Below are 55216 nucleotides of genomic sequence, written 5' to 3' on the forward strand. Positions count from 1 at the left end.
GAAGGAGAAGCTCGCGTCGAGCACCTCCAGATAGAGGAAGGCGCCGAAACCGCCCTTCGCGGCCGCGCTCATCGTCTGTTGCGATGCGTCGAGCAGCCCGCCGACGACCTCCACGACGAGAAAGGTGAGCAGACCGTAGACGCAGGAGTGGACGAAGACGACAGCTTCTTCCCCTTCGAGCAGGGTCGAGAAGCCGAGGATGAGCGCAAGCACAAAGGCGATCTCGATGCCCTTGATGGTCGCAAAACGCGACATCCGACGCTCCAGCCACGCGATCCAGTGAATGTCCTTCTCATGGTCGAAGAAGTAGGTGAGGCCGACCATCATCAGGAATGTTCCGCCAAAGGCGGCGATCGGCAGATGCGCCTCGTTCATGATGCGCGCATATTCCTCGGGCCGCGCCGCGGCCAGGACGACCGCTTCGATCGGACCGATATTCGCCGCGATGACGACGATCAGCAGTGGAAAGACGATGCGCATGCCGAAGACGGCGATGAGAATGCCCCAGGTCAGAAAACGCTGCTGCCAGACCGGGGTCATGTCCTTGAGCTTATTGGCGTTGACGATCGCGTTGTCGAAGGACAGCGAGATCTCGAGAACCGCGAGCACGGTGCAGATGAAGAAGACGGTCGCCGTGCCGCCGAGGGTACCGGTCGACTGCCAGCCGATCCAGGCGCCAAGCACTAGACCTGCCGCTGTAACGATGAACGCCCAGTTGAAATAGCTGAGCGCAGTGGTTTGCGAATTGGGCTTGGTCATGGGCGAACCTCCCCTCCGCGCGACGTGGTAACGTTGGCAAAAGGGAGATTCCTAACGACAAAAAAACGCACAGCCGAATAGGCACATGCGTGAGGCATGAGATGAGTTTTCATAGTAGCTAACCCGCCGGCTTGATTTGCTGGCGGTACCGACATCACGAGAGCGCCGTAAACTCTCGCCAGAGGGGCCCGGCACCAATGTTCATCCCGCGTTCCGATGTCCAAGAGCGGGATGCCACTTAATTAGCGATGCCACGCCTCGCGTCAAGGGTTGAGCGGCGGTGTGTGCCCGCGGCGGTGATGCAGTTCCGGGTAACCCCATACGTGGCGTTCTCGCTTATGTTCTCCTTTTCCGGGTGGAACCAAAGCCCTGGTCTGCCGGTTTCTCTCGACCGGCAAACAACCCGCGAGGCAAGCGTCATGCACTGTTTCTGGTGGGATAAAAGCGTCGAACTGGAGCTCGGAGAGACGGGCAAATATCGCGACGTGAAAAGTACCCGCGAGGCTGTCGAATGCCTCCTGCTGCGTTGGCCGCAGCGGGACGGGCGCGCGCTGGCCGCAGCCAAGCGGACGTGCCTCCAGGCGCTCGAAGGCAAGGTCAAGACCGAGAAGGCCCGCAGGGCTTTCATAAAGGCGGCGGAAGAGGCGCACATCTTGATCCGCAGCCAATAGCAGCCGGGGCCGTCCAATCGCCAGGCCCTTGGCGAGTCCGCGATGGTGGCTGCCGCCTGCGAGGGGCCGGCGATCACCGTTCACTTCGGGACGGCGCGCCCTAAATAGGGTTCATCAAATCGAGGGTGCGCACTGTGCACAGCGCCCATTGCCTCGCATTCGCGATATGCCGGACCCGCGCAAGGAAGCAAGCCATGTACGAGATCCCCTGGGGCAAGCCCGTGAACGTCCACATGCTGGACGGCAGATGCCGAAGCGTTATCGGCCCGCTCGACGCCATGAAATGCCTGCAAAGCGAATGGCCCGTGAGAGACGGCGCCTATTACGGCTGCGCGGTCCGCGCCTGCAATGCGGCGCTGAGACACAAGAAGCGCCCCGAAGAGGCGCGGGCCGCCTTCATCGCCGCTTCGCGAGAGGCCTTTCTGACGGTCCTGCCTGGTATAGAGCAGGAGGTGAAGGACGATGGAAACCGGGCCCTGGAATGAATGCGTCCCCGTTCGGATGCCGAACGACACGAAGATCCACATGGTGTCGAACACGCGCCAGGCGGCGGAGCTGCTCATGAAGCACTGGCCGATCAGCCGCGGCAAGGCCTATGAGAATGCCGTCGAAGTCTGTCAGGCGGCGCTCGAGCGCGATTACCCTTCGTACATGGCTCGGGCCGCCTTCGTCGCGGCAGCGAAAGAAGCACGCGTCATTCTGTGAATGGACGGCTCCGCCTTCGCAGTCCCTGTTCGTTCGAGACCCTACGTGCCGCGCGTCTTATCAGCCGCGCAAAGGTCGCTGTAGTCTTGTGAATTGCTGCATGTCTTTGTCCTTAAAATCGAGGTCGATTTAAGGAGACATGCAGCAAGGAACTCTTTGCCAGGCCTGCGTGTTGATCAGCGGATCAACGAACCTTGGGGTCTCGAATGCAGAAGACCAATGAATTCAGCAAATTCGCAACCGCCGTTGCGGAATATTCCGGGCGCCCCGCCATCTTCGTCCTGGCGCTCACCGTGGTCGTGGTGTGGGGTCTAACGGGCCCGCTCTTCGGCTTCTCCGAGACGTGGCAGCTCGTCATCAACACGGGCACCACAATCGTCACCTTCCTCATGGTCTTCGTTCTTCAGAATACGCAGAACCGCGACGGCAAGGCGCTTCAGGCGAAGCTCGACGAGCTCATCCTCACGAGTTCGGCGGAAAACAAATACGTCGGAATCGAAGAGCTGGACGAGAAGGAATTGAAGCGCATCAAGGAGATACTCAAACAGCACGCTCATGACGAGGACGTCCATGCGCTCCATGAGAAAGTCTCGCAGGTCGTTGGCCGACGCTCGAAGGCCGGCATTAAACGAGAGTGACGGCCACCGGAACGGACGGAACCAAAGCACGCCGCATTCCGTTTTGGCTAACGAGCAGCGCGCAGCCGCGGAAATCCAAGCGGCGTAACGAAGCGCCGAAACGCGAACGAGGAGGCGACCCCTATGCATCTCGTTGGGACGCAGGTCATACCGGAACAGGGTGGAAGAGCGGGCTTTACCGTCGAGTTCGTCGGCGAAGGGGGTGAGATCGTTTCGGTCTCTCTGCGCAACGACGCCGCGGCGAATATTAATCGGCTGAATGCCGTTGAAAAGGCGCAGGAGGTCATGCGCGAGCTCGCAGATACCGACTGCAGCGCGGTGGAGGAGTCGCAGGATACCCCGCAAATGCGCCGCAGTGCTCGCGGCGCCAAGGATACGGACGAAATGGAAACACAGCTTGACGAAGGTCTCCAGGATACCTTCCCCGCCAGCGATCCGGTTTCCGTCACCGTGTCGACCATTCCGACCGACCGCGCAAAGAAGCAATAGCCCATGGACTCTCGCTCATCCGTTGCCTTGGTGACGGGCGCCGGGTCCGGCATCGGCAAGGCGACCGCGTTGGCACTTGCCGCCGACGGCGTCAAGGTGGGGTTGCTGGCGCGGACTCGGCCGGCGCTCGATGAGGTCGCCGCGGAGATCGCGAGCGCCGGGGGCCAGGCACTCGTGCTCGAAGCAGACGTGGCGGACGAGGTGCCGATGCGCAATGCGATCAGGGATCTCGTTTCCGAATTCGGCCGGCTCGACATCGTCGTCGCCAATGCCGGCATCAACGGCGTCTGGGCGCCGATAGACGACCTGAAGCCGCTCGAGTGGGACAAGACCATCGCCATCAATCTGCGCGGCACCTATCTCACCCTGCATTTGACGGTCCCCCACCTCAAACAGGCGGGGGGCGGCGCCATCGTGGTCGTGTCCTCGATCAACGGCACCCGGACCTTCACGACCCCCGGCGCCACGGCCTATACCGCCACGAAGGCGGCACAGGTCGCGATCGTCCAGCAACTCGCATTGGAACTCGCAAAGCACCACATTCGCGTCAACGCCGTCTGCCCCGGGGAGATCGAAACGGGCATCGATGAAAGCACGAGCCTGCGGCATCCGGAGGAAACGGCGATCCCCGTCGAATGGCCGAACGGGCAGGTCCCCATCACCGGCGGCAAGCCTGGCCGAAGCAGCGATGTCGCCGATGTCATCCGCTTCCTCGTTTCGGATCGCGCGCGGCACGTGACCGGCAGTCCGGTCTGGGTCGACGGGGGCCAAGGGCTGCTGCGATAAACATCAAAGAAAGCGCGCGGTTCGGCGCCTGGGCTAGGAACCGAACATGGAAAAGGGCCCCACCATTGCGGCGGGACCCGCCATTTGCGTCATATTATTAATTGAGGAGCGCGCGGATCCGTAGGGGCTTTTGCGGAGAGGGAACTTGTTCCGCGCGATCCGAGCATCAAACTTCAAACGGAGCTCATTGTTCCCGGCCGCTATCAAATCACACCGCATTTTTCCGGAAGTGAAGGAACATCCCGAGGCCGGACCGGTTCGACGGTCGGCGGGCGAAGGAATCGTTAACCATCTTCCCGATAGAGGTGGCTTCGAGGGAATGCGGAGTGATTCGATGGGCGTTGGACGGAACCGAGGTGCGAGTGAGATCGAGGGCGGAGAGGTTGTCGCCTTTCCTCTGGCAGCGCGTGTTGGCGACGTGGAGCGCTGCGCCCGGGAACTCGACCGGATACATGGTAGCGCCGCCGTCGCGTATTGGAAGATCGAGTGCCGGCAGCTCGCCGTGGAGCTTTCGGCGCTCGGCGTGCCGGACTCAGAGATCCGCCGGCAGGTCCTCGCATTTCAGGCGGAGGTCCAGATCGCAATGGCCGAGCGCTACCGGACGCATGCTACCGAGCGGAGCCGATCCGACAGCCGCACGTAACCGCCGCGAACCGGCGCGAAAACGATCCACGGTTTGGAAGCCGGCTGTATGAAAAGCCACATGGCCACGCCGTGGTCATGTGGCTGTGTAAGAGTTCTTCAGGCGGAGGTCGCGGTCGCTGCCGCCTTCACTCTCCGGTCCAACTGTGCACGTGGAACTTGGCCTCCTCGGCCGCCTTGATGAAGGCGGTGCGCGCGGCGTCGGGCTCGTCCTGCCCGTCGATCACGCGATCGCAAGCTGCGAGCGCACTCCGTTTCGCCGGCCCGTCAGCAAGGGGCCAATGATTTTTGAGGCAGAGACATGCGTCGCGGGTGCTTTGTACCCGAAGAACGCGCTTAGGCGCCTCAAGGATGACCGCTTCACTCCACAGGCGATCCTGCGTCAGGCATGACATTGCGACATTCCTTCAGGCTGGGCGCTCACGGCGGCCGGACGGTTCAGCCCTTCGAGCACCAGGCCGCCTAGTTCCGGGCTTGCACGGGTGATGTCGGCCAGCGACACGATGCCGGCGGCCTGCCGTTTCTCGTCGACGACCACGAGGCGGCGTATCCTGAGGTCGTGCATCTTCTGCGCGGCGAGCAATATGCTGTCTCCCTCCTCGCAGGACTGTGCGGAGACCGTCATGAACTCGAACACTGCGGTCGAACTCGACAGGCCTCGCGCGACGACGGAGCTAAGGATGTCGCGGTCCGTTACAATGCCGAGTATCGTTCCTACACCCGGCGCTTCGACGGGCACGGCGCCCACGCCGGTCTCCTTCATCAGTCGGGCGACCGACTGCGCCGTATCGGTTGGCGATACCGTGAAGACCGGGCGCGACATCACGTCTCCAACGCGTAACGGCTGCTCAGGGGCGACCATCGACGAGGCTCCTCCCATTGATCGAAGCCGGGACGGCGACTTCCTCTGCCGTCGACTTCTTGAGAGTGAGATCGACCCGATAGGGGACTATGACCTGGGGCTGCCAGGCATTCCGGCCCGATTTCTTTGCATCCGGATTCTCAGGCGGCCGGGCAAACCTCGGACGCTTCTTCAGTCGATGTCGCACAAGACGCTCCCTTCTCTTAGCGTAGACATGCGCGGCTAAAACCGCAGTCCGTTAACGCACCACTAGGGTTGCGGTTCCCCGCAATTTACTGCCGGCGCGCCTTAGGCCCGCTCACTGCGGCGCCGCAGGCTCAGGATCCGCATTCGCTCGCGCCGTGGCATCGTTGAGGATGGAGGCGATTTCCGTCGTCATCGCATTCTGCCTGGCGAAGGCTTCGGAGGGGACGACACCCGGATCCTCCTCATGATCCTGGACGATCTGAGCTTCCTCGAGAAGGCGGTTGATCTCCGCCCAGACGTCGTCGTGGCGTGCGAGGGCCGAGAGCACGGCCACGAGGACCTCTCGGTGGGCGGCCAGCCGAAACTCGATGTTTTCCATGTGGACCTCCCGATATGTGCACCAACGGATGCCCTTTGATGCGGCGACCGGCCGCGATGCGTTCGTGGATCCCGGCCATGCGCAGTTGTAAAGATTGCAGCGCCGCGCGTCGGAAAGACGCGCGGCGCTTTAATCGGATTGGAAGGGGCTTCCTCGCAAACTACGCGCCCCGATGTGCTTCAAATGCTATTGCAGGACTTCCACGACCGTACGCTGTTTGGGATTAACGACGACGCGCTTGTTGTTCACCACCGCATACGCATAGTCAGGCTGATCCGGGATAGTGTGGATTTCCACGGTCTCTGGAAGCGGCTGTCCAACGACGACCTCGCCCTCAAAAGTGACCGAAGGCACGTTCTGCTCCAACACGTAGGTCCGGACTTCGCCCGGGAGCACGACGGTTGTCTGGGCAATTGCCGATGTGCCCAGCGTCAGGAGCAGGGCGGCTGTCATAGAGGCAAATCTCTTCATGGCGTTCTCCTTGTTGGGCTTTCCCAACTGGTGACATCGCTTTTGGTTCCCGCAAGGCGCGCTGCCGGCTCGGCCGCAACGACAGAAAGCATGGAACGACTTTCGGTGTTGTGGACCCTCCGCTCCACACCCGCTGGCGTTTTGCCTTGCTCGCGAGCGCGACCCGCACCCGACGAAGCGCTTCGCGGCGTCGGTCTGTCGGCCTCTCGCGGCGTGAGCCTGGGGAAATATACCCCCGCCCTTAGGAACCAAAGGGCCGGACAGGCATTTTCTAACGTCACCTAGAGAACTTCATAGGCAGAAGGGCAATATTTGACATGCCTGCCACCAGCGGTCACGCATCGCACTCATCACCGCTGCTTGAGGAGCAGGTCGTCGATCTGATTCCCGCTCTCAGGGCTTTTGCCCGCACATTTACGTCGGCCTCATTCGAGGCGGACGACCTTGTGCAGGAAACCCTGCTTCGCGCCCTGAGGAGCATCAATCAGTTCGAGCCCGGCACGAGCCTCAAGTCATGGCTGTTCACGATCATGCGCAATGCATTCCGCACGCAGTACAAGATTCGCACACGCGAAAGCCCTGGCAGCACCAATTGCGCGGAACTGCCGATTCCTACGGCACCGCCGCAGGAATGGTCGGTCCTCAACGGCGAGCTGCGCACCGCACTCGGAGCGCTCTCCCCCGAGCACCGTGAGGTGCTGGTTCTCGTCGCCGGTTTCGGCATGAGCTACAAGGAAGCGGCAGACATCTGCGACTGCGCGATCGGAACGATCAAGAGCCGGCTCAGCCGCGCCCGCGACGAACTAACGGCGCAAATGCACGGAAATCCACTGAACTAGCCTAGCAACCAGAACGACCAACGGGGCCCCGCTTCAGCGATTTCGCTCGTCGAGAGCCCTCTGCAGCTTCCGCGCCAGTTCGAGAAGGCGCTGCGGTACCGCCTCCTTGCGGATGTCCTCCAGAAGCGAGGCGATCCGCTCGTCGATGGCTTTTTCCGCGTCTGCATCCGCGGAAGCCTTGCTGTCGTTCATTCGCCCGTCCTTGGTCACGGCTAGGATCTCAACCCAGATTATTGTTCCGGCTCAGCGCTGTAAATCATCAAAACCACCGGAATGGAAGGGCCAGAGCCGCACCCGCAGGAGCCATACCGGAGACATCGTACCTCAGTCCACATGCCGCTCGCTGGTGATTTACACGCCGCACGTCGCCGTTGCCGGCCCATGTAAGGACCAGCCGAATAAACACCGACGGCGCGAAGCGGCAGGAAATGCTTGCGGCGTTCACAACCCGCCGAACGCGCTCACTTTTTTGAAACGTGCTGTTTCTTTCCCTTGCGTTTGGTCGACGCCATTTCCTCGAGTTCCTTCTCGGTCATGGATTCGGCCATGCTACGCGAGGCGTCTTTAAGCTCGCTCTTCTTCTTTTCGCCTCTCTTGGCGGCAAGCGCGGCACCGGCGGCCATTTGCTGCGCCTTCGATTTTGCAGGCATGACTCCTTCTCCCATCGATGATGCTCCGTCCCGAACCGGGACAGTTCCCCGATGTCGGCCGGGCTTCGCTGCCGGAACCGGCGAGACTCGATTATGTTCCGCGAGTGAGCAAATGCGTTCAGCGAACGAGCGGTACGGCGGCACCGCTTCAAATGCCCGACCAGAAACGGGGAAGCCGCGGTCCGTCCCTATTCCGCGCCCGGGATGATCGTTGCAAGAATCTTGTCTATTCGCCGGCCGTCCATGTCGACAATTTCGAAGCGCCAGCCATCGAATTCAAAGCTCTCGCCGACGTCCGGGAGGTGCCCGAGGATGTGCAGGGCGAAACCAGCGATCGTGTGATAGCCGCCATCCTGCGGTCTTTCCTGAAGCTTCAGTCTTTCGAAGGCGTCGTGCGCCGACATCATGCCATCGATCAGCAGCGAGCCGTCCTCGCGCTCGATCACGTCGGGCTCTTCTGTCTCCAGATCCGGAAGTTCGCCGGCGAAGGCCTCAAGCAGATCCGTCTGCGTGACGATCCCTTCGAGGCTTCCATATTCATCGACGATGGTCGCGAGGCGGACGGGCGCGGATTTGAACCTCTCGAGCACGCGGAAGACCGGCGTCGCCTCGTGCAAGATCAAGGGCTCCCGGACGATCCCGAGCGGATCGAGCGGCCTGCCGTCGAGCAATTGGTCAAGCAGATCCTTCTTCAGCACCATGCCGATCGGTTCATCGATATTGCCGCGGCCGACGAGCAACTGCTCGTGCCGGCATTCGCGGATCGTCTTCAGAATATCGGCCGGCGGGTCGTCAGCATCGATCCAGTCGACGTCGACGCGCGGCGTCATGAAATCGGAAATACGGCGATCGCCCATGCCGAATATCCGCTGGACGATTTCCTGCTGCGCCTCGTCGAGGAGCCCCGCTTCGTGGCTTTCGGCAACGATGAGCTTGAGCTCGGCAGGCGAGTGCAGTGCCGCCTCGCCCGCCCCGGTCCGCAAGCCCGCCAGACGCAAGACGATGTTCCCGAGGCCGTTGAGAATGAGGATCGCCGGGCGCAATAGAAACAGGAAGAGGCCGAGCGGCCGGACGACGGCAAGCGCCGTGCCCTCGCTTCGCTGAAGGGCCAGGCTCTTGGGAGCCAACTCGCCAAGAACGATGTGCAAGGCCGTGATGATCAGGAAGGCGATGGCAGCGGCAATGGCATGCGACCCGGCCGTCGCCCAGACCTGCGGCAGAACGCTCAGCAGCGGTTCGATTAGATGGGCGAGAGCCGGCTCGCCGACCCAGCCGAGCGCAAGAGACGAGATCGTGATGCCGAGCTGGGTCGCCGCCAGGTTCGCGTCGAGATTGTCGACGGCGCGCTGCAGGGCCGTGGCGTTCATTCTGCCCTGCGTCACCAGTTCCGCCACGCGGCTGCGCCGGACCGCCACGAGCGAGAATTCCGCCGCGACGAAGAAACCGTTTGCGGCCACCAGCAGGAACACGGTGAGAACACCGAGGAAATCGAATAGGCTACCGTCGGAATTGGGCATGTTCTCCTTTCGGGCCGAAGGCCGGGCGCGGCAGTTCAACGAACCGCGAGTGTAACACGCCGGTCCCACGCGAACATGCGATCGATGGCCGAAATTGCCCGCAATCCGTCCTCGCGGGATTACCGGTGGGGGCCTTGCGACCGGCAATGACGTCGCCGACGCAGAGCGAAGTCACGACGCAAAAATGCGGGCGGTTGCCCGCCCGCATTTTGATCCGACGATCCTCAATGCGCCTGGATCATGATGATTATAGGTCGTATCGACCTATAATCATGAGCGTCAGTTGACGGAATTGAGCGTCATCGACGTGCCCGCGGCAGCGACATTGAGACCGAGTTGCCCGGTGACGCTGACCGTCTGGAGGTGGATCGATCCCGAGGTGCCGCCGACAAGCACATTCGCCCCGACACCCGCGCCGACCGTCGCTTCGGCGCTCGCGCCCTGGTAGATGCCGCTGAGAGAGCCATGGTGATAGCCGGCCGTCGGCGCGAACACGGCCCAGATCAATCTGCTGCGCATCGTAAAGCCGATGTCGACGCCGAGCTTGCGGATCTCTCCGGTATAGCGATCCGCGATTTCGTCGCCACCTATCGAGCGAAAGGCGCAATCGACCTCCTTGGCGGAGCCGAGAACGTAGCCGGCGCCGCCACCGATATCGCATTCGAGATAGCCGATCTTCACGCCGCCTTGCGCGTCCTGCACGGGCGGCGGCGCCGGTTCCCGATAGGGCGTGAGATCGGCGGCATGGACGCCTGCGCCGGCAAACGCGATCGCGGCCGCGGAAAGCGCCAGGGCAAGAGTTTTCTTCATTCATCTTCTCCTTGTCGGATCGATCGGCGAGATGGCGGGCCGTCGTCCGAAACAATTCAGCACTGATGGCGCGCAGGGATTTCGCGCGAGGCTATGCCCGCATAGGGCGAGTCGAACAGTTGTGACCTAATGAGACATTTCAGAGGCGCTCCCGATGTCGGCAGCTTTTTGCGATCCGGTGTTGCCGTTTCGCCAAAGTGAGCAAGCCCAGGTTCGCGACGCAGGGCGTGTGCGGAATCGTCCGCACGTTCCGTGCTATCCGCCGTTCACCAGATCAAGGATGAGCTGGTGAATATTGCCACCTTCGCTGAGTTCGGCGTTGTCGAAATCGCGGCTCTTCTGCCGTTGCGCGCGCGACAGCTCGCCAAGTCGCCTCGTCATTTCCGCCTTGATCTTGCGGCACTCCGGATCTGCCGGCACAGTGAGGCCGACGGTCGCGGCCTCGATGTTGCGCACCATTTCCTTGATGAAATCGCCATGCACGAGTTCGTGCTTCTTCACCCCGGCGATAAAGGTCTCCCAGTTCCTCTGCGTGGCAGCCGGCAGCGGCCTGGCGGGCTCCGGCAAGGTGTAGGTGATCGAAAGCTTGGGGAGCGCCGACACCAGGACGCAGGCGCCGCCGTGGGCTTCGTATTTCCGCGACCAGGTGAGTTTGAAGCTCGTATGGGCGATGGCGCGGACGAGGCCGCCGACCTTGGGGCCCCGCTCGCCGATCGAGGCGTAGAGTTCGGGGCCGGATTGTCCGGTGATCGCGTAAGCCTTGACCTTTTCAACCGCCTGCCATTCGGCGCGTGCGGCTGAAGGCGACAGGAAGAAGCAGACCAGGAGCAGGATTGATCGAAGGTCCGACTTCAAGCGAATCCCTTCAGTGCGCTGTGTTGATGCGGCGGCAAACTAAAGCGGACGATGCTCGCTTGCAATCGCCTTTGTGCGACGCAAGACCGCCTTCAGACGCTGCTGAGTAGCAGGCTCGTTTCGCTGTTGGCCACGCCATCGACCATCCGTACCTCGCGCAGAATGCGGTCGAACTCGGACAGGTTCGCCGCGCGGATGTTGGCCACGAGATCCCAGTTGCCGTTGGTCGTGTGCAGCGTATAGATCTCCGGCATGCCGCGCAGCCTGCGGATGACCTGCGTCGTCGACTTGCCGACGACCTCGATCATCATCACGGCATGGACGGTATTTACGTCGTAGTCCTCCCTCACGCGCACGGTGAAGCCGAGAAGCGTTCCGGTCTCGAGCAGGCGGTCCAGACGGTTCTGCACGGTGCCGCGGGCAACGCCGAGCGCATCGGACAGCTTCGAGAGCGAGGCGCGCCCGTCGGCCCGAAGATGAGCGATGATCTGCCGATCCAGGTCATCCGGCGTGTACTTCGCGACGGTCGTACCGCCCGCTGATGTTTTGCTCATATTGCGCAGTTCCACTGATCAAATCGCCCAATACGATGGCGAAAATAGCACAGGTTTGCGCTTTCGACCAGCGGGCCGGATCGGTTACCATCTTTCCTGTTCATCACATGCAGGAGAAAACCGCCGATGCTCGCGCCGCTTCCGTCAGCCAAGGCAATGGTGCCGTTTGTCAGCGTCGACAACATGATGCGGCTCGTTCACCATCTTGGGGTCGAGACCGTTCTGGCGGAGCTCACGGACGCGATCGAAGCGGATTTCCGCCGCTGGGAAAGCTTCGACAAGACACCGCGTGTCGCCAGCCACTCGCGTGACGGCGTCATCGAATTGATGCCCACGTCCGACGGCAGCGTCTATAGCTTCAAATATGTCAACGGCCACCCCAAGAACATCGCAGACGGGCTGCAGACGGTGACCGCCTTCGGCCTGCTTGCCGAAGTCTCGACCGGCTATCCGGTGCTCATCACGGAAATGACGATCCTGACGGCGCTCAGGACCGCGGCCACCTCGGCTATGGCGGCGCGCCACCTCGCGCCGAAGGGCGCGCGCACCATGGCAATGATCGGCAATGGTGCCCAGGCCGAATTCCAGGCTCTGGCGATTAAAGCCGTCTGCGGCATCGATACCGTCCGCCTTTACGACATCGATCCTCGAGCAACCGCGAAGACTGCACGCAATCTCGCCGGTTACGGTCTCGCGATCGTCTCGTGCAGCTCCGCGCAGGAGGCGATCGAGGGTGCCGAGATCATCACCACCTGCACGGCCGACAAGCAGTTCGCGACGATTCTGACCGACAACATGATCGGCGCCGGTGTCCATATTAACGCGATCGGCGGCGACTGCCCCGGCAAGACGGAGCTGCACCGCGACATCCTCAAACGCTCCGACGTCTTCGTCGAATATCCACCGCAGACCCGCATTGAGGGCGAAATCCAACAGATGGCGCCGGATTTTCCGGTGGTCGAACTCTGGAAGGTCGTCAACGGCGAGGCGCCGGGCCGGCGCGATTCGCAGCAGATCACGCTCTTCGACAGCGTCGGTTTCGCCATCGAGGATTTTTCAGCGCTTCGCTACGTGCGCGAGCGCCTCTCCGGCACGGAGTTTTACCAGAACCTCGACATGATCGCCGATCCGGACGATCCGCGCGACCTGTTCGGAATGCTGCTTCGCGCGAAGTAACGGCGGCGGTCCAACGAAAGGTTTGCCTGGGCGCTTTTCCGCCGTTGTGTGAAAGGTCGCCCGGCGCGCTACTGCTTCCCGATGCGGGATAGGGCCTCCCGTGCCTCCTCCACCAACGGATGATCGGGATGACGGCGGATGAAGCGCTCGTACGCTTCCACCGTGTTCTCCGCCTTGACTTGCTCGAATTCCGATCGGACCGCGGCCTCGTAATCCGGAGGCTTCTGCATATCAGCTCCACCTGCCTTCGCGCCGGCTGCCGCTGCCGGATGACACATTGCTGCCAATGTTACCGAGGCAAACAACGCCAGAAACCTGTGGAACGGCACCCCTTTCCTCCAATCTTATCCAACGCCTTATGACAATAGTAGGCATTGGCTCTCATCGTCGCGGACACGATCCGTGTTTTTGGACCCCGAGGCAATGGCCTCGCGCTTAGCAATTGGGAATTTCGCATGAGCGGTAGCGGTAAAACTCTCAAAACTGTAAGGGCAACCGGCAACAGCCTAATCGACGGCGTACTGTCGGGCTCGAGCTGGACCGGCACCATCACCTATGCATTCCCGACAGCGAGCAGCAGTTACACCTACGGCAACGAAAAGTCCTCCGGCTTCAATTCCATGTCGACGGCGCAGGTGAACACCGCACTGTTCGCGATGGAGCAGTCCTACGGCTCGGCGGCCAATGACGGCTTCTCCATCGAGGGCTTCACCAACGCCAACTTCGCCGCCGGCAGTGCCAGCACCGCAACTCTCCGCTTCGCGCAGTCGAACCTTCCGAAAACCGCCTATGCCTATATGCCCGGAACCTACGCTCAGGCCGGCGATGTCTGGTTCGGCACCGCTTATGCCGGCACGGTGAACGACTATCGCAATCCGGTCGCCGGCAATTACGCCTGGCACACACTGTTGCACGAGCTTGGTCACGCGCTCGGCCTGAAGCATGGCCATGAGGCGGAGGGCGCTTTTAACGCCCTGCCCAGCCAATACGACTCGATCGAGTATTCGATCATGACCTATCGAGGCTATGTCGGCGGCAACGGCTACTACTACGAACAATACGGCGCGCCGCAGACCTTCATGATGGCCGACATCGCAGCGCTCCAGGAAATGTACGGCGCCGACTTCACGACCAACAGCGGCAACACGGTCTACAAATGGACGCCGGGCAGCGGCGCCACGCTCGTCAACGGCGCGGTCGCCGTCTCGCCCGGCGCCAACCGGATCTTCGCCACCGTCTGGGATGGCGGCGGTAACGATACCTACGATCTCACGGCCTATACGACCGGGCTCAAGGTCGACCTACGGCCGGGCCAGGCCTCGACCCTCAGCATCGACCAGCTTGCCTGGCTCGGCGGCGGCTCCAACAAAGGCTTCGCCGCCGGCAACATCTTCAATGCGCTGCTCTATCATGGCGACACGCGCTCGCTGATCGAGAACGTCAAGGGTGGCTCGGCCGGAGACTTGATCACCGGTAACCAGGCCGCCAACAGCTTATGGGGCTACGGCGGCAACGATGCACTGAATGGCGATTCCGGCAATGACGCCCTTTATGGCGGAATCGGTAACGATACGCTCTATGGCAGTGCGGGCAACGACGCCCTTTTCGGCGAATCGGGCAACGACCTGCTCTATGGGGGCGCCGGAGCAGATCGTCTGACTGGCGGCGCCGGAGCCGACCGCTTCGTGTTCAAGGCACTTTCGGAGTCGTCCGTCGCGACCTCAGGTCGCGATACGATCTACGACTTTCTGCCCTCGGAAGCGGACAGGATCGATCTTTCCGTCATCGATGCCAACACGAAAGTCTCCGGCGATCAGGCATTTGCATTCATCGGCACGGCGGCGTTCAATGGTGCGGCGGGTCAGGTCCGATACGTGAAGCAGGCCTCCGATACCTACATCTATGGTGACGTCAACGGCGATAAGGTGGCGGATTTCGCCATACATCTGGACGACGCCGTCACCCTGCAAAAAGGCTATTTTGTCCTGTAGTAGGCGATACGCCTGGACGCCGCTCCAATCCGGCCTGCTACCCCGTTGTGACCACAAGCAAAGGAAGGGAATATCCCTAAGGGCGGCCGCGCCTCTTAGAGCGGTTCCGGTTTTGAGTGAATCGGAAGGGATTCCGTTATCGGTTTTGTGATTCAAGATGCTGGCTGGAGCGGAGGTCAGCATCCGATGCCGCGACCTCTTTCGTGGCGGTTCCTGCGCGGCGAGGGGGCTGCGGTTCAAACCACTGTTCACCCTTGAGCGGCCTCTGCCGATGCTGCCCGCCGGCGCTGCTGGCAGCCCGGCGATGCGTTGCCCATAGAATTTTCGCCTTCGTTTCTCAGAGAAGCACAGGCGATCCTCATTATTTTCGTAAATAAGCATACACCACGGCTCAAGCCGCGCGGCATGCCGTTCCCATCGTGTAGCTCAACCGGCGAGCCACTTCGCTTGCCAGGACAGCGAGGCCGACAGGGTGAACGAGGACTGTGCGGCGGATGGTCGCGGCTGCATTTCGTCGTCCCGCTCGCCTACGCGGCCGGCAACGACGATCCTGGCGCTCGCGTTCCACTTTCGCTCTCATCCACAGGCGCGTTAACGCGCGATGGTGGCGCGTTCACACGATGTTTACGATTATAGGTTGCGATCGACGGTCGTAAGGCACGCGCAAAAGTTATTGACATATTAATCCTGCCGAATTATCACTGACGAAATTCAAAAATCGTCACTCGTCACAAAGTGGATAGAATGAGCGATCTCAAAGAAAGCGGCGTCGACGCTGCCCGGCAGGAAAACATCACGCGGATCCTCGATTCCGCGGAGCGCCTCTTCCGTCATTACGGCTATGCCAAGACGAACGTCGCCGACATCGCCCGCGATCTCGATATGTCCCCGGCCAACATCTATCGCTTCTTCGCGTCGAAGACGGAGATTCACCAGGCGCTCTGCGCCCGCATGCTGGCCGCGAACTACCAGCAAGCCTATGAGATTTCGCGTCTGCCGTTGAGCGCCACTGAGCGGCTCAGGCGCTATGCGCATGAGCAGCACAAGCTCACGGTCGAGACCATGCTCGACGAAGAGAAGGTCCACGAGATGGTCATCGTGGCGATCGAGCGGGAATGGCACGTCATCGAAAAGCACATCGATCGCGTCGATCAGCTCCTGGCCGAGATCATCCGCGAGGGCATCAAGGCCGGCGAATTCGCCGATCAGGATCCGGAGGTCGCCGCCCGGTGCTTCGATGCCAGCCTGATAACCCTCTGTCATCCGCAGATGGTGGCGCAATGTCTTGCGAAGCAGAACCGCGCGACGCCCGACGAGCTAATCGAATTCGCGATCAAAGCACTGAAGAAATAATCGAAGAAATACGAGCGGCCGCGCCACGAGCCGCCACGCAGGGAGTACGAACGATGTTTTCACCGAAGCCCTTCAACCGGCCGTTCGTCGCCAATCTCCTGGCCCTCGTCGCCCTTGGCGCCGTTCTTGCCGGCTGCTCGGAAGAAAAGGTCGAGACCAAGGAGATCGTCCGTCCGGTGAAGGTGGTGGAGATTTCCACGGCGGGGCAAGCGCGCGCGCTCGACTATTCGGGTTCGGTGAAGGCGCGCACGGAAATGAACCTCGGCTTCCGCGTCGCGGGCAAGATTACCGAACGGCTCGTCAATATCGGCGACCGGGTGAAGCCCGGCGATCTTCTGGCACGCATCGATCCCTCCGACTTCGAGCTCGCGGTGAAGAGCGCCGAGGCGAGCCTGCTCGCCGCCGAGACGCAGGTGCAGACGGCGGCGCTCGCCAAGAGCCGGGCCGAACAGCTCTTCGGCAAGGCATTCTCTTCCAAGGCGCAGCTCGACCAGGCGACGCTCGCCTATGACCAGGCGGTCTCCACGCGCGACGCCGCGGCGTCGTCTCTCAGCCAGGCGAAGAACCAGGTGGCCTATACGGATTTGAAATCCGACCAGAACGGCATCGTGACCGCCATCAATGCCGATATCGGCCAGGTCGTCGGCACGGGCACGCCGGTCGTGACCGTCGCGGTCGACGGCGAGAAGGAGGTCGAAATCGCCGTGCCGGAGATGGATATTGCCGAGTTTAAGCCGGGCAAGCCGGTCAGAGCGCGCTTCTGGTCGAACGACGCGCTCGTCGTCGACGGCCACGTGCGCGAGGTCTCCGGCAGCGCCGACCAGCGTTCGCGTACCTTTTCCGTGCGCGTCAGCCTGCCCAACGACGAGCGCGTGCTCCTCGGCATGACGGCGACGGTCGAGACCGCTGCCGCCAATTCGCAGCCGCTCGTTTCCATTCCGTTGAGCGCACTTGCGCAGAAGGACGGCAAGGACATCGTCTGGGTCGTCGACCGCAACGCCTCGACCGTGCATGCGCGCGGGATCGAGCTCGCGGATTTCGCCGACGACGGCGTACGCGTCACCGGCGGCCTTCAGCCCGGTGATCTCGTCGTTGCCGTCGGCACGCAGTTCATGTCGGAAGACCTGAAGGTGAAGCTGCCTGCAATCGCCGGGCCGTCGGCCGAGCAGCAGTCCGCCCGCGCCGAAACGCACGAAATCGTGCGCTAACCCCCCTCATAAAAAACGGAACGACGGCCATGAACGCCTCCACCGGGGACAAGAAACCGTTCAACCTTTCGCGCTGGGCGATCGGCCATCCAAGCATCGCGCGTTTCCTGTTCGGGCTGATCATCATCACCGGCGCGCTCGGTCTCGTCCGCATGGGCCAGCGCGAAGACCCGGAATTCACCTTCCGCACGATGGTGGTCCAGGCCGTCTGGCCGGGTGCATCGATCGAGGAGATGCAGGACCAGGTCGTCAACAAGATCGAGACGAAGCTGCAGGAGACGCCGCACCTCGATTTCGTCCGCTCCTATACGCGCGCCGGCAGCGCCATCATCACCGTGCAGATCGAGGGCGACACCGATGCCGACGACGTAGCCGACGCCTTTTACCAGGTACGCAAGAAGGTGGGCGATATCGCGGGCGAGCTGCCGGAGGGCTTGCTCGGCCCCTATTTCAACGACGAGTTCGGCGACACCTTCATTACGCTGCACGCGATCAGCGGCGACGGCTACAGCTATCCGGAATTGAAGCGCTTCGCGATCGAAGGCCGCGACATGCTCCTGACCACGCCCGGCGTCGAGAAGGTGGTCATCCTCGGCGATCAGCCGCAGAAGATCTACATCGACGTCTCCTCCAAGGCGCTCGCCGAACGCGGCTTGACGCTCAGCGACCTGCGCAACACCATTTCAGGGCAGAACAATGTCGATTACGCCGGCGCCGTCGATACCGGCACGCGCTCGGTGCGCATCTCCGTCGACGGCGGCGTTGCCCGGGCCGACGATATTCGCGAACTGCGCCTGCGGGCGGGCGACGCGACCATCCGCCTTGGCGATATCGCGACCGTGACCTCGGGCCTCGAAGACCCCTTTTCGCGCAAATTCCGTTTCAACGGGCATGACAGCGTGCAGATCGGCGTGGTCATGGCCAAGGGCTTCAAGGTCACCGATGTCGGCAAGGCGGTGGAGGCGACCTATGAGCGCTTCGAGTCCTCGCTGCCCTACGGCGTCTCGGTCGACCAGATCTCCAACCAGCCGGAGGTGGTCACCGAGGCGATCAGCGAGTTCAGCCATGCGCTCATCGAGGCGCTCATCATCGTCCTCGTAGTCTCCTTCCTGTCGATCGGCTGGCGCTCGGGCCTGGTGATTGCGATCGCCATACCGCTGGTGCTCGCCGCCACCTTCGCCATCATGTACGAGCTCGGCATTGACCTGCAGCGCATCTCACTGGGTGCCCTCATCATCGCGCTCGGCCTGCTTGTCGACGACGCGATGATCGTCGTCGAGCTGATGGAGCGCAAGCTCGAGGAAGGGCTCGTCAAGATCGAAGCGGCGAGCTTCGCCTATTCCTCGACCGCCTTCCCGATGCTGACCGGCACGCTGATCACGACCGCCGGCTTCATCCCGGTCGGCTTTGCGGAATCGACCGCCGGCGAATATGTGCGCTCGCTCTTCTATGTCGTCGGCATCGCGCTCGTCGTGTCCTGGTTCGTGGCCGTCTATTTCACGCCCTGGCTTGGCTACATGATCCTGAAGCAGCGCCACCATGCGGGCAGCCACCACGACGTCTTCGATACCCGTTTCTACCGTCGCCTCCGGGCAACCGTCGGCTGGGCGGTCCGCCACCGCGTCGTCGTCCTCGTCATGACGCTCGCGGCCTTCATGACGAGCCTCTGGGCCTTCCAGTTCATCCCAAAGAACTTCTTCCCGCAGTCCTCCCGCCCTGAAATCCTCGTCGATCTCTGGCTTCCGGAGGGGACGAGCGTGAAGGAAGTCGAGAAACAGGCCAAGGCGCTCGAGGCGCGCATGATGGGCGACGAGGACAAGCGCTTCATCGCCACCTACATCGGCGAAGGCGCGCCGCGCTTCTTCCTGCCCCTCGACCAGCAGCTTCGCAACCCGAACTTCGCCCAGCTCCTCGTCATGGCGAAGGACGAGCCGGCCCGCGAGCGGCTAATCGTCAAGCTGCGCACGATTCTCGCCGAGGACTTCCCCTCGATCCGCGCCAAGGTCGACCGCCTGTTCCTTGGCCCCCCGACCGGCTGGCCGGTGCAGCTTCGGGTGATGGGACCGGATCGCCAGGAAGTGCGCCGCATCGCCGACGAGGTGAAGGCGAAGTTCCACGACAACCCGCTGCTCGGCGCTGTCCACGACGACTGGCTGGAGCAGGTGCCGGCGATGAAGCTCACGATCGACCAGGATCGCGCCCGCGCGCTCGGCGTCACCTCGCAGCGCATCCGCCAGATGCTGCAGGCGGCAATGTCCGGCGTACCGCTCGACGATTTCCGCGACGGCGAAGAGACGGTCTCGATCGTCGCGCGGGAACCGGACGGCAACCGCCAACTGCTCTCGGCCGTCAACTCGGTCTATGTGCCGACGGACTTCGGCGGTTTCGTGCCCGTGTCGCAGGTCGCCAAGGTCGTGCCCGTTATGGAACAGGGCATCGAGTGGCGGCGCGATCGCCTGCCGACAATCACCGTGCGCGCGACGCTGCCGGACGGTGTGCAATCGAACGACGTGACGATGAAGCTCTACAACGAGCTCAAGTCCCTGCGGGACGGACTTGCGCCCGGCTACAAGGTCGAGATCCAGGGCGGCGCCGAAGACAGTGCCGAGAGCCAGGCATCGATCGCTGCCAAGGCGCCGATCATGCTCGTCGTCATCGTCATCCTGCTGATGGCGCAGCTCCAGCATTTCGGCAAGTCGATGCTGGTGCTGGCGACTGGCCCGCTCGGCATCATCGGCGCGGCCGCGGCGCTCTTGATCAGCGGCGCGCCCTTCGGCTTCGTCGCCATCCTGGGCGTCATCGCGCTGCTCGGCATCATCATCCGCAACTCGATCATCCTCGTCGACCAGATCGATCAGGATATAGCCGCCGGGATGGAGCGTTCCGAGGCGATCGTTGGCGCGGCGGTGCGTCGCTTCCGACCGATCGTGCTCACGGCACTGACGGCCGTGCTCGCGCTGATCCCGATCTCGCGCGGCGTATTCTGGGGGCCGCTCGCCTACGCCATGATGGGCGGCATCCTGGTTGCGACTGTCCTGACGATCCTGGTGCTTCCGGCCGGTTATGCCCTGTTCTTCGGCAAGGAACCGAAGGCGCGCAAGCCGGAGCCGGAAGAGGCGCCGCTGCAGGCGCAACCGGACGAAGAAGATCGCGAGGCTTACCCGGCGCCCCTCGCGGCGGAATGAGCTGCGTGAGCGACGACGCGCCGGCCGGACAGGTCCCGGCCCGCGCGTCCCGGTCCAGGCGCAAAAGCGCCCGCGCATCTCACGTCATCAGCTTGGGCAAGCCCGCTGCCAAGGCGTCAATGGCAAGACGGGCCTTCAGCGGCAGGTGCGGCGTCCGCGTCCACAATGCATAGTTGTCGAAAACGTGACCCGGCTGATCCGGAAGCAACGGGATGAGTGCGCCTGCCTGGATGCGCTCGCGGATCAACCAGGACGGGAGCCAGGCGAGACCGTGGCCGGCGGTCGCGGCATCGGCAATTGCATCGAGGTCGTCGAGCCGCAATCTGCCTATTAGGGTAACCTCCACGGGGGGCTGGCCATCGCGCGGAAACAGCCATGGAAGAACCCATCCCGGCCGGCTGTAGATGATGGCGTGATGCCTTTCCAGATCCTCCAGCCCCCGCGGCCGGCCATGCATCTCGACATAGGAAGGCGACGCGCAGACGATCATGCGATGGCGCGCGATGCGGCGTGCCATCGTCCCGGCCCTGTCCTCCAGACTGCCGGTCCGGACGGCAAGGTCAAACCCATCCTCCACCAGGTCGACGATGCGGTCGGCAAACGACAGTTCAAGTTCGAGCGAAGGGTACTGTCTTGCAAAGTCGAGCAGGATCGGGGCAATGCATCGCCGGCCCAGGAGCGCCGGTATTGTCACGCGCAGTCTTCCGCGTGGTTCGGAAACTTGCTCCGCCACGAGAGCGTCGGCAGCCTCTGCTTCCGCGAGCACCACCCGGCAACGTTCATAGTAGACGCGCCCGAAGTCCGTCAGGCTCTGGCGGCGCGTGGTCCGGTTGATGAGCCGCACGCCCAGGTGCTGTTCAAGAAACCGGACATGCTTGCCGACCATCGGCGCCGATAGTCCGAACACGGCCGCCGCGGCCGCAAACGAGCCCAGATCGACGGCTTTAACGAAGACGGCCATGCTTGTAAGACGATCCATGATTAAAAACTTTCAGTTCATACTGTCCTTCGCGTGGCGCTATTTATCTGCTCAATTCCGCTTGGCATAGCTTATTCCATTCATTTCGTTTGGAGTTATGCAGATGGTACGCGTTGTTCGCTTTCACGAGCATGGTGGTCCCGAGGTTTTGCGCATCGAAAACGTCGATGTTCCAGGCCCCGGTCGGGGGGAAATTCAAATCCGCGTCAAGGCGTTGGGACTGAACCGGGCCGAGGCGCTGCTGCGTTCCGGCTCCTATATCGAGACGCCGCGATTTCCCTCCGGTCTCGGGCTAGAGGCAGCGGGCGTCGTCGAGACGGTCGGGGAGGGTGTGGACGCATTCACGCCGGGCGACTCCGTTAGCGTCGTGCCGCCTCTATCGATGGTCCGGTGGCCCGCCTATGGCGAGTTTGCCACGTTTCCCGCCGAACTCGCGGTAAAGCACCCGCCATCACTTAGTTGGGAAGCGGCCGCAGCCGTCTGGATGCAATATCTCACCGCCTATGGTGCGCTGATCGATATCGCCAAGCTTGGCCAAGGGGACTTTGTCGCCATCACCGCGGCATCGAGCAGTGTCGGGCTGGCCGCGATCCAGATCGCCAATATGGTCGGTGCGACCCCGATCGCAGTGACGCGAACGTCCGGCAAGAAGCAGGCCTTGCTTGCATCCGGCGCCACCCATGTCATCGCTTCCGCCGAGGAAGACCTGGAAGCCGGGCTGAAGGAAATCGCCGGTCCGCAGGGCGTACGGGTCGTGTTCGACCCGGTCGGCGGCCCGATATTCGAGCCGTTGACAGCCGCCATGTCACGAGGCGGCATTCTCATCGAATATGGCGGATTGAGCCCCGAGCCGACGCCCTTCCCGCTGTTCACTGCGCTCAGCAAGAGCCTGACGCTGCGCGGCTACCTCGTCCACGAGATCACCAGTGATCCGAAGCGGCTGGAGGCGGCAAAAGCGTTCATCATCGAGGGGTTGCTGTCGGGATCGCTTCAACCGGTGATCGCCAGGACCTTTCCGTTCGACCAGATCGTTGAGGCGCATCGGTTCATGGAGTCCAATGAACAGTTTGGCAAGATCATCGTCACGTTTGAGTGATCACGGCTCTTCCCGCTGATCGGATGGCCCCCGAATAACCCATAAAAACCGTGCGTTGCGGGATTTCTTGAATCGGCTTCGATTTGCGAGTAAAATTACGTCAGCAATTCAAAGCGTTACAGCGATCGTGCGATCTGAAACGAGCGCAGCTGCAACGTGAGGCGCGCGCGAGTGGTGACGCTTTGTCAAGCTTCATACGTGGAGGTTGTCATGCCCAACACTCTGATGGCAGGAAGAAGAGCCCAGGACTGGGTGAATCTGGTCTTGGCGGTGTGCCTGTTTCTTTCTCCCTGGGTCATCGGGTTCGTAGCTGAACCCACTCCGACCTGGAACGCCTGGATCGTCGGCATTGTGCTCGGCGCCCTGGCGATCGCAACCCTTTCGGCCTTCGCCGAATGGGAGGAATGGGCCAATATGGTGATCGGCCTGTGGTTGATCGTTTCTCCCTGGCTGCTCGGCTTCATGGCGAATGTCAACGCGATGTGGACGCACGTCATTCTTGGCGTGCTCGTCGCCGCGATCTCCGCCTGGGCGGTCTGGGACTATCGTCACCACTCGCACGCCTAGAGCATTTTGCAGTCAGGTGGAATCACTTGACGTAGCACAAATGCGACAGACACAAAGGATAGAGCGGCGGCGCGAACGCATGTGAGCGCATCCGCTCTAGATCACCGCGGTTTCGGTCTCGGGCCGAAAGCGTCTATTCTCTAAGAACTTGAGCGGGAGGAAACGGAACCGCTCTCCTCCCGCTTAAAGGACGCTGCCTCCGTAAAGACGCGAGCGTCGCTCTTTGATGACCCGCCTGAAAAGCGCTTGCTGGGCTATCCCGCCGCCCGCTCTTCTTGTGGCGCCTCCGTGTCCGGGACCCCGAGTTCGCGACGTTCGCGTTCGGTTTCGATCGCGAGGTCGAGCACCTTCTGCAGGTCGGCGGCATGGCGGAAGCCGGGCTCGGCGGCGTGGCCAGCCCTCACCGCCTCGACGAAGCGCTGGTAGTTGGTCGGTACTGTGCCGGCATCAACCGTCCGCCATTTGGCCTTTTCGACATCAGGCCCCAGGCAGGCGCGCAGGCTGGAGCCGTCCGGAGTATGGATCACTTCCAAGGCTCCCTTGTCGCCATGGAGACGCAGCCGCAATTCGTTGAGATGTCCGGTCGCCCACCGGCTCGCATGAATGACGCCCATTGCGCCGTTTTCGAATTCCGCCGTCATCGCGAAGCTGTCATTGGCATCGAGATCGTACTCGCCGATCCGGTTACCGGGCGCCTTGTCGAAGGCTTTGAGGCGAGCGAACACCCGTTCCACCGAACTGGCGGCGCCGTAGCCGGCGAAGTCGAGAATGTGGATGCCGACATCCCCGAGCACGCCGTTCGAGCCGTGCTTCGTCGACAGGCGCCAGAGCCATTTCGATTCGCTTGCCCAGTCGCCCCAGGCCCTCGACACCAGCCAGCTCTGGAGATAGGAGGCCTCGATATGGCGCACCCGGCCAATCTGGTCAGTGAGCACGAGTTCGCGCGCCTTCTGCAGCGGTGCGACATTGCGATAGGTCAGATTGACCATGGTGATGAGGCCGGCGCGCTCGGCCGCGGCTGCCATCTCGGCGGCCTTCTCGTAGTTTTCCGCCAGCGGCTTTTCGCACAGCACATGCTTGCCGGCAGCAATGAGAGCCAGCGTCGTCGGGTGATGCGCCTTGTCGGGCGTCACGTTCGTCGCCGCGTCGAACTTTCCCCAGGCGATCGCCTCGTCGAGCGACGCGAAGGTGTGCTCGATGCCGTGCTGGGCTGCGAAGACCTTGGCGCGGGTGGGGTCGACATCGACGGCGCCGACCATTTCGACGCCTTCGATCTCAGCAAAAGCTTTCGCATGGCTGTTGGCCATGCCGCCGGTTCCGAGAATGAGCAAACGCATGGCAATCCCTCATCTATATCCAGCTTCGCCGGCCCGGTGCAGTTTCGGGCCACGCTCGACGATCGGCTCCAGCGCCTTCTCCACCGGCACGTTCGGCGCCTCATGGATCGCCCGGTAGGTGCCCTGCGGGTTATGTGCCCATTTCACCGCGTTGCGCAGGACGTGGTGCACCGTCGCGTCGTGATAGGTCGGATAGGTTTCGTGGCCGGGGCGGAAGTAGAAGATATTGCCGGCGCCGCGCCGCCAGGTAAGCCCGGAGCGAAACACCTCGCCGCCGGCAAACCACGAAATGAAGACCGTCTCCAGCGGCTCCGGCACGGAGAATTGTTCGCCATACATCTCCTCGTGCTCGATGACGAAATGCTCGCCGAGACCCTCGGCGATCGGGTGGCGCGGATTGACGACCCAGACGCGTTCACGCTCGCCCGCCTCGCGCCACTTTAGCGCGCAGGGCGTGCCCATCAGGCGCTTGAACACTTTGGAGAAATGGCCGGAATGGAGGACGATCAGCCCCATGCCTTCCCACACACGTTTGGCGACACGTTCGACGATCTCATCGGCGACGGCACCGTGGTCCTTGTGGCCCCACCATAGGAGCACGTCGGCGGAGGCCAGCCGCTCCTCCGTCAGTCCGTGCTCCGGCTCCTGCAAGGTGGCAGTTGTCGCCTTGATTGCGGGATCGGCATTGATCGCGTTGGCGATCGTGTTGTGCATGCCGTCCGGATAGATCTCCCGAACCACTGCATTCGTTTGTTCGTGGATGTTCTCGCCCCACACGATAGCGTTGATAGGCACGGTCATTTCTCCTCGTGATTAAGCGCACCCGCCAGCGGGGTGCCTGATGTCCGTTGCTTGAAGTGTTGGCGCGGATTAAGGCCGGGACAACCACGCGGGTCCCCGCCCTTTCCTGCCCTAACGTTTAAGTCCTTGGAATGATCCGAAATCCTCCGGATCAGGCATTATCGTCAGGCCTTGTCGCGGCCGGAGGCGCCGTCGGCGCGGATGGGCAAATCGCAAATGATTTGATCTAGGCCGCACCCCGCATTTCCACGCGCCCGATCGCTCGGCCCCCTGCGTCGAAGCGGTGAACCTGGCCGGCGGCCGGCGAAAGTCTCAGCGTCTGTCCCGGTTGGTGCCTGGAGATGCCCCCCTCGCGGACGATCACCGGCTCGCCGGCACCTATATCGAGATAGACATAGCTGTCGGAACCGAGCATCTCGGAATGGATGACGGTCCCGCTCCACTCTCCTCCCTCCTCGACGATCTCCAGATGCTCCGCCCGGACGCCGATTGTCTCGGCCTTGTAAGGCTCGGCAAACGGCCCGGGGAGGAAATTCATTTTTGGCGAGCCGATGAAGCCGGCAACGAAGATCGAGTTCGGCTTCTCGTAAAGCTCCAGCGGCGTGCCGATCTGCTCGACGAGCCCGTCCCTCAGGACACAGATCCGGTCGGCGAGCGTCATCGCCTCGACCTGGTCATGGGTGACGTAGATCATCGTCGTCTTGTGCATGCTGCGGTGAAGCTTGGCGATTTCGAGGCGGGTAGCTACGCGCAGCGCCGCGTCGAGATTGGAAAGCGGCTCGTCGAAGAGGAAGACCTTCGGATCGCGCACGATCGCCCGGCCGATCGCCACGCGCTGGCGCTGGCCGCCCGAGAGCTGGCGCGGCAGGCGCTCAAGATAAGGCGTAAGCTGCAGCATTTCCGCCGCCGCCTCCACACGCTTCCTGCATTGCTCCTTGTCCTTGCCGGCAAGCTGCATGCCGAAGGCCATATTCTCGAAAACGGTCATATGCGGATAGAGCGCATAGGACTGGAAGACCATGGCGATGCCGCGTTTCGACGGTACGAGATGGTTGACGACCTTGCCGTCGAAGGAAAGCGTGCCCGAGGTGATCTCCTCCAACCCCGCGATCAGCCGCAGCAGGGTCGACTTGCCGCAGCCGGAGGGGCCGACGAAGACCATGAACTCACCCGCCCGGATGTCCATGCTGACACCCTTGATGACGTCGAAGGCGCCGAAGGACTTGCGGATATCGCGCAATTGCAGCTCTGCCATTTTCCTCTCCTAACCTTTGACGCCGCCGGCCGTGAGACCGGAAATGATCCGCCGCTGAAAGATCAGCACCAGGATGACCAGCGGCACGGTGACGATCACCGAGGCGGCCATGATGTTGCCCCAGGGAATTTCGAAATTGCTGCTGCCGGACAGGAGCGCGATGGCGACCGGCACGGTGCGCTGCGTATTCGACGAGGTGAATGTCAGTGCGAACAGGAACTCGTTCCAGGCGGCGATGAAGGCAAGCAGGCCGGTGGTCACCAGGGCCGGCCACATCAGCGGCATGAAGACCCGCGTGATGATCACCCAGGGCGAGGCGCCGTCGACGATCGCCGCCTCCTCGATCTCGACCGGTAGGTCGCGCATGAAGGTGGTCAGGACCCAGACCGTGAACGGCAGGGTGAAGATCATGTAGGAAAAGATCAGCGCGAGCGGCGTGTTGAAGATGCCGACGAAGCGGACGAGTTCGAAGAGACCCGCAAGAACTGCGATCTGCGGAAACATCGACACCGACAGGATGGTGAGAAGCAGGAGCGACCGCCCGCGGAAACGCACGCGCCCGAGCGCGTAAGCCGCCGTGATCGCAAGCAGCAGCGAAATGGCGACGACCGACGTCGCGACCATGAGCGAGTTCCCGAGGTTGCGAACGAAGCTGCCCTGGGAAATTACACCCGTGTAATTCGCAAGGGAGAACTCTTTCGGCCAATAGTCGACACGGAAGAGCGCCGTGCCGGATTTGAGGCTGGTCAGGATCGCGTAATAGAAGGGAAAGACCGCAATGACGATGATCGTCGCGACGAGCGCATAGAAGGCGGTCCGCCTTGCGATTGTGGAGACCATCAGCGTTCTCCTTCGAAATTGACGCGGCCGAACCACATGTAGAGAACGGTGATCGCCGCGATGATGAGAAAGAGCATGGTCGAGGCGGCCGCCCCATAGGCGAACTTGTCGAAATCGAAGAGGTTTTCGCGCGCCAGCACCGACATCGTCTTCGTCTGGACGTTGTTGGGAGTAAGCACGTAGATCAGGTCGAAGATGCGCAACGCATCGAGCATGCGGAAGATGACGGCCACCATCAGCGCCGGCCGGATCAGCGGCAGCGTCACCCGCCAGAAGACGCGGACCGGGTGAACGCCGTCGATCTTCGCCGCTTCATAGATATCACCCGGCACCATCTGCAGACCGGCGAGGATCAGGAGCGCCATGAACGGCGTCGTCTTCCACACATCGACGATCAGGACCGCAAGCATCGCCGTGTCGGGATTCGCGGTCCAGGCGATTTTCTGGCTGATCAGTCCGAGGCCGAGCAATATATCGTTGAGGATGCCGAACTGGTCGTTGAGCATCCAGGCCCACATCTTGGCCGAAACGATCGTCGGGATCGCCCAGGGGATGAGGATCGCGGCGCGGACGAGACCGCGGCCCGGGAAGTGCGCGTTCAGCACCAGCGCCACGACGAGCCCCAGCACCGTCTCGATGCTGACCGAAACAAGGGTGAATTTCAGCGTGTTCCAGACCGCGTTCCACCAGGTGGGATCCGCGAGCAGGCCCCTAAAGATCGTGCGGCCGCTCTTCAGCGTGATCCAGGAGAGATAATTGTTGAAGCCGATGAACTCTGCGCCGGCCAGATTCGTGAGCGACGCATTGGTGAAGCTGAAATAGATGGTCCTGACGAGCGGCCAGCCCGCGACGAACGCCAACACGAGAAGCGTCGGCGCCAGGAACACCCAGGCCGAGCGGACACGCTGCGCCCGCAAATCCGAACTGATGTGACTGCGCGCAAGCGCGGGCGGCGGATCCGCGACGGTAAGATCGGTCATGACTTGGCTCACCTTTGCCGTTCGGCTTTCGCCCAAGAGGTTCGTAAGGAGAGGAGGATGGCGGCGGGAGGGGCCCCCATCCTCGGCGACGCTGCAAGCGAGAAGGGAAGTGCGTAATTTCGAGCCCCTTCGCGCCCCGGGAGGGTTACCAGCTATCGCCTTTGAGCTCCGTCAGTTCGACTTCGAGCAGTTCGAGATTTTCGGCAGCGGTACCGTCGCCGGAGAGCGTGTTGTGAACGGCGCTCCAGAACTTCGAGGAGACCTCGTTGTATTTGACCTTGGCCACCGCCGACGGGCGCGGCACGGCGCTTTGGAAGATCGGCTTCCAGCTGGGCATGAACGGCTGCGCGGCGGCGATCTCGGCATCGTCATAGAGCGCAGCGAGCGTCGGAAGTTGCGAGAGCTGCAGCGCTCGCTGCTTCTGCACTTCCTTGGAGGAGAGGAACTTTACCAGCTCGATCGCCGCTTCCTGCTCGTCGGAATATTTCGACACGGCTAGATTCCAGCCGCCGAGCGTCGATGACGGCTTCTCGCCCTCGCTCGCGGTCGGAAGCGGTGCGACATCGAACTTGCCCTTGACGGCGCTGTCGTCGCCGTTTCCGAGCGCATAGGCATAGGGCCAGTTGCGCATGAAGACCGCATTGCCGGTCTGCCAGACGCCGCGCGATTCTTCTTCCTGGTAGGCAAGCACGCCCTCCGGAGCGATCGTGCCGATCCATTCCTTGACCCGATCGATGGCGGCGGCCGCCTTCTCGTTGTTGACGGAGATCGTCCCGTCCGGCTCGACGATCTGCCCGCCGCCGGAGGATTTGATCCATTCGAGCGCGTTGCAGGTCAGCCCCTCATAGGCGTTTGCCTGGAAGACAAAGCCCCAGATGTCGGCATTGCCGGCAGCGCGCTCCTTCTCCTGGATCTCCTTGGCGGTCGCCGCCAGTTCGTCCCAGGTCTTGGGAGCGGTCTTGCTGTATTTCTCAAGGAGGTCCTTGCGATAGTAGAGCGCCGGAGCGTCGGTGAAGAGCGGCAGAGCAACGAGGCGGCCATTGACCGTCTGCGACTGGATGATCGAGGGGAAGTAATCGCCGACCACATCCTTGGCCGCTTCCGTCAGGTCGACGAACTGGTCGGCGAGCTGCGGTGCCCAGATGACATCCGTCTGATAGACGTCGACATCCTTGTTTTCGGCCGCCAGCCATAGACGATACTGGCTGAATTGCTCGCTCGACGACGGCGGCATGGTGACAAGGTTGACCTTGTGCCCAGTCTGCTTCTCGAAGAGATCGAGCTGCTCGCGCATGAAATGCACGTTTTTGCCGGTGGTATTGGCCGCAAGCGAAAGTTCCGCGGCGACGGCAAGATCGACGGCGCCAAGAGCGGCGCAAAAAGTTAAGGTCCTCAGAAGCATTGTCATGTCCGGTGGCTCCTCCAAAATCCCCCACCGCTCGAAGGCTCCTCAGCAATTCGAAAGCGGTTTGGCTGGAAAAACCTGTCAGAAGCCCCAGATATTGTCAATACGCGCAAAATGGCGACCCGCAGCCTCGTTTATTTGCTGAATTTTTATCGCGTATTCATGCACTTACGATGTTCACAACTCTCCCTCGACATTTTGCCGGCAGTCGCTTGTGCGGCGTGTACTGCAGATAAATTTAAAACGATTTGGCTGGATCGCCACCGGCACAAGCCAACGGGCTGAGCGCCGCAGCGCGCCGGTTGTTCCTCAGGGCAAAGCCGTATATTCGTCATTCGGCAACGGGGTTATGGGAATAAATAGGCGCATGAAGCTCAAGGAGTTCGCCCGCCAGCTGGGCCTTTCGCCAACGACGGTCAGCCGCGCCCTGAGCGGCTATCCCGAGGTCAGCGAGAAGACCCGCAAGCGCGTCGCCGAGGAGGCCGTCCGGCTCGGCTACCGACCCAATATCAATGCGGTGCGCCTGGTCACCGGCCGCGCTGGTGCCATCGGCGTCGTGATGGGCCGGACCGGCGAATTCCATTTTGCCGAATTCATGAGTGGCATGGCGGAGCGGCTCGACGGGGAAGACATCGACATCCTCGTCAGTCCGACGACGGATCGCGATTCAAGCGACCAGGTTCCGCTCTATAGCCGCCTTGCGACCAGCGGTCGGGTCGATGCCGTGATCGTCCACTCGCCGAAGCCGAACGACGAGCGCATCGCGCTCCTGCACGAGCTCGGCTTTCCCTTCCTGCTTCACGGCCGCTCCGAGACTGACGTGCCGCATGCTTGGCTCGACATCGACAACGAGGGCGCCGTCCGGCGTGCGACCTCTCACCTGCTCGACCTCGGCCACAAGCGCATTGCGATGATCAACGGCCCGGCCGGCAGGACCTTTTCCCTCCATCGCGACAAAGGCTACCGCGACGCGCTCCAGGAGCGCGGCATTCCCTTCGATCCGCGTCTCGTTACCCACGGCCATTTCACCGACGAGCTCGGTTTTCGCTTTGCCCGGTCGTTCCTCGAGCAGTCGCCGCGGCCTACGGCCTTCGTTGCCGGCTCGATGATGACGGCGCTTGGGGTCTATCGCGCCGTGCGCTCCCGCGGGCTTGTCGTCGGGCGGGATATCTCCGTGATCGCCCACGACGACGTCTTTCCGTACCTGACGGCCGAGAACATGGTCCCTTCCCTTTCGGCAACTCGCTCCTCCATGCGGGCGGCCGGGGCACGATCGGCGGATCTCGTGCTGCAATTGCTCTCGGGACGGCCAGCGACGGAGATTCACGAACTCTGGCCGGTCGAGCTGATCCTCCGCGAATCGACCGGCCCGGCGCCCGAAGCGTGAGCGACGATTTCAAATAGAATGCCGCAGCCGGCGACTTATCTTCAGCCCGTCCAGCACGTCGGGGCCGAGTAGGTGAAAGCACTCGCCGCGCAGAATCGTCGACCTCGAACACGATCAAGGTCGCGGAAAGTCGTAGTCTCGGCCATGATGGTGCCGACCGATTTCTTCCGCCCCTCTCCTCGTGCACCTTCATGCTCTTCGTACCGCTCCCCTTCGTCGTCGCCATCCTTCTCCTCGTTCTCTTCGCCGCCGTCGCGAGGCGGGACGACGAGGCACCGCGGAACCTGCCGTTTCTCGCATTGATTCTGGTCAGTGTGCTGCAATCATTACTGTCCGGGCTTCGCTGGGGCTATGGGATGCAGGGCGTCATGTTCATCGCACCTATCGGCGCGGCCATCGTGCCGCCGCTTGCCTATTGCGGCGTATCCCGGCTGATGCGCACGAGCCGCTTAGCAACGCTCCTGCGCATCGGCCTGCATGGCGCGCCGGCTGTCGTCATTGTCCTGCTGGTGGCGCTGTGGCGGGACGCCATCGATGTGGCGCTCGTCCTGATCTTCGTCGGCTATGCGGTTGCGATCCTTCTTCTCATGCGGCCGGGGACCGATGCGCTTCGACTGGCGACCTTCGAGAACGCAGTGCCCGCCTATCGCGCAATTCTTTTCGCGGCTTTCGCCCTGCTCTTGTCAGCAGCGCTCGATACCTTCGTCTTTCTCGATCTGGCCTGGACCCAAGGCAGATATGCGTTGGTGATGATCACCGTCGGAAACCTCGCGGCACTGATCATCCTGTCGATCGCCGGCGCGGTGGCGAGCCGCAGTCGCACGCCTCTGGAGGTCGTCGAACCGACTCCGGAGCCCGACGTGGCCGAGGACAAGGAAACGATGATCGCCATTCAGAGGCTGATGGAAACGAGGCGCATCTATCGCGATATGGACCTTAACCTCGATCGACTCGCCCGTAAGGCCGGCATTCCGACCCGGCAGATCTCTGCGGCGATCAACCGGACGACGGCCAAGAACGTCTCGCAATATGTGAACGAGTTCCGCATAGCGGAGGCGTGCCGCCTGCTTGCAGAGACGGAAAAATCCGTGACGGAGATCATGTTCGAGGTGGGATTCCAGACCAAATCCAACTTCAATCGCGAGTTCCGCCGCGTCACGGATATGGCGCCGCTCCAGTGGCGGGAAAAGAACGAGCAGCCCGCCTGAAATGGTACGAAATCGCGATCGAGCACGTTCTAAAACCTGTAAGAGGTCGCGTTTCCGGCGTGTCCGGCCATGCTGTCGGCATGAACACGATCACCGAACACGACCGCAAACTCGCCGAGACGCTCAAGTCGCTCTCCCTTGAGCCTTCGCCCCGAACATTTCAGTCGCCGAAGAAAAGCGCTCGGCGGCGGGTATTCTTTGTCAGCCTCCTTGCGCTGGTCGCTGCATCTTGTCTTCCGGCCGTCTGCTGGCCGGAGGCGGTGGTTCGCTTCAAGACCGCGCTCCTCGGGCGGACAGGCACCGCGGCTGGTTCCACGGTGTCCGGCAGCGAGATAGTCGACCCGCGCGAGCAGGGGAAATCGCGAGATGGGGCGATCTCCGCGGTTCCGGGAGCGCCGCTCGCCATTGCACGCGAGGTTACCGGTTCCGGCTATGTGGTCGCGCCGCGCGCCACAACGGTATTCTCCAGGTATGAGGGCAGGATTACCGACATCGCCGTCGAGGTGGGAGACCATGTCGCGGCCGGCCAGGTGCTGGTCGCGCTCGATGACGCCAATGCCCGCTACGCGCTCGAGCAAGCGAAAGCCGCGAGGATTTCGGCCGATCTCGCGCTTGTGGCCAAGGACATCGCGCTCGCACAGACGCGCGCCTCGCTGGATCGCGTAGAGAGCCTCGCCGCCCGCGACGCGGCATCCAGGCAGCGGCTCGACGAAGCGCATACCGCCTGGGAAAGCGCGCGCAACAATGTCGCGCAGGCACAGCAGGACATCTTGAGGGCCGAGCTGGCCATCCGCATTGCGGAGGAGGCGGTCGATGAACTGACCGTCCGCGCCCCCTTTGCCGGCACGATCACACGGCTCAACGCCCATTTTGGCGACACCGTGCTCGCGCGGGCCGACAGCGTACGGGAAAACCAGAGCCTGCTGACGATCACCGACGCCGGCAGCATGGTCATCGACGCCGATGTGGCGGAAACGAGCGTCGCAGCGCTTCGGCCCGGCCTTCGCGGAGAAGCGGTGCTCGACGCGTTTCCCGATCGGCCTTTCGCAATCGTGCTCATGCGGCTCGCCCCCGTCGTGTCGCCGGAAAAGGGCACGATCGCTCTTCGTCTCTCCCTCATCAACCCACCTGAAGGCATCCGGCCAAACATGGCCGCGCGCATCCGCATCAACGTCACCGATACCGACAGCCAAACTGGAGAACGGCAAAATGACCGATAGCACCAAGGACGAAGCGTATATCGCGCTGAAGAACGTACGAAAGTCCTACAAGATCGGTATCGAGCCGATCCCGATCTTCTCCGGCCTCGATCTCACCATTCCCCGCAGCGATTTCGTCGCCGTCATGGGGCCGTCCGGGTCAGGAAAATCGACGCTCCTCAACATGCTTGCCGGCATAGACCTGCCGGATGCCGGCGAGTTGCGCATCGGCGGCAACCGGCTCGACCGGATGGGCGAAACCGCCCGCTCGGCATGGCGAGCGCACAACATGGGCATCGTCTTCCAGTTCTATAATCTGCTGCCGATGCTGAATGCGGCCGAGAACGTGGAACTGCCGCTCCTGCTCAAGCCGCTTTCGGCCAGAGAGCGGCGCGTTCGGGTCGGAAAGGTCCTTGATCTGGTCGGGCTCTCCGGTCGTGAAAAGCAATATCCGGCGATGATGTCGGGCGGCCAGCAGCAGCGCATCGGCATCGCCCGCGCAATCGTCGCCGATCCCGAACTGCTGCTCTGCGACGAGCCGACCGGCGATCTCGACCGCAAGTCGGCCGATGAGATTCTCGACATGCTGCGTTTCCTCAACCGCGAACTTGGGAAGACGGTCGTGATGGTCACGCACGATCCGCAGGCGGCGCTGTACGCCCGGCGCACGCTCCATCTCGACAAAGGCAGTTTCGTTGAAGAGAATAGGGCCGCCTGATGACCTTTTTGCAGCTTGCCCGAAGGAACACGTGGCGCAAGCCGATCCGCAGCCTGCTCCTGATGGTCTGCGTTGCCGTGGCTTTCCTCATTTACGGGCTCACGGCGAGCTTCACGAGCGGCACGCAGAGTGCTGTCGGCGCCAGCGACGACATTCTCGGGGTGATGAACGCCGCCGGGCGGGCTCAGCCCTTGCCGATGGCGCACATGGCCCGAATTGCTTCGGCGCCGGGCATCGCTTCGGTAGCCTACATGTCGCGTCTGCGCGGCTTCGTGGACAATGAGAGGAACGTGGTCGCCGTCAGCGCGGTCGATCCGGGCTTATTGATCGCCGTCAACGGCAGTGAGCTCGGCCTGACGCCGGAACTGATCGCGCCCCTTGGTAAGGCTCGCGACCGGGTGCTGGTCGGTCGCGCACTCGCTGAGGCACAGGGCTGGTCGGTCGGCGACCACATCAACGTCACCGCCTTTCAGGTCGCCAGGGAGGACGGCAGCCGCGACTGGCGCTTCGAGATCGCCGGCATTTTCGCAGGCGAGAGCCCCAGCAGCGACACCTATTTCATGATCGCCCGTTACGACTACATCAATGCGGCGCGGGCGCGCGACAGGGACACGGCGGATGCCTTCATTGTCCGTCCGCGGAGGTCGGTACCGTCGAGCGAGCTTGCTGCCCGCATCGATGCGCTGTTCGCCAATTCCGTCGCGCCGACCCGGACGCAATCGGAAAAGCAGTTCCTCGAGGCTTTCCTGCGCCAATATGCCGATGTCGGCCTGATCGTTGATCTCGTCGTCGGAGCGGCATTCGTCACCCTGCTGATGATCGTCATCAACACGATGGTCTTCGCCGTACGCGAGCGCACCTTTGAGTTCGGCGTTCTGAAATCGCTGGGTTTCTCGCGCACCAGTATTCTGTCGCTTGTCCTCACTGAAACACTGTTCATCTTCGTCATAGGCGGCGGCATCGGCCTGGCGCTGGCGAAGCTCGCGACCCTCTTCGCACCCCCTACCCTCGGTCTCGTCTTCTCCCTCTCGATTCTCGTCAAGGCGGCGGCGATCATGCTTGCCCTGGGGCTCGCGACCGGCGCCCTGCCGGCCGTCAATGCCATGCGCATATCCATCACCGCCGCTCTCAAAACGAGGTAACCCATGTCTTCCATCATCAGACAGACGCTCGCAATGCTCCGCGCCAATCTCTTCAGCCTGCCGCGCCGCCTTGCGATTTCCCTCTCCATGGCGCTCTCGATTGCGCTCGTCGTTTGCGTCCTCGCCGGTTTTCTCTCCATGGCGAAAGGCTTCGAGAAAACCCTGACGGGTACCGGCTCGCCATCGGTCGCCGTCATTCTCGGCGGCGGCACGAACCAGGAGAGCGGTTCGGACATTCCCGCCGGAGCGGTCCGTGTTCTTGAGGCGATGAAAAGCGACATCGGCGTCATCCGCAATGCGGCGGGAAACCTTGTATCCTCGCGCGAACTTGTCGTGCCTGTCGAGGTGAGATCAAATGAAGGTGCGGGCGAGCGCACGCTGGCATTGCGCGGCATGGAGCCCTCCGGGCCGTCACTGCGCGACGGCGTTAGGCTGTCAGCCGGACGCCTCTTCGCTCCGGGTGCGCGTGAGATCGTCGTTGGTGCGCGTCTTGCCCAGGAATTTCCCGGTTTCGGCGTCGGCGACACGTTCCGGCTCGGAGCGGTCGACTGGAGGGTAGCGGGACATTTTTCCGCTAGGGGCAGCGCTTTCGAATCTGAAATCTGGGCCGATCTCGACGCGGTTCGCTCCGCCTTCGATCGCCAGGGCCAGGTGCAGAGCTTTCGGCTGCGCCTCGTCGAGCCTTTCGCCCTCAAGACCTTGCAGAATGCGCTCGCCAAGGTCACTGGCACACCGCTGGTCGCGATATCGGAAGCCGATCTCTATGCCGGGCAATCGTCGCGAACAGCCGATCTCATACGGCTTCTCGGCTGGCCGATTGCGCTTCTGATGGCCATTGGCGCGACGGCCGGGGCGCTCAACACGATGATGAGTTCGGTCTCGGACAGGACGATCGAGATCGCCACCGTCCGCGCACTCGGCTTCAACCGCCTCCCGACCTTCGCAGCGACCTGGGCCGAAGCGACACTGCTTGGTGCCTTCGGTGCCGTCATAGGCACAGCCGCATCGTGCCTCGCCTTCAACGGCTGGCAGGCGAGCACTGTTGGGGCCAACAATGCCCGCATGACGTTCGAGCTTGCCGTGAGCGGCGACGTCATGCTGACGGGCGGTCTCCTAGGGCTCGCGATCGGCATCGTCGGCGGTGCTCTGCCCGCATTTGCCGCCACCCGGCTTCCCCTGACGGCGGCGTTGCGCGCACGGGGACAATGACGATGATCCCGGATCGGCTTGCGCCTCGACGCTTGGCGCGCCAAGAGTGCGCCGAAGAAATCGCTTCAAGGAATCGGTACGGATGCGAAGAAAAGAGATCGCGATCATTGGCGGCGGACCCGCCGGCCTCATGGCAGCGGAAGTGCTGTCGCGCGCCGGCCATTCGGTGACGATCTATGAGGCCATGCCGACAGCGGCGCGCAAGTTCCTGCTGGCGGGAAAATCCGGCCTCAACATCACCCATGCCGAGGACTATGCGCTTTTCGCGACGCGCTTCGGCGCGGCCTCCGATCGGCTGCGCCCGGCGCTCGACGCCTTGACGCCCGACGCCCTGCGCGCCTGGGCGGCGGGACTCGGCACCGAAACCTTCGTCGGCTCCTCCGGCCGGGTCTTTCCAACGGCGATGAAAGCCTCGCCGCTCTTACGCGCCTGGCTGCGCCGGCTGGAGGCCGAGGGTGCGCGGCTCAACACCCGCCATCGCTGGTCGGGTTTTACCGAGGACGGCCATGTCTTCGATACCCCGGCGGGACGGAAGATCGTCCGTTGCGATGCCGCGCTCCTGGCGCTTGGCGGCGCAAGCTGGCCGCGGCTCGGGTCCGACGCCGCCTGGGTGACGTGGCTGAGGGGTAAAGGGGTAGAGGTCAACGACTTCCGCCCCGCCAATTGCGGCTTCGACGTTGCCTGGAGCGAGGCGTTCCGGGAGCGTTTCCAGGGCGAACCGCTGAAGGCCGTCACCGCTTCCTCCGACGCAGGCACGTTTCCGGGCGAATTCGTCATAAGCCGCAACGGCATCGAAGGCAGCCTTGTCTATGCCCATGCGGCAAGCCTGCGCGACCGGCTGCAGCGGGACGGCAAGGCCGCGCTTACGCTCGATCTCGCCCCCGGCCGGACGGCCGAGCGGCTGGCGCGCGATCTGGCGCGGCAGGACCGCAAGGCGAGCTTCTCCAACCGCCTGCGCAAGGGAGCCGGGCTCGACCCGATAAAGGCGGCGCTCCTGCGGGAGATCCGACCAGACGCGGCCAAGACCGATCCGGAACGGCTCGCTGGGCATATCAAAGCCTTGCCCCTGCCGGTGCTGAGGCCCCGGCCGATCGCCGAGGCAATCTCGTCGGCGGGCGGCGTCCGCTTGAGCGAGATCGACGAGGGCTACATGCTGGAGCAGCTTCCCGGCCTTTTCGTCGCCGGCGAGATGCTCGACTGGGAAGCGCCGACCGGTGGCTATCTCCTGACCGCCTGCCTCGCCACCGGCCGGGCGGCAGCGCGCGGCATCGAAGCCTGGCTCGCCGCGGATCGACCGGGCTCGGAGATTCCATTGTCACCGTGAAGCGTCGCCGCACGGGGTGTGCCGCCCCGGAATGCCTTGGCATTGAATGTCGCGGCGCGGAAAAGCTATTACAGAGCACGGCTGTATCAAGCATATGCAAGGGGATGAAAATGAGCCTGGCACTGTTCGACCTCGCGGGCCGCCGCGCCCTCGTCACCGGCTCGTCGCAAGGAATCGGGTTTGCGCTTGCCCGCGGCCTTGCCGAGGCGGGCGCCGAGGTGGTCCTGAACGGACGCGACGAGGCGAAGCTCGAAGCCGCGGCTGAAAAGCTCGGCGGTGTCCACACCCTCGCCTTCGACGTCACCGACCATGCGGCAACGCGGTCCGCGGTCGACCGCTTCGAGGCGGAGGTGGGCGCGATCGGCATTCTCGTCAACAACGCGGGCATGCAGCATCGCGCGCCGCTCGAGGATTTTCCGGCAGACGCCTTCGAGCGGCTCATGAAGACCAACATCGCCTCCGTCTTCAATGTCGGCCAGGCGGTGGCGCGACACATGATCCGCCGCGGCGCCGGCAAGATCATCAACATCGCCAGCGTTCAGACCGCGCTCGCTCGGCCGAGCATCGCGCCCTACACCGCCACCAAGGGCGCTGTCGGCAACCTGACCAAGGGCATGGCCACCGACTGGGCCAGATACGGGCTGCAATGCAACGCGATTGCGCCCGGCTATTTCGACACGCCTCTCAATGCGGCCCTCGTCGCCGATCCTGCCTTTTCGGCGTGGCTCGAGAAACGCACGCCGGCGGGCCGCTGGGGCAAGGTCGACGAGCTCGTCGGCGCCTGCGTCTTTCTTGCTTCCGACGCCTCGTCGTTCGTGAACGGCCACGTGCTCTATGTCGACGGCGGCATAACGGCCTCGCTCTGAGGTGCTGCCGTCTCCCCTCGCCCAATGGGCGCGTTCCTGTGGCGGGTTGCTTTATCCGGGCACTCGCCTATTTGGAAGGGACGGCCTTGTAGCCTCCACCACCGGAACACCATCATGCGACAGTTGGAATTCCTCGATCGCTACAGCCCCTTCGCCCTTGCCGTGCTTCGCATCGTCACGGCCTTGATCTTCATGGAGCATGGCACGCAGAAGCTCTTCGGCTTTCCCGCACCGCCGGAACAGGGAATGCCGCCGCTTCTTTCCATCTTCGGGATCGGCGCCGTCATGGAATTCGTCGGCGGCCTCTTGATCCTTGTCGGGCTTTTCACCCGTCCGGTCGCCTTCCTGCTGGCCGGCGAGATGGCCGTCGCCTACTGGATGGTCCATGCGCCGCAGAACTTCTTCCCGGCCTTGAACGGAGGCGACGCTGCAATTCTCTATTGCTTCGTCTTCCTGCTCTTCGTCTTCACGGGACCGGGTGCCTGGAGCGTGGACGGCACGCTTCGCGAAAGACCTGCCACCCCGCAATGAGGGGCGTCCCGCGGGCGCGGAGTAGCGTGGAAGCCCGCCTCAGCGGAGGACACCGGAGAAGCTGCCGCGCCGGGCCGCCTCGAGCAGGAGCTCGCAAGGCGGATCGGCGAGGCCGGCACTCGCTAGCGCGCGCAGCGCGTCGACGACCTTGTCTGGTCCAGAGGCTTCCGCATAATGCATCGGTCCACCACGCCAGCGCGGAAAGCCGTAGCCGTGGATCTTCACGAGGTCGATATCGGAGGCTCTAAGCGCCGTACCGTCGCCAAGGATGCGGGCACCCTCGTTGACCATCGGCCAGAGGATGCATTCGGCGATCGAGCTTTCGTCCCAGTCGCGGTGCGGGAAGCCTGCGGCCTCCTCCGCGATGATCGCCGCGACCGTTTCGGAGGGCCGAGGCGTTCGCTCGTCCGGCTCGTAATCGTACCAGCCGCCGCCGCTCTTCTGGCCGAAGCGCTCGATCGCGCAGAGGCGATCGGCGATCGGCGCGAAGGGCGTCTCGCCGCGAGCGCGGGCGGCTTTCCGCTGGAAAGCGGCAATGTCGAGCCCGCCCAGGTCCTGCGCCTCGAACGGCCCCATGGGCAATCCGAAGGCGCGCATGGCGGCGTCGACCGCGGTGGGGGTGCCGCCGGAGAGAAGCAGCCGCTCGGCTTGCGCCCGCGTCACCTTGAGAATGCGGTTGCCGATGAAGCCGTCGGAGATGCCGGCACGCACCGGGACCTTGTTCAACGTGCGCGCCAGCGCGAAGCCGGTCGCCAGCACTTCCGGCGTGGTTGCCTGCGTCGGCACGACTTCCAGGAGCTTCATCACATGCGCCGGGCTGAAAAAATGCAAGCCCAGGAAGCGCCCCGGGTTTCCGATCCCCTCCGCGATCCGCTCCGGATCGAGATAGGAGGTGTTCGTCGCGAGCACGGCATCGTCGCGGCAGACAGCCGAGAGCCGCCCGAAGACGTCCCGCTTTACGTCCAGGTCCTCGAAGACCGCCTCGATGACCAGATCGACTTCGGCGAGCGCGGCATGATCCGCGGTGCCGGTGACGCCCGCCATGCGCTCGGCCGCGACGCCGGCGGAGATGCGGCCGCGCTTTGCCGCGCCGTCGAAAATTGAGCGGAGATTGGCAAGCCCCCGCTCCACTTGAGCGTCGTCGCGCTCGATCAGGACGACCGGCAGACCGGCGTCGCGAAGCGCCGCGGCGATGCCGGCGCCCATGGTGCCGCCGCCGATCACCGCCGTCGATTTGATGGCGCGCGGCTGAACGCCGGCGAGCTCCGGCGGGCGCGTGGCCGCACGTTCGGCGAAGAAGACATGGCGGAGTGCCGCGGCCTGTGGCGAGCCGCGCAGCGCCAGGAAGGTCTCGCGCTCGAAAGCGATCGCCGTTTCGAAATCCGTCTCGGCCGCACGGCGCACACAGGCGAGCGCCTTCATCGGCGCCTCTTCCCGCTTGGCGCGGGCAGCGACCGTCTTTTCCGTCGCCTCCCAGAAGGGCTCCGCCGGAGCGGCGACGGGGCGGTCGCGAAGCGCATCCGGCAGGGGCCGGCCGAGTGCTTCCCGGGAGAACTGGACAGCGCCGGCGATGAGGTCGCCATCGATCACCGCGTCGATCAGCCCCGCCTCACGAGCCTTGAGCCCCCCGAGCGGCGCTCCGGTCGTGACCATGTCGACTGCCGTCTCGACGCCAGCAAGTCGCGGCAGACGCACCGTTCCGCCCGCCCCCGGCACTATTCCGAGACGGACCTCCGGCAAGCCGACATTTGCCGAGGGAACCGCCACCCGAAAGCGGCAGCCAAGCGCCACCTCGAAGCCACCGCCGAGCGCGCTGCCGTGGATTGCGGCGACCCAGGGTTTCGCCGCCCGCTCAACCCGGGCGACGAGGTCCGGCAGGTGGGGCGGCTGAGGCGGCTTGCCGAATTCGCCGACATCGGCACCGGCGATGAACGTACGACCGGCGCAGGCGAGCACCACCGCCTTCACCGACGGATCTGCATCGAGCCTCTCGGCCGCGTCGAGGAGCCCTTGGCGGAGCGCCTGCGACAAAGCGTTTGCCGGCGGGTTGTCGACTGTGACAACTGCGATCTCGCCTTGCTGTTCAATGCTGACGGTCATCGTTAGATCCCAGGTCTCACGGACGCGTTTCAAGGAGTTTCGCTGCCGGGTGGTCATGGCGATATGCGAGCCTATCATTGACTGGCCGGTCGGTTTATGCAAGGGTTTTTCCGGCCGTCGGTATGCATGGCGGCAGGGAGGGAACATGTCCCAATCCGACACCGTTCTGTCGGCGCTTGGGGACGGCGTGCTGCGCCTGACACTCAACCGCCCCGACAAACTGAACGCCTTCAATGAGGAAATGCATCTTGCATTGCGCGCCGGCTTCGAGCGCGCCCATTCGGACGACAGGGTTCGTGCCGTGCTGCTGACGGGTGCGGGGCGCGGCTTCTCCGCCGGCCAGGACCTCGGCGACCGCGATCCGCGCAAGGGCGGCGCGCCGGACCTCGGCCACACCATCGAGACGTTCTACAATCCGCTCTTGCGACTGATCCGCGGCCTTGAGAAACCGGTCGTCTGCGCCGTCAACGGCGTTGCCGCGGGCGCCGGCGCCAATATCGCCTTTGCCTGCGACATCACCCTTGCCGCCCGCTCCGCCCGCTTCATCCAGGCCTTTGCGAAGATCGGGCTGGTGCCCGATTCCGGCGGAACCTGGAGCCTGCCGCGTCTCATCGGCGAGGCCCGCGCCAAGGCCCTGGCGCTGACGGGCGAACCGCTCGACGCCGAGACCGCGGCAAACTGGGGGCTGATCTGGCGGGTTGTCGACGACCCGGCGCTGGTGGACGAGACATTCGCGCTCGCCGCGCGTCTTGCCGCCGGGCCGACCAAGGGGCTTGGGCTCACCAAGCGGGCGATTCAGGCGGCCGCCACCCATTCCCTCGACGAACAGCTCGATCTCGAACGCGACCTTCAGCGCGAGGCCGGCCTGAGCGCCGACTATGCCGAGGGCGTGGCCGCCTTTCTCGAAAAGCGCAAGCCGGAGTTCAAGGGCCGTTGATGGACGCCGCGATGATGACCGCAGAAGAACTGGCGCGCGCCTGCGCCCGTGTCATGTGGGACGACGACCGGGCCTCGCAGCGGCTGGGGATGAGCCTCGACCACATCGCTCCGGGCGCTGCAACGCTCTCGATGACGATCACTCCGGAGATGACCAATGGCCACGGCACCTGCCATGGCGGATACATCTTCACGCTCGCCGATTCCGCCTTCGCCTTCGCTTGCAACTCTTACAACCAGCGCGCGGTCGCACAACACTGCTCGATAACCTATATCGCGCCGGCCGTCGAAGGCGACCGGTTGACGGCAACGGCACGCGAGGTCTCGCGGCGCGGACGCGGCGGCATCTACGACATCCGCATCACCAATCAGCGCGGCGAACATATCGCCGAGTTCCGCGGCCATTCGCGCACCGTCAAGGGCACGCATCTGACGCAGCCGGAAAATATGCAGGTCTCGCAAACGGACACCGAATGATCACGACGGCCGAGCGCGGGCTTCTTTAGTTCCGGAGGAGACATTTTATGGAAGACCTTGCACCCCGCCCCGGTGATCTCGAGCCGATCGAAACGGCGTCTCGCGACGAAATGGCCGCGCTCCAGCTCGAGCGCATGAAGTGGTCGCTCGCCCATGCCTATGGGAACTCGCCCTTCTACCGCGCCCGCTTCGATCAGGCAGGCGTGCATCCTTCCGACCTGAAGACGCTCGCGGATCTTGCGAAATTTCCCTTCACCACCAAAGAGGACCTGCGCGAGACCTATCCCTTCGGCATGTTCGCGGTCCCGCGCGAGAAGCTCGCCCGCATCCATGCCTCCTCGGGCACGACCGGCAAACCGACCGTCGTCGGCTATACGCTCAAGGACATTGATACCTGGGCGAGCGTCGTCGCCCGCTCGATCCGCGCCGCCGGCGGCAGGCCGGGCGACATCGTCCACGTCGCCTATGGCTACGGCCTCTTCACAGGCGGCCTCGGCGCCCATTACGGCGCCGAGAAGCTCGGCTGTACCGTCGTCCCGGTCTCCGGCGGCATGACCGAGCGGCAGGTCACACTGATGACGGACTTCAAACCCCGGATCGTCATGGTGACCCCCTCCTATATGCTGTCGATTCTCGACGAGTTCCGCCGGCAGGGAAAAGACCCGCGCGAGAGCTCGCTCGCAATTGGCATCTTCGGCGCCGAGCCGTGGACGAACGCCATGCGGGAGGAGATCGAGCACGCTTTCGACATGCACGCCGTCGACATCTACGGCCTCTCGGAAGTCATCGGGCCGGGGGTCGCGAACGAATGCGTTGAGACGAAGGACGGCCTGCACGTTTGGGAGGATCACTTCTACCCCGAGATCATCGATCCCACGACCGGGGCTGTGCTGCCCGACGGCGAGGTGGGCGAACTGGTCTTCACCACCCTCACCAAGGAGGGCCTGCCGATGATCCGCTATCGCACGCGGGATCTGACGCGGCTCTTGCCCGGGACGGCGCGGTCGATGCGGCGCATCGAGAAGATCACCGGCCGCTGCGACGACATGATGATCCTGCGCGGCGTCAATGTCTTTCCGACGCAGATCGAGGAACAGATCCTCAAATGCCGCGGTCTCGCGCCGCACTTCCAAATCGAGCTCACCCGCGCCGGGCGCATGGACAACATGACCGTCCATGTCGAATGCACGCTTGCCGCGGCGGACGAGGCCGCACGCGCTGGATCGGCACGGGAACTCGCTCATCACATCAAGAGCGCCGTCGGCGTCAGCACCGCGATCGAGGTTCACGACCCGGGCGGCGTCGCGCGTTCCGAGGGAAAGGCGAAGAGGGTGGTCGACAATCGGCCGAAGGAATGAGAAGGAACGCCGGTCGCGACCCTTACTGCATGTTTCCTTAAATCCCAGCTGATTTAAGGATGAAAACATGCAGCAATTCAAAGTGCTACAGCGATCTTTGCGCGTCTGATAAGACGCGCGGCGCTGTATGTGCACGGGAGGACTTTACGGTTTCATGGGATCGAGCGGTACCGAGTTAAAGCAGGATCAAAATGGCACGAACACGCGCAGTCGATTTTGAGGAAAAACAGCGTGGCATTCTGGCGAGCGCCGCCGCGGTCTTCGCCGAAATGGGGATGGAAAAAGCGTCGATGGCGCAGATCGCCGCGCACAGCAATGTGTCCAAGGCTCTGCTCTATCACTATTATCCGAGCAAGGACGCGCTGATCTTCGACATCGTGCGCACGCACCTCGCCGAACTCGACGCCGCGATCGAGGCGGCCGATCGGCCCGATCTGGCTCCTGAAAAGCGGCTGCGCCTGCTCGTGCGCCAGGTGCTCGAGAACTATCGCGACGCTGACGACCATCACAAGGTTCAGTTGAACGGCACGAGCGCGCTTTCACCCAAGCAGATGGCCGAGATCCACGCGATAGAGCGGCGCATCGTCAAGCGCTTCTCCGCCGTGATCAACGACATCAATCCGGACCTCAACAGCGACCGCCCCCTTTTGATGCCCGTGACCATGTCGCTCTTCGGCATGATGAACTGGGTCTATATGTGGTTCCGCCCCGACGGCCCGATCAGCCGCGACGAATATGCCGACCTCGCCACGACGCTGATCCTCGAAGGCGTCAAGGCGGTGCGGTGACTTTCGCGTTGGAGTACGCACGGAGCAGCATCTCCTGTGCTGCCGAGGGGGTATCGACAGCCGATCGCAGATTGATCGGAATCGGCCCTACTCCCCCGCACCCTCCACGTCGCGGCCGGTTTCCGCCACCGTCTTCAGCCGATGGGCAAACTCCCGCCTCAGCGTGCGGCGCAGTTCCGCCGCCTGGTGGCGGCGTTTCTCGGTCGGCGTCTCCGGATGGTATTCCGGCACCGGGACCGGGCGGCCCTCGTCGTCGACGGCGACCATGGTGAAATAGCAGGAATTCGTGTGCCGCCTTGTCGCGGCGCGGATGTTTTCCGCCTCCACCCGGATCCCGACCTCCATCGAGGTGCGGCCGGCATAATTGATTGAGGCGCGGAAGGTTACCAGCTCGCCGACATGGATCGGCTCCTTGAAGATCACCTGGTCGACGGAGAGCGTCACCGCATATTGCTTGGAAAAGCGCGAGGCGCAGGAGAAGGCCACTCGGTCGAGCAGGTTCAGGAGCGCGCCGCCATGCACCTTGCCGCTGAAATTCGCCATGTCCGGCGTCATCAGAACGGTCATTACCAGATGCCGCGTCTCCTGCTCCGTCATTATGTCGCTCCTTGGATCTGGAGCGGAATGCGGGCGGAAATCCGCTTCACACTTTTCCTCATCCCGCTCTAACCTCTCGTCTTCGCCACCATCGTCAGTACATCATATTGCGCGACGGTTGCGCCAGTCTGATTGATGACACGGCAGTCCCAGCGGACCTCGCCATGCTCGGCATTCACCCGCGGATTGATCTCCTTGCAGGTGAGCCGGACCTGCAGAACGTCGCCGGGATAGACCGGCGTCAGGAAGCGCAGATTGTCGACGCCGTAGTTCGCGAGCACCGGCCCGGGGGCCGGATCGACGAAGAGACCGGCGGCGAAGGAGACGATCAGATAGCCATGGGCGACGCGTCCGTCGAAGAAGGGATTGGCCCGCGCCGCCTCCTCGTCCATATGGGCGTAGAAGGTGTCGCCGGTAAAGTTGGCGAAATGCTCGATATCTTCGAGCGTCACGGTGCGGGTGGCGGTCACGAGCTGATCGCCGACCTGAAGCTCCGCGAGCGACTTGCGGAAGGGATGCTCGCCGTCGGCCCGCGCCGGCGCACCCTCGATCCAGCGGCCGGTGACCGCCGAGATCAGGCCCGGCGCACCCTGGACGGCGGTGCGCTGCATATAGTGCTTGACACCGCGCATGCCGCCCAATTCCTCGCCGCCGCCGGCCCGGCCGGGGCCACCATGCACGAGACCCGGCAGCGGCGAACCATGGCCGGTCGAGGATTTGGCGCTCACGCGATTGCCGATCAGCACGCGGCCGTGGAACGGCGCCATGCCGATCACCAGCTCCTGCGTAATGTCGGGATCATTGGTGAAGACGGAGGTGACGAGGCTGCCCTTTCCGCGTTTAACGAGCTCCACCGCCTCTTCCACCGCATCATAGGGCATGACCGTGCTGACCGGGCCGAAGACCTCGACGTCGTGAACCGACCGTGCCGCGCCGGGCTTGCCGCAATAGAGAAGGATTGGATTGAGGAAGGCGCCCGCCTCCGCGTCGCCGGAAACCATCTGCGGGTTCGCGGGGTCGCCGACGACGACCTCGGCGTCGACACCAAGGTCGCGGATACGCGCCCGCACTTCGTCCCGCTGACCAAGACTTGCAAGCGGGCCCATCCGGACGTTTTCGTCGGCCGGATTGCCGAGGGCGACTTTGGCGAGCCGCTCATCGAGCGCGGTGATGAGCGCGTCGCAATGGGCGCGCGGGGCGATGACACGGCGGATGGCGGTGCATTTCTGCCCGGCCTTTGCCGTCATCTCGCGGGCGACCTCCTTGACGAAAAGGTCGAACTCCTCCGTCCCGGGGCCCGCGTCGAGGCCGAGAACCGCAGCGTTGAGGCTGTCGGCCTCCATGGTGAAACGGACGGAATTCTCGACGATCGCGGGGTGGGTCTTCAGCCGGCGCCCGGTCACGGCCGAGCCGGTGAAGGTGACGACATCCTGGCCATCGACGTGATCGAGAAGATCGCCGACGGAGCCGCAGATCAGTTGCACCGCGCCTTCAGGCAGCAGACCGGTCTCAACGATCCGCCGGACCATCAGCTCGGTCAGATAGGCGGTCTGGCTCGCCGGTTTCACGATCGCAGGCATGCCCGCAAGCAGCGTCGGCGCCAGCTTCTCGAGCATCCCCCAGCAGGGGAAGTTGAAGGCGTTGATGTGGACCGCCACGCCCTGAAGCGGTGTCAGGATGTGCTGGGCCGAGAACGTGTCATCGCGCGACAGCGCTTCCACGCCACCGTCGACGAGGACCCGGGTGTTCGGCAGTTCCCGCCTGCCCTTGGAGGAATAGGAAAAGAGCGTACCGATGCCGCCTTCGATGTCAATCCAACTATCCGAGCGTGTGGCCCCCGTGGCAGTCGAGAGCGCATAGAATTCCTCCTTGCGCTCCATAAGCGCCTGCGCGAGCGCCTTCAGCATCGCCGCGCGTTCATGGAACGACATGCGACGGAGCGCCGGACCGGCCTTTTCGCGCCCGTAAGCAAGTGCGGCGGCAAAGTCGATGCCGCTGGAATCGATCAACGCCACTGGCGCGCCGGTCGCGGCATCGAGCAGGGCCACGCCTTCCTTCGCGCCCCTTGTCCAAACGCCGCCGACATAGCTTTCGAGCCGGCGGGGGCGGTCTGCCAATACGTTCATTTGGTGTTCCTTCCGTCAGTTCAGATTGAGCCGAGCAAGCTCGGCATCGACCGCCGCCTGCCATTCGGCGAGCAGCGTCTCATTGGGCGTGTGACGAAGGCCGAGACGGGCGAGCATCTCGTAGCGGGCGGAACCCGAGAGGCCGAAACTCGCCGCGACGCGCGGTCGCCAATACATGATCGCTTCACGAGCGGCGCGCCGTCCCTCTTCTGTCTCGGCAATGCGCTTCAGCCCCTCGACGCCGAGCTCGGCGTGGTGGGTTTCGCGCGGCAGGATTTCCCGGAAGACTTCGGCAAGCGGCTGATAAGAGACGCGCGCCAGCTCGCTAAGCTGGATCACGACCGCCTTGCCCATGAGCACGTTCATCACGACTGCATCGATCCAGCCCTGGAGCGGATAGTGCAGGACCGAAAGCCGCATGTCGCCGCCGCGGCGCTCCGCGCCGATATCAGCGTTGCGGTCAAGCCGCGCCGACCAGGGATGGTGCACCGCGTATCGGGCCGTGTCGGCCCCGAAGCTGCCCATGATCTCAAGCACCCGTCCGGCGTGATCGGCCTTCTCAAGCACGATCCGCGCCGCGGCGATGCGCTCCTTGATCCCCGGCGCATCGTTGATGACGTCGGCGAAGCCGGCGGAGCCGGCGAGCTCGCTGTCTATGAAGCTCGCCATCAGCCGCAGAAGCTCGCCGCGATAGCGCGGCGGCACATTGTCGGGTGAGGTGAGCATGCCGCCCTGAGCGAGATAATCTTCGATGGGCATCGTGTCGGATGTCGTATCGGACATGGGATTTCCTCCCTCCCTCGACCGATCACTGGTCGTAGCTGACGACGATGCGGTCGCTCAGCGGATAGGATTGGCAGGTGAGCACGTAACCTTGCCGCACCTCGTAATCTTCGAGCGCGTGATTGGTCTCCATCTCTACCTCGCCTTCGATCATTTTGGCGCGGCAGGTGGAACAGACACCCGCCTTGCAGGCATAGGGTGCGTCGATCCTGTTTTCGAGCGCCGCCTCCAGCAGGCTCTGCCCCTGCTTCGGAAAGGTAAAACTGCGCGTCGTGCCGTCGAGGGTCACGGTCGCCGCACATCTCGCCTGTCTGTCAGCCCCTTCCGTAGTCTCGACCTTGCGGCGCGCCCGGCCCGGCTGTGAAGAGGCGAACAATTCGAACTTGATCCGCTCGTCGCCGAAACCGTGCGCGCGAAGCGCAGCGGCAACGGCCAGCATCATTGGCTCCGGCCCGCAGATGAAGGCGGTATCGGCCGATTTCACATCGATCCAGCTACGAAAGAGAGCCGTGCATTTCTCCGCATCCAATCGCCCGGTGAAGAGATCGATGTCCTGCGCTTCGCTTTCCAGGATGTGCACCACCGAAAGCCGCCCGAGATAGAGATTCTTGAGGTCTTCGAGCTCCTCGCGGAACATGATCGAGCTGACGTGACGGTTCGCATAAACCAGCGTGAACTGCGAGCGCGGCTCGCGAGAGAGCGTCGTTTTGATGATCGAAAGCAACGGCGTGATGCCGCTGCCGCCGGCAAAGCCGAGATAATGTTTCGCGACCTCTGGCTCGATAGCCGTGAAGAAGAAGCCCATCGGCGGCATCGCCTCGAGTGTGTCGCCGGGCTTAAGCTCCTCGTTCGCCCAAGTGGAGAAGCAGCCGCCGTCGACGCGCTTGATGCCGACCTTCAGGACGCCTTCGTCGCGGCCGGCGCAGATCGAATAGGAGCGGCGCAGTTCCTCGCCGTCGAAGATGCGGCGGAAGGTCAGATATTGCCCCTGCGTGAAATCGAAGACGGCACGATCCTCCTCGCGTGGCCGAAGCGTGACGACCACGGCATCGCGCGTTTCGCGCCGGACTTCGGTGACTTGAAGGGGGTGGAAACGTGCCATTTAAGGGCGCCTCACTCCTTGCATCCCGTCAGATGCACTTGAAATAGTCGAAGGGTTCGAGACAGTCCAAGCAGCGGTAGCTCGCCTTGCACGGCGTCGAGCCGAACTGGCTGATCTTCTCGGTGCGGGTCGAGCCGCAACGGGGACAGGCAATCGTCAGGTTAGAGCGGCCGGAGAGGCGTTCGGCCCGCTCAAGAAGCCGGCCATCGGCGGCGGTGCCGTCGACCGGCGGCGCGATGCCATAGGCCTTGAGCTTCTCGCGGCCCTCGGCGCTGATCCAGTCGGTGGTCCAGGCGGGCGAGAGCTGGCGTTCGAGCCGGACGCTCTCGATCCCCTTCTCATTGAGCGCCCGCTCGATGTCGAGATTGATGACGGTCGTCGCAGGACAGCCCGAGTAGGTCGGTGTGACCGTCACCACCAGCGTGTCGCCATCCCAGGCGACGTCGCGGACGATGCCGAGATCGGTAACCGAGATGACCGGAATCTCCGGGTCCGGCACTTCGGCGAGCCAGCGCCATATGTCCTTGATCGAGGGACGCGTAACAGTGACCACCGCCGCCTCCCTACCAGGTCGCGCCCGGATAGGCCCGCTGCAGGAACTGCAGCTCGGCGAGGACATAGCCGAGATGCTCGGTATGGACGCCCCGCTTGCCGCCCTTGTGCATGTAGCCGTCCACGGGCTTCTTCAGCGTCGCCTCGGCAAGCGCTTCGGCGACCAGCGCGTCCCATCCATTCTTCAAGCTCGCGGGCTGCGGCGCGACGCCTGCCGCAGCAAGTTCGGCGTCGGAGGCTTCGTTCATGAACATCTCGCCGGTATAGGGCCAGAGGTCGTCGAGTGCCGCCTGCATGCGGGTGTGGCTTTCCGCCGTTCCGTCGCCCAGCCGGATGACGAGATCGCGGCTGCGCTCGAGGTGATAGGAGGCTTCCTTCGACGCCTTCTCGGCGATCGCGGCGATGCGCGTCTCGGAAGAATCGCGCAGCGCCGTCAGACAGAGATAATGCCACGCGTCGAACAGGAACTGGCGCATGACCGTTTTCCCATAGTCGCCGTTCGGACGTTCAGTAAGCAGAAGGTTACGGAATTCGAGTGCGTCACGGTGATGGGCCAGATCGTCCGCGCTGCGCCCCTTGCCCTCGATCTCGCCCGCGAGGCCGAGCCAGAGCTGCGTTTGGCCGATGAGATCGAGCGCGGTGTTGGCGAGCGCGATGTCCTCTTCGAGCGCCGGGGCGTGGCCGCACCATTCCGACAGGCGATGGCCGAGGATCAGCGCATTGTCGCCCATGCTGAGCAGGAACTCGAAGACCGCCGCGCGGTCGACGGCCGCTTCCGTCGCGGTTGCGCTGGCCATCACATGTGCCCCACTTCATCTGGAATGTCGAAAAAGGTCGGATGACGGTAGACCTTCGAGTTCGACGGTTCGAACAGCGGCCCTTTTTCAGAAGGCGCGCTCGCGACGATGTCGCTCGAACGCACCACCCAGATGCTGACGCCCTCGTTGCGGCGGGTATAGACGTCGCGGGCGTTATTGATCGCCATCTCCGCATCGGGCGCATGCAGGCTGCCGACATGGCGATGATTAAGGCCGTGCTGGCCGCGGATGAAGACCTCCCAGAGAGGCCATTCGCTGGACATGTTTCTCTCTCCCTATCTCTATTCGGCGGCAACCGGCTGCGCGCGGCGGGCGGCTTTTTCCGCATGCGCCGTCAGGGCGTCGCGGAACCAGGCGCCGTCCTCCCAGGCTTGTCTACGCGCACCGAGCCGTTCGGCATTGCAGGGACCATTGCCGGCGATCACCTCAAAGAACTCGTTCCAGTCCGGCTCGCCGAAATCGTAGCCGCCTTTCGCCTCGTTCCACCTGAGATCCGCATCGGGGATGGTGAGCCCGAGATATTCGGCCTGCGGCACCGTCTGATCGACGAATTTCTGCCGGAGCTCGTCATTGGAATTCTGCTTGATCTTCCAAGCCATGGATTGGGCGGAATGGACCGAGGCATCGTCCGAGGGCCCGAACATCATCAGCGACGGCCACCACCAGCGGTTCAGCGCGTCCTGCGCCAAGGCCTTCTGGGCGGACGTGCCCTTCACCATCTTCATCAGGATGTCGAAGCCTTGGCGCTGGTGGAAGCTCTCCTCCTTGCAGATGCGGATCATCGCGCGGGAATAGGGGCCGTAGGAGCAACGCTGCAGCGGCACCTGGTTCATGATCGCGGCGCCGTCGACGAGCCAGCCGATCGCGCCGATATCCGCCCAGGAGAGTGTCGGATAGTTGAAGATCGAGGAATACTTGGCCTTGCCCGAGTGAAGCTGCTCATACATCTCGTCGCGGCTGATCCCGAGCGTCTCGGCCGCACAGTAGAGATAGAGGCCGTGGCCAGCTTCGTCCTGCACCTTGGCGAGCAGGATCGCCTTGCGCTCGAGCGTCGGCGCGCGGGTGATCCAGTTGCCTTCGGGAAGCTGGCCGACGATTTCGGAATGGGCGTGCTGGCTGATCTGGCGGATGAGCGTTTTGCGGTAGCCTTCCGGCATCCATTCTTTCGGTTCGATCTTCTGCCCCGCGTCGATGCGCTCCTGAAAGGCGCGCTCTTGCGGATCCATCTCGTCGAGGCTCTTGACGCGGGGGGCGTCCGTTTTCACCATTTGAGCATACATGGTGCTTCTCCTCCGTCAGATGCACTCGACCGTGATCGCGACCTTATCGCCGACCTGAGCCGGCGAGCGCGCCGCCAGGCGTCCGATGGGTGACCCCTCCCGACATCAAAGCCCAGCCGTCATTGACCGACCGATCGGTTAGTAATTTAGCACCTGATACGTCACAGATCAACGCATTCTATGTGACGTTTTGTGATGCTTCGCGTGAAGGTCCGGGCCTTGAGCTAAGTATGCGGCCACGAGGTCGATGAGGCCTCAAACCCTCTCCTCAACCGCTGCCCCAGGCGGGAGGGCCTTGTCTCCGACAAGTGACCTAGCCGAAATCCCCGGTCTTTTGCGGAAGGGCGGCCGCTTCCCCGCCCAACATCGCGATCCGGCGGAGGGTCGCTTCACTCTCCATTGGAAGCGGACCGGTGGACGTAACGAAATTCTCCGCGATATGGCGATCGGCGCGCGGCGACAGACCGCGGTAGAGCCATGTGAAGAGGCGCCGCGCCTCTTCGCCGGGCCAGTTCGCCGGAAGGACAGCGGTCGGCAGGCGCGGGTCGCGCAACGCCTCGAAGCGAAACTGGTGCACGAGCAGAAGACGGGCCGTGAGGCAGTCTGCCGACGTCATGGTTCCGCCTGCGTCGATAAAGCCCGCCAGTGCGCCGAAGCGCTTAAGAAACCTCCTATAAGCCTCCGCGTGTGGGCCTAGATCCCAACACTCGGCGGCAAAAGCACCGAGCAGCTCCGCACCTTCCGCGACTTCCGCACGGAAGACGACCGCGGGCTCGACCGAGGCGGGAAAAGGCCTGACGCCGATCGCGAGCCGAGAAGTGAGGCGCGCATGGCCGGAACGCTCGAGCATCTGCATGCGCTCCTCGACAGCCGGCCCAACGAGCTGGACGAAGTGCCAGACCGTTTCGTCTGGCGGACCGAAGAGCACGCGCGCGGCGGCGGCGAATTCGGCGCGGGCGGTACCGGTAAGCCGATAGAAGCTGCGCCGCCCCTCCCGCTCCCCGACAAGCTGGCCTGCGCTGACAAGACGGGACACCGCAGTCCGAACGAGCGTCTCGCTAATGCCGACGCCGGCGCAGATCTCGATCAGATTGCCCATCCAGATCGCGCCGCCGCGCGGCTCCACCACGTCGCCATAGATCGTGACGATGAAGCTCGCGGCCCGGAGCTGGGTCTCATCCAGGATGGTGTGGATCAGCCTTGCGCCCGCCTCAGCCGATTTTTCGTTCGCCACCTGCATTCAGCCACCTTTGCCGTTCGGCGCCGTCACACCGGAACGGCGGTCGAGTATTTCACGCTTTTCAGCGCGAAGTGGGACGACGAATTCGCAACCGCCTCATGGGTGAGAATACCGCGCATGAGGAGCCGCTCGTAATCGGCGACATCCGCTACGACGACGCGCAAAAGATAGTCCCAATCTCCCGACATCGAATAGCATTCCAGGACTTCCTCGTGATCTTCGACGAAGCGCTCGAAATTGCGCCGCGCCACGGGATCGTGGGACTTCATCCGCACCTGGCAGACGACGGTCAATCCGCGTCCGACCATATCCGGATTGACAAGCCGGACGGTCTTGCCGAGCACTCCCGCCGTCTCCAGGGCCTTGATTCGTCGCCAGCAGGATGCCGGCGAGGCCCCGACCACGTCGGCGAGCGCCGCATGGCTGATATCGGCCTGTTCCTGCAGGATTCTCAAAATTTTTCGGTCGATCGCATCGAGATTGAACATGTTCATCACAAGTCTTCCGAAGACGAAACGGTTTGATCAATCACTAGCCAAAATGCTGTAAGATTGAAACCGATTTGCGCGCGCCGCGAGTTAATCTTCCACCAGAGAGGAATTGGAGGAGACAAGCGATGGCACAGGCCGCACTCAAACCGGACCGGCGGAATGCACCGGACGAGAACATCGATTGGAAGCGGGTCGTCCACCTCCTGCTGCTCTCCCGCGGACTCGACGAAATGGAGGAAAAGCGTCTCGTTCCGGAAAAGAAGATCCTCTATCAATTCTCCGCGCGCGGCCACGACATGGCGCAGATCCTGCTCGGGCTCAATCTCACGGAAAAACACGACGCCGCCTGCGGCTATTATCGTTCGCGACCGCTGCTGCTCGCGCTCGGCGTCGATCCGGCCGACGCACTCGGCTCGGCGATGGCGCGCTCCGGGGGCTATTCCGATGGCCGCGACATCGGCGTCGTCTTCAACTATCCGAACCTGAACGGCGCATCGGCGCTGCCGATGTGCGGGGGCGTCGGTTCGCAATATACGCCAACGGCCGGCTGGGCGCAGGCGATCAGCTATTTCAGCAAGCACCTCAAGAACAAGGACTACGATCGTGCCATCGCCGTCGTTCTCGGCGGCGACGCTTCGGTCGCCTCGAACGGCTTCTGGTCGGCACTGACGGCCGCCACGACGCAAAGACTGCCGATGCTCTTCTATATCGAGGACAACGGCTTCGGCATCTCGGTTCCGTCGACCTTACAGACCCCCGACGGCAACATCGCCGCCAATCTCGCCGCCTGGAAGAACCTGACCGTGCTCGACGGCGACGGCTGCGACCCCGAGGAGGCAGCGCGTCTCACGAAAGGGGCCGTGGCGCTGGTACGCGAGGAACGCATGCCGGTGCTGCTACGCCTGAGAGTGCCCCGGCTCGAAGGGCACAGCTTCCAGGACACTCAAGCCTACAAGAGCGAAGCGCTCATCAGGAGCGAGTGGGCGCGCGATCCCTTG

59 protein-coding genes (2 of these 59 cut by a window edge) are annotated in these 55216 nt (G+C 63.3%); 29 read left to right on the forward strand and 30 right to left on the reverse strand.

Annotated features, from left to right (window positions below; genetic code table 11):
- Positions 1-759 carry the 5' portion of a DUF475 domain-containing protein gene (locus tag AYK65_RS29705; protein WP_081162938.1) on the reverse strand. It extends 339 nt beyond the left edge of the window, so the window shows 759 of its 1098 coding nt (coding positions 1-759); its start codon is at positions 757-759; the stop codon falls past the left edge of the window.
- Between the two features lie 419 nt (positions 760-1178).
- Between AYK65_RS29705 and AYK65_RS29710 the strand changes: the two genes are divergently transcribed.
- The 7 genes from AYK65_RS29710 to AYK65_RS29745 all read left to right on the forward strand — a co-directional run bounded on the left by AYK65_RS29710 (position 1179) and on the right by AYK65_RS29745 (position 4691).
- Positions 1179-1430, forward strand: a complete 252-nt coding sequence (locus AYK65_RS29710; protein ID WP_026614620.1) for a DUF982 domain-containing protein — start codon at positions 1179-1181, stop codon at positions 1428-1430.
- Positions 1431-1624: 194 nt separating this feature from the next.
- Positions 1625-1915 carry a DUF982 domain-containing protein gene (locus AYK65_RS29715; RefSeq protein ID WP_046117582.1) on the forward strand — a complete coding sequence of 97 codons (291 nt, stop codon included), beginning with the start codon at positions 1625-1627 and terminating at the stop codon, positions 1913-1915.
- Positions 1893-2135 (forward strand): DUF982 domain-containing protein, encoded by a 243-nt coding sequence (locus AYK65_RS29720; protein ID WP_046117581.1) that lies wholly within the window; start codon positions 1893-1895, stop codon positions 2133-2135. Before AYK65_RS29715 ends, AYK65_RS29720 begins: the two co-directional genes overlap by 23 nt.
- A 206-nt stretch (positions 2136-2341) precedes the next feature.
- Complete coding sequence (locus AYK65_RS29725) at positions 2342-2773, forward strand: low affinity iron permease family protein (RefSeq protein WP_026614623.1); 432 nt, start codon at positions 2342-2344, stop codon at positions 2771-2773.
- A 123-nt stretch (positions 2774-2896) separates the two neighbouring features.
- Positions 2897-3262 (forward strand): hypothetical protein, encoded by a 366-nt coding sequence (locus tag AYK65_RS29730; RefSeq protein ID WP_081162940.1) that lies wholly within the window; start codon positions 2897-2899, stop codon positions 3260-3262.
- Positions 3263-3265: 3 nt separating this feature from the next.
- Complete coding sequence (locus AYK65_RS29735) at positions 3266-4048, forward strand: SDR family oxidoreductase (protein ID WP_026614625.1); 783 nt, start codon at positions 3266-3268, stop codon at positions 4046-4048.
- Positions 4049-4382: 334 nt separating this feature from the next.
- Positions 4383-4691: a DUF6074 family protein gene (locus AYK65_RS29745; RefSeq protein WP_081162945.1), complete on the forward strand. Its 309-nt coding sequence runs from the start codon at positions 4383-4385 to the stop codon at positions 4689-4691.
- Positions 4692-4818: 127 nt separating this feature from the next.
- Here the strand turns inward: AYK65_RS29745 and AYK65_RS29750 are convergent, their stop codons facing one another.
- The 4 genes from AYK65_RS29750 to AYK65_RS29770 form a co-directional block, all read right to left on the reverse strand.
- On the reverse strand, positions 4819-5085 hold the full coding sequence (locus AYK65_RS29750; protein ID WP_026614627.1) for a DUF982 domain-containing protein: 267 nt from the start codon (positions 5083-5085) through the stop codon (positions 4819-4821).
- Positions 5073-5552: a CBS domain-containing protein gene (locus AYK65_RS29755; protein ID WP_026614628.1), complete on the reverse strand. Its 480-nt coding sequence runs from the start codon at positions 5550-5552 to the stop codon at positions 5073-5075. Before AYK65_RS29755 ends, AYK65_RS29750 begins: the two co-directional genes overlap by 13 nt.
- 298 nt (positions 5553-5850) lie before the next feature.
- Positions 5851-6117, reverse strand: a complete 267-nt coding sequence (locus AYK65_RS29765) for a hypothetical protein (RefSeq protein WP_026614629.1) — start codon at positions 6115-6117, stop codon at positions 5851-5853.
- Positions 6118-6303: 186 nt separating this feature from the next.
- Complete coding sequence (locus AYK65_RS29770) at positions 6304-6588, reverse strand: DUF1236 domain-containing protein (RefSeq protein WP_026614630.1); 285 nt, start codon at positions 6586-6588, stop codon at positions 6304-6306.
- A gap of 317 nt (positions 6589-6905) precedes the next feature.
- Here AYK65_RS29770 and AYK65_RS29775 point away from each other — a divergent pair, with 317 nt between their 5' ends.
- Positions 6906-7427: a sigma-70 family RNA polymerase sigma factor gene (locus AYK65_RS29775; protein ID WP_026614631.1), complete on the forward strand. Its 522-nt coding sequence runs from the start codon at positions 6906-6908 to the stop codon at positions 7425-7427.
- Positions 7428-7460: 33 nt separating this feature from the next.
- Here the strand turns inward: AYK65_RS29775 and AYK65_RS32670 are convergent, their stop codons facing one another.
- The 6 genes from AYK65_RS32670 to AYK65_RS29800 all read right to left on the reverse strand — a co-directional run bounded on the left by AYK65_RS32670 (position 7461) and on the right by AYK65_RS29800 (position 11813).
- On the reverse strand, positions 7461-7619 hold the full coding sequence (locus AYK65_RS32670) for a hypothetical protein (RefSeq protein ID WP_167549681.1): 159 nt from the start codon (positions 7617-7619) through the stop codon (positions 7461-7463).
- 269 nt (positions 7620-7888) lie between these two features.
- Positions 7889-8077 carry a DUF3008 family protein gene (locus tag AYK65_RS29780; protein WP_026614632.1) on the reverse strand — a complete coding sequence of 63 codons (189 nt, stop codon included), beginning with the start codon at positions 8075-8077 and terminating at the stop codon, positions 7889-7891.
- 188 nt (positions 8078-8265) lie between these two features.
- The gene (locus AYK65_RS29785; protein WP_026614633.1) at positions 8266-9594 is read right to left on the reverse strand and encodes a hemolysin family protein; all 1329 of its coding nucleotides are present in this window, start codon (positions 9592-9594) and stop codon (positions 8266-8268) included.
- A gap of 279 nt (positions 9595-9873) precedes the next feature.
- Positions 9874-10404 carry a DUF992 domain-containing protein gene (locus AYK65_RS29790; protein ID WP_026614634.1) on the reverse strand — a complete coding sequence of 177 codons (531 nt, stop codon included), beginning with the start codon at positions 10402-10404 and terminating at the stop codon, positions 9874-9876.
- Between the two features lie 255 nt (positions 10405-10659).
- Positions 10660-11259, reverse strand: a complete 600-nt coding sequence (locus AYK65_RS29795; RefSeq protein ID WP_034885232.1) for a DUF922 domain-containing Zn-dependent protease — start codon at positions 11257-11259, stop codon at positions 10660-10662.
- Between the two features lie 92 nt (positions 11260-11351).
- A complete protein-coding gene (locus AYK65_RS29800; RefSeq protein WP_026614636.1) occupies positions 11352-11813 on the reverse strand; it encodes an Lrp/AsnC family transcriptional regulator in 462 nt (153 codons plus the stop codon).
- A 126-nt stretch (positions 11814-11939) separates the two neighbouring features.
- On the opposite strand from AYK65_RS29800, the gene AYK65_RS29805 reads away from it, so the two are divergent.
- Positions 11940-12989, forward strand: coding sequence for an ornithine cyclodeaminase (locus AYK65_RS29805; protein WP_081162948.1), 1050 nt, complete (start codon positions 11940-11942; stop codon positions 12987-12989).
- Between the two features lie 68 nt (positions 12990-13057).
- On the opposite strand, the gene AYK65_RS32210 is transcribed toward AYK65_RS29805, so the two are convergent.
- Complete coding sequence (locus AYK65_RS32210; protein ID WP_139015685.1) at positions 13058-13219, reverse strand: hypothetical protein; 162 nt, start codon at positions 13217-13219, stop codon at positions 13058-13060.
- Positions 13220-13444: 225 nt separating this feature from the next.
- Between AYK65_RS32210 and AYK65_RS29815 the strand changes: the two genes are divergently transcribed.
- The 4 genes from AYK65_RS29815 to AYK65_RS29830 all read left to right on the forward strand — a co-directional run bounded on the left by AYK65_RS29815 (position 13445) and on the right by AYK65_RS29830 (position 20726).
- Positions 13445-14980 (forward strand): M10 family metallopeptidase C-terminal domain-containing protein, encoded by a 1536-nt coding sequence (locus AYK65_RS29815; protein ID WP_081163115.1) that lies wholly within the window; start codon positions 13445-13447, stop codon positions 14978-14980.
- 744 nt (positions 14981-15724) lie between these two features.
- On the forward strand, positions 15725-16333 hold the full coding sequence (locus AYK65_RS29820) for a TetR/AcrR family transcriptional regulator (RefSeq protein ID WP_046117575.1): 609 nt from the start codon (positions 15725-15727) through the stop codon (positions 16331-16333).
- 53 nt (positions 16334-16386) lie between these two features.
- Complete coding sequence (locus AYK65_RS29825; protein ID WP_081162953.1) at positions 16387-17541, forward strand: efflux RND transporter periplasmic adaptor subunit; 1155 nt, start codon at positions 16387-16389, stop codon at positions 17539-17541.
- Between the two features lie 29 nt (positions 17542-17570).
- A complete protein-coding gene (locus tag AYK65_RS29830) occupies positions 17571-20726 on the forward strand; it encodes an efflux RND transporter permease subunit (RefSeq protein ID WP_081162956.1) in 3156 nt (1051 codons plus the stop codon).
- Positions 20727-20805: 79 nt separating this feature from the next.
- Here the strand turns inward: AYK65_RS29830 and AYK65_RS29835 are convergent, their stop codons facing one another.
- Positions 20806-21705: a LysR family transcriptional regulator gene (locus AYK65_RS29835; protein WP_081162958.1), complete on the reverse strand. Its 900-nt coding sequence runs from the start codon at positions 21703-21705 to the stop codon at positions 20806-20808.
- Between the two features lie 103 nt (positions 21706-21808).
- Between AYK65_RS29835 and AYK65_RS29840 the strand changes: the two genes are divergently transcribed.
- On the forward strand, positions 21809-22801 hold the full coding sequence (locus tag AYK65_RS29840; RefSeq protein WP_046117571.1) for a zinc-dependent alcohol dehydrogenase family protein: 993 nt from the start codon (positions 21809-21811) through the stop codon (positions 22799-22801).
- Between the two features lie 210 nt (positions 22802-23011).
- A complete protein-coding gene (locus AYK65_RS29845) occupies positions 23012-23368 on the forward strand; it encodes an SPW repeat protein (RefSeq protein WP_026614644.1) in 357 nt (118 codons plus the stop codon).
- 254 nt (positions 23369-23622) lie between these two features.
- Here the strand turns inward: AYK65_RS29845 and AYK65_RS29850 are convergent, their stop codons facing one another.
- The 6 genes from AYK65_RS29850 to AYK65_RS29875 all read right to left on the reverse strand — a co-directional run bounded on the left by AYK65_RS29850 (position 23623) and on the right by AYK65_RS29875 (position 29989).
- Positions 23623-24705: a Gfo/Idh/MocA family protein gene (locus AYK65_RS29850; protein WP_026614645.1), complete on the reverse strand. Its 1083-nt coding sequence runs from the start codon at positions 24703-24705 to the stop codon at positions 23623-23625.
- A 9-nt stretch (positions 24706-24714) separates the two neighbouring features.
- Complete coding sequence (locus tag AYK65_RS29855) at positions 24715-25500, reverse strand: ThuA domain-containing protein (protein WP_026614646.1); 786 nt, start codon at positions 25498-25500, stop codon at positions 24715-24717.
- 232 nt (positions 25501-25732) lie between these two features.
- Complete coding sequence (locus tag AYK65_RS29860) at positions 25733-26761, reverse strand: ABC transporter ATP-binding protein (RefSeq protein WP_046117570.1); 1029 nt, start codon at positions 26759-26761, stop codon at positions 25733-25735.
- A gap of 9 nt (positions 26762-26770) precedes the next feature.
- A complete protein-coding gene (locus tag AYK65_RS29865) occupies positions 26771-27601 on the reverse strand; it encodes a carbohydrate ABC transporter permease (RefSeq protein WP_026614648.1) in 831 nt (276 codons plus the stop codon).
- Positions 27601-28581, reverse strand: a complete 981-nt coding sequence (locus tag AYK65_RS29870) for a carbohydrate ABC transporter permease (RefSeq protein WP_026614649.1) — start codon at positions 28579-28581, stop codon at positions 27601-27603. The genes AYK65_RS29865 and AYK65_RS29870 overlap by 1 nt, the downstream gene beginning before the upstream one ends.
- Before the next feature lie 145 nt (positions 28582-28726).
- Positions 28727-29989, reverse strand: a complete 1263-nt coding sequence (locus tag AYK65_RS29875; RefSeq protein ID WP_051440491.1) for an ABC transporter substrate-binding protein — start codon at positions 29987-29989, stop codon at positions 28727-28729.
- Positions 29990-30353: 364 nt separating this feature from the next.
- Here AYK65_RS29875 and AYK65_RS29880 point away from each other — a divergent pair, with 364 nt between their 5' ends.
- From AYK65_RS29880 to AYK65_RS29920, 9 genes are all read left to right on the forward strand, one after another.
- Positions 30354-31373, forward strand: coding sequence for a substrate-binding domain-containing protein (locus tag AYK65_RS29880; protein ID WP_046117568.1), 1020 nt, complete (start codon positions 30354-30356; stop codon positions 31371-31373).
- 191 nt (positions 31374-31564) lie between these two features.
- Positions 31565-32581, forward strand: a complete 1017-nt coding sequence (locus AYK65_RS29885; RefSeq protein WP_026614652.1) for a helix-turn-helix domain-containing protein — start codon at positions 31565-31567, stop codon at positions 32579-32581.
- Positions 32551-33801: an efflux RND transporter periplasmic adaptor subunit gene (locus AYK65_RS29890; protein WP_046117566.1), complete on the forward strand. Its 1251-nt coding sequence runs from the start codon at positions 32551-32553 to the stop codon at positions 33799-33801. The genes AYK65_RS29885 and AYK65_RS29890 overlap by 31 nt, the downstream gene beginning before the upstream one ends.
- Positions 33791-34498, forward strand: coding sequence for an ABC transporter ATP-binding protein (locus AYK65_RS29895; RefSeq protein WP_046117565.1), 708 nt, complete (start codon positions 33791-33793; stop codon positions 34496-34498). The genes AYK65_RS29890 and AYK65_RS29895 overlap by 11 nt, the downstream gene beginning before the upstream one ends.
- The gene (locus AYK65_RS29900) at positions 34498-35640 is read left to right on the forward strand and encodes an ABC transporter permease (protein ID WP_081162960.1); all 1143 of its coding nucleotides are present in this window, start codon (positions 34498-34500) and stop codon (positions 35638-35640) included. The genes AYK65_RS29895 and AYK65_RS29900 overlap by 1 nt, the downstream gene beginning before the upstream one ends.
- A gap of 3 nt (positions 35641-35643) precedes the next feature.
- The gene (locus AYK65_RS29905; RefSeq protein WP_081162962.1) at positions 35644-36849 is read left to right on the forward strand and encodes an ABC transporter permease; all 1206 of its coding nucleotides are present in this window, start codon (positions 35644-35646) and stop codon (positions 36847-36849) included.
- A gap of 82 nt (positions 36850-36931) precedes the next feature.
- A complete protein-coding gene (locus tag AYK65_RS29910; RefSeq protein ID WP_046117562.1) occupies positions 36932-38173 on the forward strand; it encodes a TIGR03862 family flavoprotein in 1242 nt (413 codons plus the stop codon).
- A gap of 110 nt (positions 38174-38283) precedes the next feature.
- Positions 38284-39039, forward strand: a complete 756-nt coding sequence (locus tag AYK65_RS29915; protein WP_081163118.1) for an SDR family oxidoreductase — start codon at positions 38284-38286, stop codon at positions 39037-39039.
- Positions 39040-39153: 114 nt separating this feature from the next.
- On the forward strand, positions 39154-39570 hold the full coding sequence (locus AYK65_RS29920; RefSeq protein ID WP_034885239.1) for a DoxX family protein: 417 nt from the start codon (positions 39154-39156) through the stop codon (positions 39568-39570).
- Between the two features lie 39 nt (positions 39571-39609).
- Here the strand turns inward: AYK65_RS29920 and AYK65_RS29925 are convergent, their stop codons facing one another.
- Positions 39610-41670, reverse strand: coding sequence for a 3-hydroxyacyl-CoA dehydrogenase NAD-binding domain-containing protein (locus AYK65_RS29925; protein ID WP_081163119.1), 2061 nt, complete (start codon positions 41668-41670; stop codon positions 39610-39612).
- Positions 41671-41815: 145 nt separating this feature from the next.
- Here AYK65_RS29925 and paaG point away from each other — a divergent pair, with 145 nt between their 5' ends.
- The 4 genes from paaG to AYK65_RS29945 all read left to right on the forward strand — a co-directional run bounded on the left by paaG (position 41816) and on the right by AYK65_RS29945 (position 45229).
- A complete protein-coding gene (paaG, locus tag AYK65_RS29930) occupies positions 41816-42607 on the forward strand; it encodes a 2-(1,2-epoxy-1,2-dihydrophenyl)acetyl-CoA isomerase PaaG (RefSeq protein ID WP_046117561.1) in 792 nt (263 codons plus the stop codon).
- Positions 42608-42618: 11 nt separating this feature from the next.
- On the forward strand, positions 42619-43083 hold the full coding sequence (gene paaI / locus AYK65_RS29935) for a hydroxyphenylacetyl-CoA thioesterase PaaI (protein WP_420810270.1): 465 nt from the start codon (positions 42619-42621) through the stop codon (positions 43081-43083).
- A gap of 47 nt (positions 43084-43130) precedes the next feature.
- A complete protein-coding gene (paaK, locus tag AYK65_RS29940; protein WP_026614662.1) occupies positions 43131-44441 on the forward strand; it encodes a phenylacetate--CoA ligase PaaK in 1311 nt (436 codons plus the stop codon).
- Positions 44442-44632: 191 nt separating this feature from the next.
- Positions 44633-45229: a TetR/AcrR family transcriptional regulator gene (locus AYK65_RS29945; RefSeq protein WP_046117560.1), complete on the forward strand. Its 597-nt coding sequence runs from the start codon at positions 44633-44635 to the stop codon at positions 45227-45229.
- An 87-nt stretch (positions 45230-45316) separates the two neighbouring features.
- Here the strand turns inward: AYK65_RS29945 and AYK65_RS29950 are convergent, their stop codons facing one another.
- The 10 genes from AYK65_RS29950 to AYK65_RS29995 form a co-directional block, all read right to left on the reverse strand.
- On the reverse strand, positions 45317-45826 hold the full coding sequence (locus tag AYK65_RS29950; protein WP_081162965.1) for an acyl-CoA thioesterase: 510 nt from the start codon (positions 45824-45826) through the stop codon (positions 45317-45319).
- A 68-nt stretch (positions 45827-45894) separates the two neighbouring features.
- A complete protein-coding gene (gene paaZ, locus AYK65_RS29955; protein ID WP_081162966.1) occupies positions 45895-47952 on the reverse strand; it encodes a phenylacetic acid degradation bifunctional protein PaaZ in 2058 nt (685 codons plus the stop codon).
- Between the two features lie 15 nt (positions 47953-47967).
- Positions 47968-48735 carry a Phenylacetic acid catabolic protein gene (locus AYK65_RS29960; protein ID WP_026614666.1) on the reverse strand — a complete coding sequence of 256 codons (768 nt, stop codon included), beginning with the start codon at positions 48733-48735 and terminating at the stop codon, positions 47968-47970.
- Between the two features lie 25 nt (positions 48736-48760).
- Positions 48761-49837, reverse strand: a complete 1077-nt coding sequence (paaE, locus tag AYK65_RS29965) for a 1,2-phenylacetyl-CoA epoxidase subunit PaaE (RefSeq protein ID WP_081162969.1) — start codon at positions 49835-49837, stop codon at positions 48761-48763.
- A gap of 28 nt (positions 49838-49865) precedes the next feature.
- A complete protein-coding gene (paaD, locus tag AYK65_RS29970) occupies positions 49866-50390 on the reverse strand; it encodes a 1,2-phenylacetyl-CoA epoxidase subunit PaaD (protein WP_081162970.1) in 525 nt (174 codons plus the stop codon).
- Between the two features lie 10 nt (positions 50391-50400).
- Entirely contained in the window at positions 50401-51186 is a 786-nt protein-coding gene (paaC, locus tag AYK65_RS29975; protein ID WP_081162973.1) for a 1,2-phenylacetyl-CoA epoxidase subunit PaaC, read from the reverse strand.
- The gene (paaB, locus tag AYK65_RS29980; protein ID WP_026614670.1) at positions 51186-51470 is read right to left on the reverse strand and encodes a 1,2-phenylacetyl-CoA epoxidase subunit PaaB; all 285 of its coding nucleotides are present in this window, start codon (positions 51468-51470) and stop codon (positions 51186-51188) included. Before paaB ends, paaC begins: the two co-directional genes overlap by 1 nt.
- 18 nt (positions 51471-51488) lie before the next feature.
- Positions 51489-52487, reverse strand: a complete 999-nt coding sequence (gene paaA / locus AYK65_RS29985) for a 1,2-phenylacetyl-CoA epoxidase subunit PaaA (RefSeq protein WP_081162975.1) — start codon at positions 52485-52487, stop codon at positions 51489-51491.
- Positions 52488-52800: 313 nt separating this feature from the next.
- Positions 52801-53727 carry a phenylacetic acid degradation operon negative regulatory protein PaaX gene (paaX, locus tag AYK65_RS29990; protein ID WP_081162976.1) on the reverse strand — a complete coding sequence of 309 codons (927 nt, stop codon included), beginning with the start codon at positions 53725-53727 and terminating at the stop codon, positions 52801-52803.
- Between the two features lie 26 nt (positions 53728-53753).
- Complete coding sequence (locus AYK65_RS29995) at positions 53754-54221, reverse strand: Lrp/AsnC family transcriptional regulator (protein ID WP_034885245.1); 468 nt, start codon at positions 54219-54221, stop codon at positions 53754-53756.
- 122 nt (positions 54222-54343) lie between these two features.
- Here AYK65_RS29995 and AYK65_RS30000 point away from each other — a divergent pair, with 122 nt between their 5' ends.
- Positions 54344-55216, forward strand: partial view of an alpha-ketoacid dehydrogenase subunit alpha/beta gene (locus AYK65_RS30000; protein WP_081162979.1) — the 5' end (the start) only. The gene runs 1206 nt beyond the window's last position; 873 of the gene's 2079 nt are visible here — the first part of the coding sequence; the start codon lies at positions 54344-54346; its stop codon lies off the right edge, out of view.

Origin of the sequence: Ensifer aridi, assembly GCF_002078505.1 — a bacterium.
In the GTDB taxonomy this organism is placed as follows: domain Bacteria; phylum Pseudomonadota; class Alphaproteobacteria; order Rhizobiales; family Rhizobiaceae; genus Sinorhizobium; species Sinorhizobium aridi.

Excerpts from the sequence above, each read along its gene's own strand:
- AYK65_RS29710 (WP_026614620.1), top strand. The coding sequence starts at position 1,179 with ATGCACTGTTTCTGGTGGGATAAAAGCGTCGAACTGGAGCTCGGAGAG.
- AYK65_RS29715 (WP_046117582.1), top strand. The coding sequence starts at position 1,625 with ATGTACGAGATCCCCTGGGGCAAGCCCGTGAACGTCCACATGCTGGAC.
- AYK65_RS29720 (WP_046117581.1), top strand. The coding sequence starts at position 1,893 with ATGGAAACCGGGCCCTGGAATGAATGCGTCCCCGTTCGGATGCCGAAC.
- AYK65_RS29725 (WP_026614623.1), top strand. The coding sequence starts at position 2,342 with ATGCAGAAGACCAATGAATTCAGCAAATTCGCAACCGCCGTTGCGGAA.
- AYK65_RS29730 (WP_081162940.1), top strand. The coding sequence starts at position 2,897 with ATGCATCTCGTTGGGACGCAGGTCATACCGGAACAGGGTGGAAGAGCG.
- AYK65_RS29735 (WP_026614625.1), top strand. The coding sequence starts at position 3,266 with ATGGACTCTCGCTCATCCGTTGCCTTGGTGACGGGCGCCGGGTCCGGC.
- AYK65_RS29745 (WP_081162945.1), top strand. The coding sequence starts at position 4,383 with ATGGGCGTTGGACGGAACCGAGGTGCGAGTGAGATCGAGGGCGGAGAG.
- AYK65_RS29750 (WP_026614627.1), bottom strand. The coding sequence starts at position 5,085 with ATGTCATGCCTGACGCAGGATCGCCTGTGGAGTGAAGCGGTCATCCTT.
- AYK65_RS29755 (WP_026614628.1), bottom strand. The coding sequence starts at position 5,552 with ATGGTCGCCCCTGAGCAGCCGTTACGCGTTGGAGACGTGATGTCGCGC.
- AYK65_RS29765 (WP_026614629.1), bottom strand. The coding sequence starts at position 6,117 with ATGGAAAACATCGAGTTTCGGCTGGCCGCCCACCGAGAGGTCCTCGTG.
- AYK65_RS29770 (WP_026614630.1), bottom strand. The coding sequence starts at position 6,588 with ATGAAGAGATTTGCCTCTATGACAGCCGCCCTGCTCCTGACGCTGGGC.
- AYK65_RS29775 (WP_026614631.1), top strand. The coding sequence starts at position 6,906 with ATGCCTGCCACCAGCGGTCACGCATCGCACTCATCACCGCTGCTTGAG.
- AYK65_RS32670 (WP_167549681.1), bottom strand. The coding sequence starts at position 7,619 with ATGAACGACAGCAAGGCTTCCGCGGATGCAGACGCGGAAAAAGCCATC.
- AYK65_RS29780 (WP_026614632.1), bottom strand. The coding sequence starts at position 8,077 with ATGCCTGCAAAATCGAAGGCGCAGCAAATGGCCGCCGGTGCCGCGCTT.
- AYK65_RS29785 (WP_026614633.1), bottom strand. The coding sequence starts at position 9,594 with ATGCCCAATTCCGACGGTAGCCTATTCGATTTCCTCGGTGTTCTCACC.
- AYK65_RS29790 (WP_026614634.1), bottom strand. The coding sequence starts at position 10,404 with ATGAAGAAAACTCTTGCCCTGGCGCTTTCCGCGGCCGCGATCGCGTTT.
- AYK65_RS29800 (WP_026614636.1), bottom strand. The coding sequence starts at position 11,813 with ATGAGCAAAACATCAGCGGGCGGTACGACCGTCGCGAAGTACACGCCG.
- AYK65_RS29805 (WP_081162948.1), top strand. The coding sequence starts at position 11,940 with ATGCTCGCGCCGCTTCCGTCAGCCAAGGCAATGGTGCCGTTTGTCAGC.
- AYK65_RS32210 (WP_139015685.1), bottom strand. The coding sequence starts at position 13,219 with ATGCAGAAGCCTCCGGATTACGAGGCCGCGGTCCGATCGGAATTCGAG.
- AYK65_RS29815 (WP_081163115.1), top strand. The coding sequence starts at position 13,445 with ATGAGCGGTAGCGGTAAAACTCTCAAAACTGTAAGGGCAACCGGCAAC.
- AYK65_RS29820 (WP_046117575.1), top strand. The coding sequence starts at position 15,725 with ATGAGCGATCTCAAAGAAAGCGGCGTCGACGCTGCCCGGCAGGAAAAC.
- AYK65_RS29825 (WP_081162953.1), top strand. The coding sequence starts at position 16,387 with ATGTTTTCACCGAAGCCCTTCAACCGGCCGTTCGTCGCCAATCTCCTG.
- AYK65_RS29830 (WP_081162956.1), top strand. The coding sequence starts at position 17,571 with ATGAACGCCTCCACCGGGGACAAGAAACCGTTCAACCTTTCGCGCTGG.
- AYK65_RS29835 (WP_081162958.1), bottom strand. The coding sequence starts at position 21,705 with ATGGATCGTCTTACAAGCATGGCCGTCTTCGTTAAAGCCGTCGATCTG.
- AYK65_RS29840 (WP_046117571.1), top strand. The coding sequence starts at position 21,809 with ATGGTACGCGTTGTTCGCTTTCACGAGCATGGTGGTCCCGAGGTTTTG.
- AYK65_RS29845 (WP_026614644.1), top strand. The coding sequence starts at position 23,012 with ATGCCCAACACTCTGATGGCAGGAAGAAGAGCCCAGGACTGGGTGAAT.
- AYK65_RS29850 (WP_026614645.1), bottom strand. The coding sequence starts at position 24,705 with ATGCGTTTGCTCATTCTCGGAACCGGCGGCATGGCCAACAGCCATGCG.
- AYK65_RS29860 (WP_046117570.1), bottom strand. The coding sequence starts at position 26,761 with ATGGCAGAGCTGCAATTGCGCGATATCCGCAAGTCCTTCGGCGCCTTC.
- AYK65_RS29865 (WP_026614648.1), bottom strand. The coding sequence starts at position 27,601 with ATGGTCTCCACAATCGCAAGGCGGACCGCCTTCTATGCGCTCGTCGCG.
- AYK65_RS29870 (WP_026614649.1), bottom strand. The coding sequence starts at position 28,581 with ATGACCGATCTTACCGTCGCGGATCCGCCGCCCGCGCTTGCGCGCAGT.
- AYK65_RS29875 (WP_051440491.1), bottom strand. The coding sequence starts at position 29,989 with ATGACAATGCTTCTGAGGACCTTAACTTTTTGCGCCGCTCTTGGCGCC.
- AYK65_RS29880 (WP_046117568.1), top strand. The coding sequence starts at position 30,354 with ATGAAGCTCAAGGAGTTCGCCCGCCAGCTGGGCCTTTCGCCAACGACG.
- AYK65_RS29885 (WP_026614652.1), top strand. The coding sequence starts at position 31,565 with ATGCTCTTCGTACCGCTCCCCTTCGTCGTCGCCATCCTTCTCCTCGTT.
- AYK65_RS29895 (WP_046117565.1), top strand. The coding sequence starts at position 33,791 with ATGACCGATAGCACCAAGGACGAAGCGTATATCGCGCTGAAGAACGTA.
- AYK65_RS29900 (WP_081162960.1), top strand. The coding sequence starts at position 34,498 with ATGACCTTTTTGCAGCTTGCCCGAAGGAACACGTGGCGCAAGCCGATC.
- AYK65_RS29905 (WP_081162962.1), top strand. The coding sequence starts at position 35,644 with ATGTCTTCCATCATCAGACAGACGCTCGCAATGCTCCGCGCCAATCTC.
- AYK65_RS29910 (WP_046117562.1), top strand. The coding sequence starts at position 36,932 with ATGCGAAGAAAAGAGATCGCGATCATTGGCGGCGGACCCGCCGGCCTC.
- AYK65_RS29915 (WP_081163118.1), top strand. The coding sequence starts at position 38,284 with ATGAGCCTGGCACTGTTCGACCTCGCGGGCCGCCGCGCCCTCGTCACC.
- AYK65_RS29920 (WP_034885239.1), top strand. The coding sequence starts at position 39,154 with ATGCGACAGTTGGAATTCCTCGATCGCTACAGCCCCTTCGCCCTTGCC.
- AYK65_RS29925 (WP_081163119.1), bottom strand. The coding sequence starts at position 41,670 with ATGACCGTCAGCATTGAACAGCAAGGCGAGATCGCAGTTGTCACAGTC.
- paaG (WP_046117561.1), top strand. The coding sequence starts at position 41,816 with ATGTCCCAATCCGACACCGTTCTGTCGGCGCTTGGGGACGGCGTGCTG.
- paaI (WP_420810270.1), top strand. The coding sequence starts at position 42,619 with ATGATGACCGCAGAAGAACTGGCGCGCGCCTGCGCCCGTGTCATGTGG.
- paaK (WP_026614662.1), top strand. The coding sequence starts at position 43,131 with ATGGAAGACCTTGCACCCCGCCCCGGTGATCTCGAGCCGATCGAAACG.
- AYK65_RS29945 (WP_046117560.1), top strand. The coding sequence starts at position 44,633 with ATGGCACGAACACGCGCAGTCGATTTTGAGGAAAAACAGCGTGGCATT.
- AYK65_RS29950 (WP_081162965.1), bottom strand. The coding sequence starts at position 45,826 with ATGACGGAGCAGGAGACGCGGCATCTGGTAATGACCGTTCTGATGACG.
- paaZ (WP_081162966.1), bottom strand. The coding sequence starts at position 47,952 with ATGAACGTATTGGCAGACCGCCCCCGCCGGCTCGAAAGCTATGTCGGC.
- AYK65_RS29960 (WP_026614666.1), bottom strand. The coding sequence starts at position 48,735 with ATGTCCGATACGACATCCGACACGATGCCCATCGAAGATTATCTCGCT.
- paaE (WP_081162969.1), bottom strand. The coding sequence starts at position 49,837 with ATGGCACGTTTCCACCCCCTTCAAGTCACCGAAGTCCGGCGCGAAACG.
- paaC (WP_081162973.1), bottom strand. The coding sequence starts at position 51,186 with ATGGCCAGCGCAACCGCGACGGAAGCGGCCGTCGACCGCGCGGCGGTC.
- paaB (WP_026614670.1), bottom strand. The coding sequence starts at position 51,470 with ATGTCCAGCGAATGGCCTCTCTGGGAGGTCTTCATCCGCGGCCAGCAC.
- paaA (WP_081162975.1), bottom strand. The coding sequence starts at position 52,487 with ATGTATGCTCAAATGGTGAAAACGGACGCCCCCCGCGTCAAGAGCCTC.
- paaX (WP_081162976.1), bottom strand. The coding sequence starts at position 53,727 with ATGCAGGTGGCGAACGAAAAATCGGCTGAGGCGGGCGCAAGGCTGATC.
- AYK65_RS29995 (WP_034885245.1), bottom strand. The coding sequence starts at position 54,221 with ATGAACATGTTCAATCTCGATGCGATCGACCGAAAAATTTTGAGAATC.